This window comes from Reyranella sp. (genome assembly GCF_030651995.1).
GTDB lineage: Bacteria > Pseudomonadota > Alphaproteobacteria > Reyranellales > Reyranellaceae > Reyranella.
Genome location: NZ_JAUSBN010000025.1, coordinates 1 through 56,933, shown reverse-complemented (window position 1 = coordinate 56,933; position 56,933 = coordinate 1). Strand labels below are relative to the sequence as shown.

Below are 56,933 nucleotides of genomic sequence, written 5' to 3'. Positions count from 1 at the left end.
CTGGGCTCCGGCGACGAGTGGCACCGAAGCGACGGCGACGGCGGCACACGCCGCCAGAATGGCGATAGAACGCATATAAAACCCTCCTGATTGGGTCCTGCCAACGGGCATGCACCCCACGAGGTTGCCAGGCGCGCACGGGCGCCCAGGCCTTCAGACCCAGAGAGATTTAAGGACCAAAGCGATTGGTATGACGATGAGCATGGCGACGTAGAGATCCATCAGTTCACCCGCCAGCGGACCGTGGTCCGAATGATCCTGAGTCATGTTCGACGTCTCGGACGCTTGCTTGGACTTCATGATCCCCTCCACGATTGCCCCATCCTCAACAGATGAACGCCACAAAATCGTGGGGGGTTGCAGCCGTCGCGCGGGGAATCGTCGTCGCGAAAGCGTCAGGCGACCCGTCGCGCGGTATGGTCGAGCGCCTGCTGCAGGTCGACCGAGGAGTACGGCTTGGAAATGAACTGGATTCCCTCGCCTTGAAGGCCCGAACGGCCGTAGCCGCTGGCAATCACGACGGGCAGCAAGGGATACTTTTCGCGCACCTTGACTGCGAGTTCCTCGCCACTCATCCCCGGCAAACCCACGTCCGTCACCAGAAGGTCATAGCCTCCGCTCTGGGCGAGGAGTTCCAGGGCGGCCTCGCCGCTGCCGACCCCGGCCACCGAACACCCCAGCCGCTCCAGCATGTCGGTGGTCGACATTCGCAGCAGGACCTCGTCCTCCACCAACAGGACCCGCCTCGCCCGACCCTCGGCCACCGATGGCGGCGCGAACTCCTCGGCGGAAGCGATTGCGGGCGGCGCGAGCAGGGGCCGCCGACTCGCAAGGACACTGCGCAGCTTCGTCGAAAGCGCCTCGCTGGTGTAGGGCTTGGCTAGCATGGGGTAGCCCGACCGCGTGTGGTCGGGGATCAGGCCGCGGGCGAATCCTGATGTCAGAAGCACGGCAATGCCAGGCTTCAGGCGCTGGGCCAGTTGCGCAAGCTCGACGGCAGTTATCGTGCCGGGCATCACGATGTCCGTGAACAGGAGATCGAACGCGGAATCCCGTTCCAGGATCGCCGCCGCCACGTCGGGATCCTCCGCAGCCTCGACGCGATAGCCCCACCCCTGCAGCATGTCGACGACGGCGCGCCTGACATCTTCGCTGTCTTCCACGACGAGGATTCGCTCGCTGCCGCTCACGGCACTGACCGGGTCCTCCGACTCCTCGACGACCGGATCCTCCGTGCGCGGCAGATAGAGCTTGATGCTGGTCCCCTGCCCGATCGCGCTGTCGATCCGGATATGCCCGTTCGACTGTCGTACGAAGCCATAGACCATGCTGAGGCCAAGCCCCGTGCCCTTGCCGTCACCCTTGGTCGTAAAGAACGGATCGAACGCCTGCGCCGCGACTTCGGGCGGCATGCCGATCCCGGTGTCGCTCACGTCGACCAGCACATAGGGGCCGGGGGTCACATCGGGGTGCAGCGCTGCATAGCGGCGGTCTAGCGTCGCATTGGAAACTTCGACTCGCACGGTGCCGCCGTCCGGCATGGCATCGCGGGCATTGATCGCAAGGTTGAGGATGGCATTTTCGAGCTGACCGGCATCGATTCGGGCGTTCCAGGGATCGTCGGCCAGCTTGAGCTCGATGCCGATGCGCTCGCCCAGAGAATGACGCATCAGGTCGGCGAGATCGCCGACCAGCCTGGCAACGTTCGTGGGCTGCGGCGTCAGCGGTTGCCTGCGGGCGAAGGCCAGGAGCTGCTGGGTGAGGCGTGCGCCGCGGTCGGCCGCTGCCGTTGCGCTCTGCACCCGCGACAGCATCGCGGCATTGTCCCCGGCCTCGCCCTTCAGCAAATCAAGGTTGGCCCGGATGACCTGCAGGATGTTGTTGAAGTCGTGCGCCATGCCGCCGGTGAGCTGGCCGGTGGCTTCCATCTTCTGGCCCTGCCGAAGGGCAGCCTCATCACGCAGCTTCTCAGTGATGTCGACGCACCGCACGACCGCGCCCCCGCCCGACATTTCGCCGCGGTAGATCTCGTAGTCCCGCCCGTCATGCGCTACGCGGACCACGGCGGGCCCCGTGGACGGAGCCCCGCCGAGATCGAGCGGCAGGAGAAGAGCCCGCGTCGCAGCCGAGCGATCGGACAGGAGCTGATCCAGCGTCGGCGGTGCCTGCTTGCCCGGCTCCCACTGCGCCAGCCTGGCGAACGCCTCGTTCCACGCCACAACGCTCCGCTCGCCATCGATCACGAAGATGGGGTCACGCAGGCTCTCCAGAGTCGCCTGGAGAAGGCGTGACCGGCCGGCGAGAGCATGCTGGCTGCGCTCCAGGCGCCCGGCGCTGCGCACGACGATGTAAATGCCCACGATCAGGCAGATGAACGCCCCGCCCATGACGAGCAGGCCGGATCTATCGGCCTGCTCCTGCTCCGATCGCAGGGCCGTCAGGCGCCGCGCCAGCAGGAGCCTCTGTCCTTCGACGAGCGTATCGCCGAGCAACCTGACCTGGCTGAGCATCGCCCGCCCTGTGCCCGTCCGATCGAGCGCCAGGGCAGCCTCGCGACCGTCAAGCTGGTAGGCGCCCACGGTGGCGTTCAGCTGGTCGAACTTCTGTGTCGTGACGTCGCGGAATTCGTGGAACTGGCGCGTCGTGTCGGAATCGCCCTCAACCGCAGCCTCGAACTGGCGCATACTGGATTCGATCCTGAGGCGGGCGCGCTCGTAAGGTTCGAGGCTCGTGACGTCGCCGGTCAGCAGGTAGCCGCGCAGCCCGATCTCGGCGTCCTGCACGGCGATCACGATCTCGCGCATCAACCCCATCGTCACGTAGTTGGCTACGACCAGGCGCTGCTGGCGCGCCGCCGACTGGGAGTGGGTGAATGCCAACATGAGGCCCGTCGCGATCAGCACGGCGAGGGTGATGCCGGCAATGACGCCAGTCGAGCGTGCCGATCGCAGAAGGCTAGGCATTTACCGGCTCGTCCGCCGCGGGCGTCGGAAATACGACGATGACCCTGTTGCCGCCTTCGGGCTTGCGCTCAATGGTAACCTCGCCGCCCAGCTGCATGGCAAGTCCGCGGATCAGGGTGAGGGCAAAGCCACCCTTCCCGTCGGGGATCGCGGCGCCGTCATCCCGGGCAACGCCATTGTCCTCGATGACGAGTTGGACCTCCTCGCCGCGTTCACTGGTCTCGATGCGAATTTCCGGCGTGGCCGCCCTGCTGAAGTCATGGGTGAGCGCAATGCTCACCGCCTCCGTGACGATCAGGCCAATGGGAATGGCGGTGTCGGGGCCGACCGCCATGATCGGGGCGCGGATATGAAAGCGAGGCGCCGGCTGATCGCCCCTCGCGCGGCCAACCGATATCTGCCGCACGAGATCGCTGATGAACTGCTGGAAATCGACCAGAGACCAGCTCGATCGCTCGTAGAGATGCCGGTGCAGGATCGACAAGGTGAGAACGCGATTCTGCGCATCGCCGAAGAAGCGGCGAATACGCGGCGACCTGATCTCTCCGGCCTGGAGGTTGAGCAGGCTCGAAATCATCTGTAGGTTGTTCTTCACTCGATGATGAATCTCGCGAAGCATGTGGTCACGCTGCTCGAGGTTGGCGCGCAGGGCCGCCTCGCGGCTGGAGATGGCCTCCGCCATGGCCGTCACGCCCGCCCCGACCGAGGCCATTTCCGGGGACCAGGGCTGTCGCGGTGACAAGGTGATGTGTTCGCCGCGAGCGACCTTGTCGGCGAAATCCTGGATGTACCTGAGAGGACGGACACACCAGCGGTCGGCACCGAACCAGATCACCAGAAGAACGGCGATCGACGCCAGCACGACGAGGAAAAAGCCCGCCCAGATTCCGGCTAAAGACAGGGAATCGGTGCCGACGGGTGCAGACACCACGACGAAGAGCGCGTTGCCGCCAACCGGCCGGACCCGGAACTCGTAGAGGGAGCCATCCTGCCCGGAATCGGAGAACGTACTCTGACCGCCGGTCAATGCCTCGACCAGGCGTGCCGGCACCGGCAGCCGACGCAGCGCCATCGCATCGCCGCCGAGGGCAGCCCCGGAACCGTCAACCACCGCCACCGCCGTGCCGCCTGCGCCTTCCCCCTGGGCGGCCATCTGCGCCAACGCCCGCAGCCGGATGCCCACCGCGCACATGCCGCGGAACGTGCCGTCACGAATGATGGGAACGGCAATGGGAATGATCGCGTGCTGCGTCATGCGGCTCGCGATCGTATCGCCGACGATAAGCCCCTTGGCCAGCTGCGCCCTCTGAAAGACGTCCCGGTCGGCAAATGACATGCCGAGAGCCTTGGCATCGCTGGCGCATCGCGCAACGCCCTGATCGTCCGTCACCAGCGCGGTCGAATATTGACCCGGATAGGCTGCCAGCAACTTCGACAAGTAGCCTCCGCATCGACCGGCGGTGGCGGACGACGGCTCGGCCGAAGCACTCTGCTCGACGGATTCGTCAGCGCACGCAGCCGTCAGCAGGCGCCGCGAGGCTTCGAAAAGGCTGGCATAACGCGCGACCGCCACATCGGACACAGATCCCAGCGCGGCAACCCGCTGCGAGATGACCGACTCCTCCTGGAGTTTGGACTGCCAAGCCGCCAGCCCGAGGACGGGCAGCAAGGCCAGCGCAACGAGCGTGACGAGCTTGGAGCGAAGCGACCATCGCACCACGACTCGTCTCGGTCTCAGATCGATACGGTGTCGAGCGCCTGCGCGATCGCCGCACGAAGAAGGTCGGGATCGAAGGGCTTGGAGATCACGAAGGCGGGCTCGACCTGCTTGCCCGTCAACAGACGCTCCGGGAAGCCCGTCACGAAGATCACCGGAACGGACATCGATTTCATGATCTGGTTCACGGCCGAGATCCCGCTGTCGGAACCGCGAAGCTGGATGTCGGCCAACACCAGATGCGGCGAATGCTTCTTGGCAAGCTCGATGGCAGCCTTTTCGGTCGCCGCGATGCCCACGACCTCGTGGCCGGCGTTGCGCACGATGTCAGCGACGTCGAGGGCGATGACGGCTTCGTCCTCAATGACGAGAATCCGAACCGAGGCGACTCGCTGGAGCTCCCGGCGCGCTTCCTCCAGGCTGCGCTCGGCCGCATCGATGCTGACGCCCAGGATATGCGCGGCATCGCTGACGGTGAAACCTTCCAGCACGGTCAACAACAGGACCTGACGCTGCATCGGAGCCATTTCCGTGAGTGATTCCTTCAGGCGTCCGCGAACACTCTCGCCGCCGCTCGCGGCATCCTCCATGTCTCCGAACGGCTGACGCAGACGGTTAAACAGCGCGAAGACCCCAAGCTTGGTATCCTCGGCCTCGGCAATGAGGTCCGGTTGCTGAACCGCAACCTCAGCACAAAGCCTGACCCATTCGTCGCCCCGCTGCTGCGAACCGGTAACGGCCCGCGCGTACCGACGCAGGAACGGCAGCGTCCTCGTGATCGCCTCGGACACCTTCCTCGAAGCTACCTGCTCTTCAGCCACGTCGTTCTCCCTCATCACTCAAAAGCGTGTCTCGCCGCAGGCTGTCCCGGGTCCAACGCCTACACTACGCCGTGCGCGTCTGCAGACAACTGACTATTGCAGCATCGCCCGCGGCTCGGGCACAGACGCTGCCCCGCGTCTGCCCTTGCGAAAATGTTTGCGGACGGGTCCCGACGGACCCGTCCGCAATATCGACTTCCAGCCTCCTGAGCCGATCTCAGTGCAGCCACCCCAATACCCACATCAACAACAAGACCGGTATCGGTACCCCAGGAACCAAAGGATTGCCGCGCGTCCCATACACTCCTCGTCATGGAAACATTTCGGCATCACAACGCACGTCCTCCGCGAAGGTTCCCTGCCAACCGATTCCGGGTACCCGTGTCATAGCAAATGCACCTACATCTGGGTTGCCGTCGCAATTTTCCCTTTCACCCTTGCGCCACCGTCCCCAGATGAAAGGTGATGAAAAAAGAGATCGTCGCGCTCCTACCCGACTTGCGTGCCTTCGCACGTTTCATGTGTCGCGAGCGCGAGGCGGCCGACGATCTCGTTCAGAACACCGTTCTGGCCGCTCTCGACAAGCAGACCCAGTTTACGCCAGGCACCAATCTCAAGGGCTGGCTCTTCACCATCATGCGCAATCGCTTCTACTCCGATCTCAGGACGCAGCGTCGCCGTCCTTTGACGATCGACAACGACGCGGCGACGCCCTTGGCCGCGGTGGACAATCCCGAAGCCACAATGGCGTTGAAGGAGCTCTCCTCGGAGCTGTGGAAGCTTAACCCGCAATCGCGAGAAGCCCTGGTACTGATCGGGGCGGGCGGCTTTTCCTATGAGGAAGCGGCCCGACTGTGCGGTTGTTCGGTGGGAACCCTCAAAGCGCGCGTATCGCGAGCTCGCAAGTATCTTTCAGATAGACTCCAGTAGGGGTGCATGGACGATTTATTGTGTATTCGCAACAGCTTGAAGGATTTCACGATAACTGTGTAACCAATCCCGGTCTCCGGCATTCATTCTCCATAGGATGCAACTTCTGGAGATCGCCAATGAGCACGCAGACCAAGCAGGATGACGGTACTCGGGACTTCCACGAGCAGCTCAAGACGATCCTGCCCCGCCTGCGTATCTACGCTCTGTCTCTTACGCGCGACCGGGACGCAGCGGACGACCTCGTGCACGACACGGTGATCAAGGCGCTCACCGGCCGCAACAGTTTCCAGCCCGGCACCAACCTCGCCGCCTGGCTGTTTCGTATCCAGCGCAACGAATTCATTTCGGGCCTCCGCCGCCGCCGTCCGACCGTACCCGTCGACACCGCGATTGCCGAATCGCTCTCCCACCCCCCCCATCAGGACAGCGGCCTGGTGATGCGGGAGTTCATGTCTGCGTTCGGCAAGCTTGCTGCGGCGCAGCGCGAAGCCTTGCTTCTCGCGGTCCTCGAAGGACTGCCGTATGAGACGATCGCCGAACATACCGGCGTATCGGTCGGGACGGTCAAGAGCCGCATCTCGCGCGCTCGCGACACGCTCGAACGCCTCCTGCTGGAAGGCGAGACACGCCGCCCCTCAGAGTCCGGGCGGACCTCCACGGCGCTCCGCGACGACGAATCGGCTGTCGCAACTCGCTAAAGTCTGCTTCCAAGTCTGACAATTGAGTGCGACAAAGTCATGAGTAGTCCCACGGGGAGAGTTGGATGGGTCGGACAGGATCCCGCGGAGTGGACATCCGCCTCCGGGGTGCATGTTATGGCCACTGACGACGATAAGCCCGATGCGGGACGCGCTGGAGGACAGGCGCGTTCCAAGCCTCGGAGCAACGATCGGCCTTTCGACATGTGGCTGCACAAGCAGCTTCACGCGATGTACGACGAGATCGCGAGCGAGCCGCTGCCCGACGATCTCCTCAACCTCATCGACAAGGACGCCGCCGCGAACAAGAAGGGCGACTCCCCCGAAGACCCGCCAAAGAAGTAGGGCCGACAGGCTCCATACCCGCGAGTCTTCTGACGGCTCAACAGTATATCCAAGCTTTTGCTTGTTGCACCGCTCGAGCCAGTGGGGTTCGGCTACTCTTTCCACCAAACCCTTCCGCAGAAAATGGCGGCGATCTCGCGATCGCCGCCACCCTTGTCCGCGACCTGCCGGTCAGCCCGGCCGACAGGCCACGGACTCGTGCTGCGAAAGTGCTTGTGCTCAGGCAGGTTGTGCTCACGCCACTGTCCGGCACTAACGGCCCGCCTCTGTTTCGGGTTCCCCCGGTTCGCTATAGGTGGAGTTTGAGGAACGGGAGATGGCCATGAAGCTTTTTGATCTTTCCGGCCGCGTGGCCGTCGTCACCGGCGGCAATGGCGGCATCGGTCTCGGCATGGCCCTCGGCATGGCGCGCGCCGGCGCGACCGTCGTCGTCGCGGGACGCGACGCGGCCAAGAACGAGGCGGCGGTCAAGGAACTGCAAGCGACCGGGGCGAACGCCAGTTCCACCATTGTTGATGTGCTGAAGGAAGAGTCGTGCCGCGCGCTCATCGCCAATGCGGTCGCGGCCCACGGACGGCTCGACATCCTCGTGAACAACGCCGGAATCAACATCCGCAAGCAGCCACAGGAGTACACCTCGGCCGAATGGCATCAGGTTCTGGACAGCAACCTGACCAGCGCCTTTCTGTGCAGCCAGGCCGCCTACCCGGCGATGATGAAGACCGGTGGCGGCAAGATGATCAACATCGGCTCCATGATGTCGATCTTCGGGGCGTCCTTCACGACAGCCTATGCCGCGAGCAAGGGCGGTATCGTGCAGATGACCAAGGCGATGGCCACCGCCTGGGCCAAGGACAATATCCAGGTAAATGCGATCCTGCCCGGCTGGATCGACACTGCGCTGACCCAGCGCGCGCGCCGTGACGTGCCGGCGCTGCACGATTCGGTGCTGAAGCGGACGCCGGCCGGGCGCTGGGGCACGCCCGACGACTTCGCGGGCATCGCGGTCTTCCTCGCCGCATCCGCCTCGGACTACGTCACCGGCGCCGCCATCACGGTCGACGGCGGCTATTCGGTTCAGGGCTAGGCGATCAGGGCGAAACGACGCGGCAGTCGGCGCGATCGACGAACAGGTCGGTCTTCGGCCCGTAGATCGTGAGTCCACCGCGCACGCCGGCGCCGACGCCAGGCACCAGAACGCGGGTTTCCTCGACCAGCTTGCCGGCGTTGATGAATCGGCAGTCGATCATCGGCGCCAGGGTGCCCGCGCTGTTGTTGTTCACGTAAAGGACGACCTGCCAGCGCTTGCCGGGAACGGCCCGCAGGCTCGCATTGTCCATCGTCACGAGGGGCGTGGCCGGCCCAGCACTCGGCGCCGACCACCCCAGGGGCGTGAAGTTGGGACGCTGTACCACCACGCCCTTTATCCGCTCGGCCTGTGCCAGCGGATCGAAGGCAAGATCGGCCGGCGTCGGCTTGCCGATCGGCCCCCGCCCGACGTTCTCCGGCGTCCAGATCTGGCCCGTCTTGGGATCGCGAAACTCGGGCACGCCGGGAGTTGTCGGAACCTCGACACGGCTGCGCGGTACCGGCGTCGGCGCGGTCTGAGCAGTCGCGGCGGTTGCCAGACCCGTTGCCGCCAAGGCAGCGATGATTGTCATTGCGATCGGCGAAGGCATTGGCTCTCCCTGTTCGTCGCCCAATCTCAACCGACTGCCAGCCTCGACGCAACCCAAAGACCGCCCACCGCAATCGCGGGGCCGTAGGGCAGTCTTCTCCGCAGCGCCGCCTCGCCCTGGGTCGAGACGAGCCCGATGGGCACTCCTGCCAGGGCGGCGATGCCCAACAAACCGCCGGCCAATGCCGTAACGAGCAACAGGTCGAGAATCCCGGCCGGGCCGGCAAACAGACCCACGGCGGCCAAGAGCTTGACGTCGCCGCCGCCCAGAATTCCGATGGCGAAGGCCGCCACGCCGACGGCAAACAAGCCGGCTCCGCAGGCGATCGAAAGGCCGAGGGCCTGAAGCGTGTAGGAACCGGCGATCAGGCCAATGATGGCCCAGCCGACAAAGAGGGCCGCGATCGCAATCGACAGCCCGTTTCCAATGTGAAGAGTGCGCATGTCCTGCCAGGCTGCTGCGATCAGCAGGCCGGCCAAGGCGATCAGGCAGACCGTCTGCGAAAGCGTTGCCAGGTCGGGCAAGACCTTCTGCGGCGCGTCAGTTTAGAATCCCCGTCCCGAGCACGTGGCTCACCTTGTCGGTGACGGAGCGAATGGAGGCGATGGCGGCAACCGCGATCAGCGAGGTGATCAGCGTGTATTCGACCGCCGTGGCGCCCTGGGTGTTCTTCATCAAGCGACGGAAGATCGAAAGCATGTCTTAAGCCTCCAGCCTCAATTTTCCGGCCCGGCGCCGAATCAACTTAGGAAGGGTACTTAATGTAATTTGTTAGGTCAACGAAATCCGACCCTTTTGTGTCATCATTTCCAACATTATGATTCCAATGGGAATTTTTGATGGCAACGGGCAGCCTGCCCGGCAGGTTCGAAGAATCCTCGAAATCCGATAATCAAGAAATTGAGTCGGCGAGGAAGGTCTCGAACACACGCGCCGCCGCCGTCCAGAAGCACAGGGCGGCCACCGCCCCCGCCAGCCAGGGGAACATGCCCGGAAGGAGGCAGAAAAGGACGAAGGCGAGAATCGTCTCCGTGCCTTCCATCAGGCCTGCCGAATGGAAGAAGGACTTGCGCCCTCTTGTTCCCGGGTCGCGCTCCCCGCGGCCGGCGGCCAGCACGGCGCGGCCCAGGAACGAGGCGCAGGTACAGACGAACGAAGCGAGCAGCAGCGCCGCCCAGACGGCGTTATCCGGCTGCGCAAGGGCGAACCCCAGCGGAACGGCCGCGTAGAAGGTCATGTCGCACACGATGTCGAGATAGCCACCGAGAGCCGTCGGCCGCCCATGCCGGGCGACCGCGCCATCGAGCCCATCGAGCAGCCGGTTTAGTAGGATCATCAGGAGCGCCACACCATAGTGGCCGAACGCCAGGAGCGGCACGGCGCCCAATCCGACCGCCAGGCCCGTCACACTGACGGCGTTCGCCGTAATGCCGCGCCCCGCAAGCCAGGCGCCGGCACGGTCGAGCGGCGGACCGATCCAGCGCCGCAACAATGGGTCAAGCATCGGCGCCGTGGCCGATCAGTCGTTCGGCCGTGTCCCGGCGTCGACGGAGCGCAAGGGCACCACCGCCGCGGCCTCTGCAGCCTTGCGGTCCTGCAGGGTCTGACGACGGTGCGACATCACACTGAACGGTATCAGGCAAATATAACCGAAGCCGATCAGGGACAGCGCGATCCAGGGCGCGCTGGCCAGCACGCCCATGACCAATGCAGCAGCCAGCATCGCGGGTAGAACCAGATGACGCGGAATCCTGCCCTTCTTGAACGAGAAGGTCGGCAGTCGGCTGACCATCAGGCCGCCCACAACCACCAGCACGACACCGACGACGGTGGCATGGCGCGGCCAGGCGGCCTCGATTTCGAAGCTCAGCATGAGCGGCATCAAGGCCAGGAGGGCGCCGGCAGGTGCCGGCACGCCGGTGAAGTAGGACCCCGTCCAGACCGGCGGAGGCGTGTCGGAAACCAGCGCCGTATTGAACCGCGCAAGGCGAAGCGCCGAGCAGATCGGGAACATCAGCGTCACGACCCAGCCCAGGGCCCCGGCATGGGTCAGGGAGGCAAGATAGAGGACCAGCGCCGGCGCAACGCCGAAGCAGAGGAAATCCGAGAGGGAATCGAGCTCGGCGCCGAACCGGCTGGTGACACCGAGGCGGCGCGCCACGCGGCCGTCCAGGGCATCGAAGATCGCCGCCACGATGATGGCGATCACCGCCAGCCGCATCTCTCCCTGCAGGGCAAAGCGTATGCCCGTCAGCCCAGAACACAGGGCAGCAAGCGTCAGGATGTTCGGAATCAGACGGTTGATGGAAAAGCCGCGCAATCCGCCGCGCTGCGAGCGCAGGTCGCTGTCCATGTCGACTCCCTAGAATTCGACGGCGAGACGCGGCCCGGTCACCACGGGATCGAGTTCTGCCATGACGGTTTCGCCGCCGATCATGCGCTGCCCCGGAGAGACCAGAAGACGCGCGCCTTCCGGCAGGTAAAGGTCCGTACGACTACCAAAGCGGATATGGCCGAAACGTTCCCCGGCGGCGACCGCCTGCCCCGGCTTCACGTAGCAGACGATGCGGCGGGCCACGTATCCCGCGATCTGTACGCAGCCGATGACTCGCCCATCGGCCCGGCGCAAGGCCAGCGCCGTGCGCTCGTTGTCCTCGCTGGCCTTGTCGGCATTGGCGCTCAGGAACTTGCCCGGCCGATAGGCCACGACGTCGACCATGGCGGCGCAAGGGCTGCGGTTGATGTGCACGTCGAAGACGCTGAGAAAGATCGAGACCCGCGTCAGGGGCTTGTCGCCCAGCCCCAGTTCGGCCGGCGGCACCGCGTCGACCACCATCTGCACCAGACCGTCGGCCGGAGCGATCAGCAGCCCGTCATCCTGCGGAACGCCGCGCGAGGGATCCCTGAAGAAATAGATCGACCAAAGGGTTACGAGAAACAGGGGCCAGAACAGCCAGGCCACACCGGTCAACGCGGCCAGGAAGGTCGCCGCGGCAAACAAGGCGATGAAGCGCCAACCGTCCTCGAGGATCGGCACCAGGAAATTGGCAAGCATGAGTCGCGCGCTCTCTGTTGTCCGAAGGTTAGTTGACCTTCGGCAGGCTGAGGATTTGCCCCGGGTATATCAGATGGGGATTCTTAACCTGATCCTTGTTTGCGGCGAAAATGACGGTGTGACGCCACCCCGCACCATAGTGCGCCTGGGCGATGTTCCAGAGATTGTCTCCCTTCACGATGTGAAGCCGCCTGCCGTCGGTGCTGGAAACCGGCGCCACGACAACGCGATCGAACGGCAGTTCGAGACGCGCGACCGGCTTCCCGTCGGTGGCGATGCGGTCGAGCCTGAGAAGGTGCTTGCCCTGTCCGATCGGATCCGCCGGCTTGAGCCGCCAGCGACCGTCGGAGGCCGCCCTGCCTTCGGCGACCATCCTGTCGTTCACATAGGCCCTGACGACGGTGCCCGGAGCAGCAAGGCCCGACACGGTGACATAGCCGCCGTCATCGTAATCCAGCGTCGAAACAGAGAGGTCGGCTGCCTTCGGGAGGCCGGCGGTCGTGGGCGGCTGCACGAGCGTTGCGGCGCCGGCCGGCGGTGAGATCATGACCAGCGTTTCCGCGCGCGGCTGGATCGGTGCATTCGCCGCGGGTGGCTCCGGCACGACGGCGACGACAGCCTGCTCCGACGTAAGCGGCGCCTTGCCCTCGATATGCTGCACGACGCGCAGTTCGTGCTGGCCGACCGCAAGCGGCGGATCCTGAACGATGATGACCCACTCCCCGCGCGCATCGGATGCGCCCTTGGCGATCTCCTTGCCGCCGTCCAGCAGCACGATCTTGGCGCCGGGCGCCGCGCGCCCGGCAATCACCGCCCGGCCGTCCGCACCAATCCGAGCGACGTCGAACGATGGCGAGGGGACGGCGGCAGTCGCAGGGGCCGGCGCAGGCACCGGCGCCGGGGCAGTCGTCGTTCCGGCGGGTGCGGCGGGTGAAGCGGATGCGGCGGGCGCAGCGGAAGCGGCAGGCGCGGCGGCAGGTGCAGCGGGCACGGTGACAGGTGCGGCCGGCGCGGCGGCCACCGCCACGGGCTCAGGGGCCTGCCCGCCGATGACGGGTTTGACCGGTTGATCGATGGCGGCCTGCTCGCTCAGTTTCCCGCGCCATGCGACGCCCAGCGCGATCGCGATCACCACCGCGCCCATAGCGACCAGCCCGAAAACAGTTCGTGACATCGCCCTCCCAACGGTGCGACCACCATCCCCATTGGCGTCGCAGCCAGCCTTTGCGTAACAATACCACGTCATGCGCGCGCGGAAACGCGCTGGATCATAACAGAAAAGCAGCTTTCGTGCCCGATTTCACCCCCTCCTCGCTTTGCGTCTTCTGCGGCGCCCGTTTCGGTACCGATCCCGCCACTCGCGAGACGGCCACCGGCCTGGGGCGCCTTCTGGCCGCCGAGGGCATTACCCTGGTCTATGGCGGCGGCGGCGTCGGACTGATGGGACTGGTCGCCAATGCCACCCTCGACGCCGGCGGCCGGGCGGTCGGCGTCATTCCCAACTTTCTCCTGCAGCGCGAAGCCGGCCATCCGGCGCTCACCGAAACCGTGGTCGTGGAGACCATGCATGAGCGCAAGCTGCAGATGTTCGAGCGGTCGGATGGGTTCGTCGTGCTGCCCGGCGGCATCGGCACCCTCGAGGAGTTCTTCGAGGTCCTTTCCTGGCGGACCCTCGGCCTCCACAGCAAGCCGATCGTGATCATCGATCAGGGTGGCTACTGGGAGCCCCTGGCCGCGCTCCTCCGCGGCGTCGTGGAGGGCGGTTTCGCCGAGCCGAGCCATCTCGACCATGTCGCCTTCGTGAGCGAGTTGAAGGACGTCCTGCCCGCAATCGCGGCAATGCCCGCGTCCGCGGGCTTCGAGAAGCGCCTGGACAAGGTCTGATCCCTTTCGCATACCGAAGGCAGGCCGACTTTTTCGTGCTTTCAGCCCGTCATGCGCGGGCCGCCCGTAGACGTCCTGCCCAGATTGCCTTTGCCTCCCGGCGGTGCAACAAGACTGGCCACAATCAGCAATTTATCAACCCAGCCGAACCCAAAGCGGCGCACGGAGGTGCAGATATGTCAGATCTCGAAATCGTCTGGACGAAGGTCGATGAGGCCCCTGGACTTGCGACGTATTCCCTCCTCCCGATCGTCGAGGCCTTCGTCGCGACAGCCGGCGTGAAGGTGAAGCTGAAGGACATTTCGCTGACGGGCCGCATCATCGCCAACTTCCCCGACAGGCTGAAGCCCGAGCAGAAGATTCCCGATGAGCTGGCCGAACTCGGCAAGCTCACCCTGAAGCCCGAAGCCAACATCATCAAGCTGCCCAACATTTCGGCGTCGATCCCGCAGCTCAAGGCCGCGATCAAGGAGCTGCAGTCCAAGGGCTACGACATCCCGAACTACCCCGACAGCGACGCGACGCCGGCCGACAAGGAAATCCGTGCCCGCTACGGCAAGGTGCTGGGCAGCGCCGTCAATCCGGTGCTGCGCGAGGGCAATTCCGACCGTCGCGCCGCCGGCGCCGTGAAGCAGTACGCCCGCAAGCACCCCCACAAGATGGGCGCCTGGAGCAAGGACTCGAAGACCCGCGTCGCCCACATGACGGCCCACGACTTCTACGGCTCCGAGGTCGCGACGACCCTCGCGGCACCGACCAATGCCCGCATCGAGCTGGTTGCCGCCGACGGCGCGACCACGGTGCTGAAGCCCAGGATTCCGCTCAAGGCCGGCGAGATCATCGACTGCTCGGTGATGAACGCCAAGGCGCTGCGCGCCTTCTACGCTTCGGCGATCGAGGCGGCGAAGAAGGACGGCATCCTGTTCTCGCTGCACCTCAAGACGACCATGATGAAGATCTCCGATCCCATCCTGTTCGGCCATTGCGTCTCCGTGTTCTTCGCCGACGTGTTCGCCAAGCACGGCGAGACGTTCAAGAAGCTCGGCATCGATCCCGACAACGGCTTGGGCGACCTGCTCACCCGCATCGAGACGCTGCCGGACGCCGAGAAGGCCGCGATCAAGGCCGACATCCAGGCCGAGTACGCCAAGCGACCGGGTCTCGCGATGGTGAACTCCGACAAGGGGATCACGAACCTCCACGTCCCGAGCGACGTGATCATCGACGCCTCGATGCCGGCGATGATCCGCGAGTCGGGCAAGATGTGGGGCGCCGACGGCAAGCTGTACGACACGGTCGCGGCAATCCCCGACCGTTGCTATTCGACCCTGTTCCAGGCCGTCATCGAGGACTGCAAGGCGCATGGCGCCTTCGATCCGAAGACGATGGGCTCGGTGCCGAATGTCGGCCTGATGGCGCAGCAGGCCGAGGAGTACGGCTCGCACGACAAGACGTTCGAGATCGCCTCGGCCGGTACGGTGCGGGTCGTGGCCGAGGACGGCGCCGTCCTGATGGAGCAGAAGGTCGAGGCCGGCGACGTCTTCCGGATGTGCCAGGTCAAGGACGAGCCGATCCAGGACTGGGTCAAGCTCGCCGTGCGCCGCGCGCGGCTCACGAACACCCCGGCCGTGTTCTGGCTCGACACCAGGCGCGCCCACGATGCGCAGCTGATCGCCAAGGTCGAGAAGTACCTCAAGAACGAGGACACCAAGGGCCTGGAGATCCGCATCATGGCGCCGGTCGAGGCCACGAAGTTCTCGCTCGAGCGCATCCGCCAGGGGCTGGACACCATCTCCGTCACCGGCAACGTGCTGCGCGACTACCTGACCGACCTCTTCCCGATCATGGAACTCGGCACCTCGGCCAAGATGCTGTCGATCGTGCCGCTTCTGAACGGCGGCGGGCTGTTCGAAACCGGCGCCGGCGGCTCCGCCCCCAAACATGTCGAGCAGTTCCAGCAGGAAGGCTACCTGCGCTGGGATTCGCTGGGCGAATTCCTGGCGCTGGGCGCCTCGCTGGAGCACCTCGCCCAGACGACCGGCAACGAGGACGTGAAGGTGCTGGCCGAGACGCTCGACGAGGCCAACGCCAAGATCCTCGAGGACAACCGTTCGCCTGCCCGCAAGGTCGGCCAACTGGATAATCGCGGCAGCCACTTCTATCTGGCCAAGTACTGGGCAGAGGCGCTGGCCCGGCGCGACAACAGCACGTCCCTCTCGGCCCGCTTCAAGCCGCTGGCGAAGGTTCTTGAAGAGAACGAGGCCAAGATCGACGCCGAGTTGATCGCCGCTCAGGGCAAGCCGGTGGACACGGGCGGCTACTACCTGCCCGACCAGAAAAAGACCTCGGCCGGGATGCGGCCGAGTGCGACGTTGAACGAAGCGCTCGCCGCTCTTTAACAGGGCGACAGGTCAAGCCGCCCCGGGCAACCGGGGCGGCTTTTTAGATTGCGCGTTACGGGAATTGTGAGGTCCGGAAGATGCCGAAGATCAAGGTGAAGAACCCGGTCGTCGAGATGGACGGCGACGAGATGACCCGCATCATCTGGGCGTTCATCAAGGACAAGCTGATCCTTCCCTATCTCGACATCGACCTGAAATATTACGATCTGGGCATCGAGAATCGCGACAGGACCGGCGACCAGGTCACCGTCGACTCGGCCGAGGCCACGAAGAAGTACCGCGTCGCGGTGAAGTGCGCGACCATCACGCCGGACGAAGCACGCGTTAAGGAATTCGACTTGAAGGAGATGTGGCGGTCGCCGAACGGCACCATCCGCAACATCATCGGCGGCACGATCTTCCGCGAGCCGATCGTCTGCAAGAACGTGCCCCGCCTGGTGCCGGGCTGGACGCATCCGATCGTCATCGGCCGCCACGCCTTCGGCGACCAGTATCGCGCCACCGACTTCGTGGTGCCGGGCAAGGGCAAGCTCACCGTCCGTTTCGAGGGCGAGGACGGCAAGGTCATCGAGCACGAGGTGTTCGACTTCCCGGCGGGCGGCGTCGCCATGACGATGTACAATCTCGACGAATCGATCATCGGCTTCGCGCGCAGCTCGTTCAACTACGGCCTGATGCGCGGCTGGCCGGTCTACCTGTCGACCAAGAACACGATCCTCAAGCGCTATGACGGCCGCTTCAAGGACCTGTTCCAGGAAGTCTTCGACAAGGAGTTCGCCGTCAGGTTCAAGGCAAAGAAAATCCACTACCAGCACCGCCTGATCGACGACATGGTTGCCTCGGCGCTGAAGTGGCACGGCGAGTTCGTCTGGGCCTGCAAGAACTACGACGGCGACGTCCAGTCAGACACGGTGGCCCAGGGCTTCGGCTCGCTGGGCCTCATGACCTCCGTGCTGCTGACTCCGGATGGCAGGACCGTCGAGGCCGAGGCCGCGCACGGCACGGTGACGCGCCACTACCGCGAGCACCAGCAGGGCAAGCCGACCTCGACCAACCCGATCGCCTCGATCTTCGCCTGGACGCAGGCCCTGAAGTACCGCGGCTCCTTCGACGACACGCCGGAGGTAGTGAAGTTCGCCGAAGCGCTGGAGAAGGTCTGCGTCGAGGCCGTGGAGAGCGGCAAGATGACCAAGGACCTCGCGCTCCTGATCGGCATGAACCAGGCCTACCTGACCACCGAGGAGTTCCTTGCCGTGCTCGACGGCAACCTCAAGACCCAGATGGCCAGCTGGTAGGCCCCGTTTGATCGTCGCCGGCGCCGACGGTTGCCGCACCGGCTGGGTGGTCTGCCGGCGCGACACCGATGGTGCCCTGGATATAAGAGTTGTGAAGACCCTTGCGGACGCCTGCGAGGGTCTTTCGATTTTGGCCGTCGACATGCCGGTCGGCCTCCTCGACTCGCCTCGCCCCGGTCGCGCCTGCGAAAGCGAGGCGCGGACCCTGCTTCCCGGCAAGGCGAGTTCGGTATTTCCCAGCCCCTGCCGCCCCGCCCTCGCCTGCGCGAGCTACGCGGAGGCCAATACCACGAGCAAGGGACTGGGCGCCGGGCTGACCCGGCAGGCGTTCCATCTGTTCCCCAAATTACACGAGCTCGACGAGCTGCTGCGCGACAGCAGCAAGCTGCGGAGCGTCATCCGCGAGGCCCATCCCGAACTCGCCTTCGCCCGCATGAACGGCGGCAAGCCGGTGCTCAGCAGGAAGCGCCGCCCCGAAGGCTTCGCCGAGCGCCTTGAGTTGCTCGCACGCCACGGCTTCCCGTGGGAACCGCGATCGCTCCCCGGTGCGGCCCGCGACGACTTCCTCGATGCCATGGCCGTCTGTCGCACGGCCCTGCTGATCGCCGAGGGCACGGCGACGCGCCTGGGGGCGGAGCAAGAGCGTGACCGCTACGGCCTGCCGATGAACATCTGGTTCTAAGAGGCTGTTAACAATGGGCTTTTCGGAGGTAGCGGCGAGCAACAGTGACCCGTCAACGGCCACCGTGGGTCTGGATTCAGGGGGGCGCGACCTCCGTTTCATTTATTTCGTTTATTTTGTTTGTTTCGTTTATGCGCCAAGGTTCCCACTCTTTCAGGCCTGCTAAAGTACGGAGCGCGCCTGTTCGGCCGACCGCCGGGCGAACAGGGCTACCAGGCGTTTCTCGATCTCCACGACGACGAGCAGCGCGATGCCAACCGCCACGATTGCCGCGCCATCGGCAAGCGCAACAGGGGCCGTGCCGAAAACCGCCTGCATCGGCGGCAGGTAGGTGAAGGCAAACTGGGCCAGGACGACCCCCGCGACACCGATCAGGACGGGGCGCGTGCCGAGCACGCCCTGCCAAGTCAGCGACGTGCCGTGAACGTAGCGCACGCTGAACAGATAGAAGATCTCCATCACGACGAGAGTATTCACAGCCATGGTCCGTGCGGTCTCGACCGAAAGTCCACGGCTCTCCGCCCAGGCGAAAATCCCGAAGGTCCCGACGACCATCAGGCCCGAGACGAACAGGATCCGCCACAGGAGCCGGCCGGACAGAAGGCTCTGCCCCGTCGGCCGCGCCGGACGCCGCATGGCGCCCGGCTCGGTCGGCTCGAAGGCCAGCGTGAGGCCCAGCGCGACCGCCGTGATCATGTTGACCCACAGGATCTGGACCGGCGTCACCGGCAGGGTCAGGCCGAACAGGATGGCGAGGATGATCGTGACAGCCTCCCCGCCGTTGGTCGGCAGCGTCCAGGCGATCACCTTGGTGAGGTTGTCGTAGACGGTGCGGCCCTCGCGGACGGCGGCCACGATGGAGGCGAAGTTGTCGTCGGCGAGCACCATCTCGCTCGCCTCCTTGGCTGCTTCGGTACCTTTGCTGCCCATGGCGACACCGACATCGGCGCGCTTCAGCGCCGGTGCATCGTTGACCCCGTCGCCGGTCATGGCGATCACGGAACCGTCCAGCTGCAAGGCTTCTACGAGGCGAAGCTTGTGTTCGGGGCTGGTGCGCGCAAACACCGAGGAGTCCTGCGCCTGACGATTGAATGCGGCTTCATCCAATGCGTCGAGCTGCTGTCCGGTAACCGCCACGGGGTCTGCCGCGAGCCCGAGTTGCAGAGCGATGGCGCGCGCGGTTGCAGCATGATCGCCGGTGATCATCTTGACGCGGATGCCGGCCGACCGGCATTCGGCAACGGCCGCGACGGCTTCCGGACGGGGCGGATCGATCAGGCCCACGAGGCCCAGCAGAGTGAGTGACCCTTCGACGTCGGCGGGCACTATTTCGGCGGCATCTGCCGGCATGGTCCGGCGGGCGACGCCGATCACCCGCTGGCCCTCGGCTGCGAGCCTGTCGGTCTGTTGCCGCCACCAATCCGCATCGATCGGCCTGTCGCCTTCGAACGTGGCCATCCGGTCGCACATGTCGACGATGCGTTCGGGAGCGCCCTTCACATAGATCGCCGGTCGACGATCCCGGCGAGCATTCAAGGTCGCCATGTAGCGGTGGCGCGAATCGAAGGGGATTTCGTCGCGGCGGACGAAGCTCGTCCGGGCGGCCGTGATGTCGTGCCTTGCCTTGAGGGCCAGCGACACCAGGGCGCCCTCCATCGGATCGCCGTCGACAATCCATTCGTCGCCCGACAGGCGGAGTTCGGCATCGTTGCACAGGAGGCCCGCCAGGGTGAGTTCCTCGAGAACGGAATCGGCGGCCGGATCGATCGCATCCGAGCCGTCGACAGCAAACCGACCCTCGGGCCGATAGCCGACCCCCTCGACGACGATCCGTCGATCCGCCGTCACCACGGAGGTCACAGTCATCTCGTTGCGGGTCAGCGTGCCGGTCTTGTCGGAGCAGATCACCGAGACGGCGCCGAGCGTCTCCACGGCGGGCAGGCGACGGATGATTGCATTGCGTCGCGCCATGCGTTGCACGCCGACGGCAAGCGTAATGGTCATGACGGCAGGCAGACCTTCGGGAATAGCGGCGACCGCCAGGCCGACGACCACCATGAACGCATCGTCGAAGGCGTAGGCCTGCACGAACGCGGCATACAGGAACACGAGGCCCGACACGGCGATGACCGCCACGGTGACCTGCCGCGCGAACTGGTCCATCTGCTTCACGAGAGGGGTCGCCAGCTGCTCCACGGCGCCGATCATTGCGCTGATCCGCCCGAGCTCCGTGGCCGCGCCCGTGCCGATTACAACGCCTGAGCCTTGACCGGCGGTGACGAACGTCCCGGAGTGAGCCATGCACAAGCGGTCGCCCACCGGTGCGGCGACGTCGACGGCTCGGATCGCCTTGTCGACCGGCACCGATTCGCCGGTCAGGATGGCCTCGTCGACCCGGAGATTGCGCGCCTTGACAAGGCGCAGATCGGCCGGCACCCGGTCACCCGCCTCGAGCAGGACGATGTCGCCGGGCACGACGTCATCGGCAGGAATGGTCTGGCGATGGCCGTCGCGCATCACCGAAGCATGCGGATCGATCAGGCCGCGGATCGCCTCGAGCGCCTTCTCCGCACGCCCCTCCTGGACAAAGCCGATGACGGCGTTGGCGACGACGACGGCGAGAATCACCAACGCGTCGGTGCCATGGCCGATGGCTGCCGCCAGGAGAGCGGCTGCCAGCAGGACGTAGATGAGGAGGTTATGGAATTGCAGCGCAAAGCGCACGAGGATGCTGCGATGGTGGCCCTGCGGCAGTCGGTTGGGGCCCCACGACGCGAGCCGTTGCGCCGCCTCGCCCGCACCAAGCCCTTCAGGTCGGGTTCCAAGCGCCTCCAGGGACTCCGAAGGTCCGAGGGTGTGCCAGGCGCGATCGAGATCCAGCCGCACATCGACGCCCGCTGTTGCGCCGGGACGTCCCGCTGCTCCTGAACCTGAAGTTTCCGGCAGGGTCTCCCGCATCGTCACGGACTCCCAGCCGCGCCCTGGGCGACACAGGTCGTCAGAGCGCGGTTTATGTGATTGCAGCCAACCGGATCGGCAGGCGACGAGGGCTAGTGCGAGAGCAGCACCGGCAGGCGAAGTTCGGCGAACACCCCCGTGGTTGCGCCACCGAGAACGAAGTCGCGGAGGCGGGAATGGCCGAACCCTCCCATCGCAAGCATCTGCGCCCCCTCCGCCAGGGCCTTCTCCTGCAACGCCTGGGCAATCGTATTTTCGCCGAGAGTGATTTCGATTGGATGTGCCTTCACCCCCCGCTTCTCCAGCGAGGAAGCAAGAAGGCTGGCGAGAGCTGCGCCGGCCAGAGGCTTCTCATCGCCGACCGTCAACACCGTGACGCGACCACCTTCTGCCAGAAGTGGAAGGGCATCGCCGAGCGCCCGGGCGGCGACCCGGCTTGCATCCCACGCGATCGCGATATGGTCCAGCCGGGCGGGCGGCCGCGCGGAACTCGGCACCAGAATGGCTGGCCGACCGGATCCGAATACGACGGCCTCGATCAGATTCTGGGCGGAAGCCTCTTCCCTGGACCAGGGAAGCACCGCCAGGTCGTAGTATCGAGCCTCGGCGGCAGCCGCATCGAGGAGCCCGCTCAGAAGGATCTTCCGGCTCGTACAATTCACGGCGGGAGGAGCCCCGAGCCCGCCGATCAGGCTCTGGAGCCGGGCGCATTCGGACTTGCTCTTGTCTTCGGCCGCCTGAACCAGACCGGGGATGTCGATCAGCAGGCCGGCCAACGGCGACTGCACCCGTGGAATGTCGACGGAGAAGGTCGTAACCTCGAGCGCGCCTCCCAGCGACATGGCGAAGCCGGCAGCCGCCAGGATGGCCTCATCTGCGGCCGCTTCCGGATAGGTCGCCAACGGCATGTAGGTCCTGCGGGTCGTGATCATGTTGCCTCTCCAGTTGACTAAGCCGAGCGTGAGGAACGGCCGACGGCCTCACCTCACATGCTGTGCAATTCTGAAGAAAGACCTCGTGCCTGCCCTTGATCTGGGTCAACTGCGAAGGCCAGACGTTCACTCGTTCAGTGGTAGATGAAGAGCGGAATCGGAGCGCTGTCGAACAGGTGCCGTGTCGTGGAGCCGAAGAGAATCTCCCGGAATCCGCGATGACCGAAGGCGCCCATGACGAGCATCCGCGCACCCGTCTCCGAAGCACGCCTCAGCAGGACATCGGCCGGGTTTTCCGTCGTTGCGACCGCCTCGAGGTCGGCATCGATGTCATGCAGAGCCAGGAATGAACGGGCTCGTTCAGCAACGGACAGGGCGGCCGATTTCTCGCGCCCGATCGACAGGATGCGAGCCCCGGAGGATCCGAAAATCCCCATCAGCGTCGCGACCTGCAATGCCTTCGCGGACGGCGCGCTTCCATCGTACGCCACCAGGACGGGGCCCTTTTCGATCCATTGGGGACCGCTCACCACGACCGGACGGCACCCCTTGGCGATGATGTGGTGGACGAGGGGCGTCACTCCCTCGACCGCCTCGAGATGAAACTCTGCATCCCGGCCGGTCACGACGAGGTCGCAGGTCTCGATCATCCGAAGCAATCCATCGCGCACGTCCGCTTCCATCATGGAGCACACAGCATCCATTCCCTCGTCGGCCAGGGAACGCCGAAACACCTCCGGCAGTTCGGCGATCCTTGCGCGCCGTTCTTCCGTCAGCTTCTTGCGATGCTGCAATCGGTCGTAGGCGTATTGGACGCCGCCGATCGGAACCGGCTCGACGCGATCGAGATCGCTGACATCCAGCGCGGTCACGCCTCTCACCTGGGCGCCGCACTGTCGAGCGAGTGCCGCAGCAAGCCCCCTGGCGGCGATGGCGGAAGGCGTGTCGTCGACGGTGACGAGAATGGAACTCATGGGAACCCTTTCGTTATGTAGTGGCGGCACCACCCTGATGCTCCTGCCGGGAGGAACCTTCGGATCGACCAGGACCGACGGTCAGGCGAGACATCAAGGCCTCACCGCGAGGATGTCGCAGGGAGGGTAGCTCAGAAGATCCTCGGCGACGCTTCCCATGACGACGTGCGCGATGCCGCTCCGCCCATGAGTACCGAGAACGAGAAGATCCGGCTTCAGCTCATCGACCTGATCCTGGATCACGTCGCGGGCGGGCCCCTGTTTCAGGACTTGAAACACGCGAGCGGGCGCCGCCTGCAGGAGAGGAAGAAGCGCTGGGAAGTCCCCCTTGACGAACCGGTCCATCTCTTCCTCATGGCTCCTCGACACTTCCTGACGAGTGTCGTCGCTCCTCAGGAAAGCCTTGAAGGGGACATCGAACGCATGGACGAGGTGAAACTCCGCATTCGGGAATAACTTCACTGCGAATTCGATGGCGCGCCGCGAGCAATCGGAGAAATCGACCCCCACCATGATGCGGCGATAGTCGGATTGCGGTCTCGCCTTGACCATCAAGACCTGGCACGCACGGCTGCGAATGACGCGCTCCGCCGTAGTGCCACGGAAGAGATCACGTGTCTCGTTGCGGTGAACGCCGAGAACGATGAGTTCGCACCCGGATTTCAAGGCGACGTCCTCGATCTCCTTGTAGTCCGTGCCGAGCACGACCTTGATGTCAGGCGCCATCGCTTCGGCGCCTTTCAGTGCTGCGACATGTTCGCCAATCAACTCGCGGGCCTCATCGACCAGCCGATCTGCCGTCCGCCGCGGAAGTTCCGCGTCGACCACGTGAAGGATCGTGAGGGCTGAACCCGTCGCCTTCGCCAGGAGGACGGCCCGCTCGACCGCGCGATCGGATCGCGCGGACAGGTCCGTCGCGACGAGCACTTTGGACGGCGCGGACGCGGCTGCTGCGTTCGTCATCGCGGACGCCGAAAGGTCATGAATGGCTCCCTCTCCAGCTTACTTTCGCAATAGCACATCGACTGAAATGTGATCCTGCGCTTTGACCTGGATCAATATCGGGACCAGAGATGCGGAGCCCTTCTCGCTATTCCGGCTTGATGCCGGCGGCCTGAAGCACCGGTACCCAGATTTGCTCCTGCAACTTGAGCCAGTCGGCCAGTTGCTCCGGCGTGCCGCCCATTGCGACGAAGCCGCGCTTTGCGAGGTCTTCCTTCTGGCTCGGCGTCGCCACGGCGGCGTTCAGCGCCTGGTTCAACCGGGCGACGGTTGCCGGCGGCGTGCCGGCGGGCGCCAGCAGCGTGTAGACGATCGTGCCGTCGACATCGCCCGCGCCCAGTTCCTTGAAGGTCGGAATGGTCGGGGCGACCGATGAGCGTTCCAGAGACGCCATGGCGTAGGGCTTGAGCTTGCCGGCCGCGATCTGCGGCGCCACGCTGGTGATGCTCGACATGCCGAGCTTGATGTGGCCGCCCAGCAGGTCGGTAACCAGCGGGCCGGTGCCGCGGAACGGCACGTGCGTCAGCTTGAGGCCGTTCAGCATCGCGAACTGCTCGGTCGAGAGGTGCATCGGCGTGGTCAGCCCCGCCGTGCCGTACTGCACCGAGCCGGGTGCCGCCTTCGCCGCAGCGATGATGGCCTTGAGGTCCGGCCACGGTGCATCGAGACTGCCGACCAGAACGGATTCCTGCTTGGCGATGAAGCCGATCGGCACGAAGGCCGTCTTCGCATCGAAGCCGAGCTTGGCCACGATGTGGGGATAGAGCGGCAGGTTGTTGGCGCTCACCACCATCCAGTGGCCGTCCGCCGGCTGCTTGGCCACGAACTCATGGGCGATGCTGCCACCGCCGCCGCCCTTGTTGTCGATGATCACCGTGCCGCCCAGCGCCTTCTGCATCGGCTCCTGGACCGCCCGCGCCAGCGCATCCGTGCCGCCTCCGGGCGGGAACGGCACGACGATATGCACGGGCTGCGATGGAAAGCTCTGGGCCCAGGCGGGCAGTGCGGCCGTCGCGATGGCGGCAGCGGCAGGCAGGCGCAACACGTGGCGCCTCGAGAGTATCGACTGATGTGCGGATTTCCGCATGGCATTCCTCCAGGGCGTGCTCCCGTTTGCCGGAGCATTCGCCGTGAAGGAGCCTAGCGACCGCGAGCCCCCTGCGAAATCAGAAATCCGTACCGGTCAGGCTTCGCTCAGACCATTCCCAGGGCGTGCTTGTAGACGTCGAGCAGCGTCTCCGCCTCCGCCCGGTCGGAGGCGTCCATGGAGCGCAGCGACACGATCTTGCGCATGGTCTTCACGTCGTAGCCGACACCCTTGGCCTCGCTGTAGACGTCCTTGATATCGCCGCCGATGGCCTTGCGCTCTTCCTCGAGCTTCTCGATGCGCTCGATGAAACTCTTCAGGCGGTCGGCCGAGATCGGGCCCGCTTTTGTCTTCTTGGAAATCGCGCTTCCGTCCGGCATGTCCAGCTACTCCATGGTCCGACCGGCAAGACCATAGAAGCGACCACCATGTCCACTCAATTACATCGACGCGCTGAAACGTGGGGATAACGGGGACGGCAGCCCCTCATCCGGCGCTCTCTGCACGGGCCGGGAAGCGTGTTCGCCAGTGCTGCGCGATGTCGATGCCGCGACAGAACCAGACCCCTTCGCGCGCCGTCGCATGCTGCAGGAACTTGACGAGGCCGCCCGCGCGGCCCGGCCGTCCGATCAGCCGGTCGTGAAGGCCGATCGACAGCAGCTTCGGCGAGCCCGCCGCCCCCTCCTCGTAGAGGAAATCGAAGGCGTCGCGCATGTATTCGAAGAAGTCCTGACCGGTCGAGAAGCCGGAATTCGCGTCGAAGCGATTGTCGTTGGCTTCGTATGAATAGGGAATCACCAGGTGGGGGCCGTGCGTGGTTTCGACCCAGTAGGGCAGTTCGTCGGCGAGCGAGTCGCGATCGTAGAGAAAGCCGCCCTCCTCGACCACCAGCCGCCGCGTGTTCTCGCCGGGACGCCCCGTCATCCAGCCGAGTGGACGCGTTCCGGTGAGACGCATCAGGATCTCGACCGCCTGGCGGACATGCTGGCGTTCGGTCGCCTCGTCGACGTCGCCATAATCGATCCAGCGATAGCCGTGGCTGACCATCTCATGGCCGCGTTCGACGCAGGCCCGCGCGAGCAGCGGATTTTGCTCGAGAGCGCGGGCGACGCCCAGGACGCTGACCGGCACGGAGAACCTCGCGAAAATGTCGAGGAGCCGCCAGGCGCCCCGCCGGCTGCCATACTCGAACACTGATTCGACCAGCGGCACCCGGCGGCCGGTCTTGGCCTCCACGCCGATGTCATTGAGCATCCCTTCCGACACCGCGTCACCATTCAACAGTGTCGACTCCCCGCCGCCCTCGACATTGAGGTTGAAGTTGACGGCGATCCTGGCATTGCCCGGCCAGTGCGGATGCGGCGGTCGCTCGCCATAGCCGACGAGATCGCGGACCTTCATCGGGTCGGGGCGGATGTCGCCGGCGGCAGCGGGATCGAGGACGGACATTGGCGGCTCCATGATCAAGGGGCGGCGTCGAGCGGGGCGCTACAGGGATCGTAGGCGAAGAACCAGTCGACCTCCGTCGGCCCGTGCATCCAGGTGTTGGCGATCGAGATGCGCTGCACCTCGGCGACCCGCGGAATCCGGTTGGCGGCGTAGCGGCGGAAGGCCGCCTCCGTATCGGTGGCCTCGACGATGCAGCGATGAAGGATGGCAGCGTCCTCGATCGCCATCGAGCCGCCGGCCGCCATGAACGGTCGCACGGCGTGGCAGGCGTCGCCCATCAGCACCACGCGGCCTTCATGCCAGCGATCATTTCTCGGCCGGTCCATGATCGGCCACACGGTCACGTCCGTCGCCGCTTCGGCGGCCCGCAGCAGCTCGGGATGGAAGCCCTCCAGCGCCGACACGAAATCGTCGCGAGTGCCGGGGATCGGCGTGCCATCGCCGTCCCAGCGATCGGCCGGAATGGCGGCCATCACATAGACCTCATCCCGGCGCGCCGTCATGTAATAGACCAGCACGTGGCGGTCCGGTCCCCACCATTTGGTGCAATCGCGGATCCCCAGGTCGCCGAGACGCTCGGCGGGAAAGACGGCGCGCGGCGCGATGCGCCCGATGAAGCGCGGCTCTTCCTTGCCGAGGATCTCGTCGCGCACGCGCGAACGAATGCCATCGGCGCCGATGACGATATCGACCTCGGCGCTGGCAGCGTTGTCGAAGGCCAGCCTGATCCCGGCCGGCGTCTCGTCGAGGCCCGCCAGCCGATGGCCGAACCGAATCGTTCCCGGCACCAGCGGTGCCTGGAGAATCCGATGCAGGTCGGCGCGATGAATATTGACGAAGGGACCATCGAACCGGGCCTCGCAGGCCGCGTCGAAGACGAGTTCGTACAGCGTCTCGCCGCTGTCCCACGCCCGGCTGACGAAGGCATCCGGCCGGATGCCGGTTTCGGTGAAGTTGCGCTCGAGACCAAGGGACCGGAGGACCTTGGCGACGTTGGCGCCGAGGATGATCCCTGCGCCGATCCTGGAGAAATTCGACGTCTGCTCGTAGACGGCAACGGGGTATCCGTCCCGCTGCAACAGGGCCGCCACCGTCAGCCCCGCCAACCCACCGCCGACAACTGCGATTCGCGTTTGCCGATCCATCCGTCCCACCTCGATCACGACGTTCGAAGATCTCTTCGTAAATCATTCGATAGCGAATGAATAGAGACAAGAACGGAAGCATGAGCGGCGTGGATCAGGCCAGAGCGTATAGAAAAATGCCGACTTTAATAGCACTATTCCAACACAATGCGCAAATGATGGGCAGCCAGCAGACCGCCTAATTCAAATGCACCTTCGTCTTTTCATTCGCTATGGAATGAAATATGCAAGGCGTACGGAACGCTCAAAGGCGGCGATGGCGCCGCAGCCTGCCGGGGGCCTTCCCAGTTCGAACCGAGGATGTGATCTATGAAACTGCTTGGACGTCTCGCCGCTGCAATCGGCTTCGTCGTCGGCATGGCCGGCGCCAGCGCCTTGCCGGCTCACGCGACCGACGTGAACTTCATCACCGACTTCGGCTTCAACGGGCGGCACGCGTACTTCTACGTCGCGCGCGAGAAGGGCTACTACAAGGAGGCCGGCCTCAACGTGACCTTCCTGCGCGGGCAGGGCTCCGCCGATGCGATCAAGAAAGTCGCGGCCGGCCTCGCCACGATCGGCTTTGCCGACGCGGGCTCCCTGGTTCTGGCCCGCGGCAATGACGGCGTGCCGGTGAAGCTGGTCTCGATCGTCTATGCCCGGCCGCCGCAGGCCATCTTCGGCGTAAAGGGAACGGGCATCGCCTCTCCCAAGGATCTCGAGGGCAAGACGATCGCCGATACCGCGTCGAGCTCGGTCCGCCTGCTGTTCCCGGCCTTCGCCAAGGCCGCCGGCATCGATGCCTCCAAGGTGAAATGGGTCGTCGCGGAAGGCTCCGCCCTGCCCTCGCTGCTCGCCAACGGCCGGGTCGACGCGATCGGCCAGTTCTCCGTGGGAGAGCCGCTCATCGCGGCGGCGATCGCGCCGAAGGAAACGGTCCGCATCGCCTACAAGGATTCGGGCCTGAACTATTACGGCAACGGACTGATCGCCTCGGAGGAGACGATCGCCAAGCAGCCCGAACTCGTGCGAGCCTTCGTCCGCGCGACGATCAAGGGCATGAAGGACGCCTTCGCCAACCCGGCCGAAGCAGCCTCCATCATGGCCAAGTACCAGAAGGAACTGGCGCCGGCGATCATCGAGGGCGAGACGAAGCTCGTCGGCGAACTCGCGACCGTCCCCGGTCAGCCGCTGGGCAGCATCGACCCCAAGAGCATCGCGGGAACCGTCGAGGTCATGTCGGCGAACTTCACCCTGAAGTCGCCCGTGCAGCCGGCCCAGCTCTACGCGCCGGGCTTCGTCGAATGATCGCGGCCGCCGGTGGCCTGGCGGCCGCCCCTCCGCCGGCGGCGGACGTGGCGGCCATCGACGTCCGGGGTGTGAGCAAGCACTACCCCGGCTCGGCGGGAACGTCGGTCCATGCGCTCGGCCCGATCGACCTTCGGATTCCGACTGGCAGCTTCGTCGCCGTCGTCGGCCCCTCCGGTTGCGGCAAGTCGACCCTGCTGCGGCTGGTCGCCGGCCTGGAAAGGCCCGACGCCGGCACGATGATGCGCTACGGCACGCCGCTCGATGCGCCGTCCCACGAGGTGGGAATCGTCTTCCAGGAGCACGTGCTGTTTCCCTGGAACACCGTGCTCGAGAACGTCCTGCTCCCGGCCGACGTTCTCGCGCTGCCCAGGGCGGCGGCGCGCGAGCGCGCCCTGCGCCTCCTGGAAATGACGGGTCTCGCCGCCTTCGCCGATCACCGTCCCCAGATGCTCTCCGGCGGCATGCGGCAGCGCGCGGCGCTTTGCCGGGCGTTGCTGGCGGATCCGCGCCTGCTGCTGCTCGACGAGCCGTTCGGCGCCCTCGATGCGCTGACGCGCGAGGAGCTTTCGCTCGAACTGTCGGGCCTCTGGCAGGATCTAGGGCGAACCGCCTTCCTGATCACGCATGACATCGAGGAGGCGATCCTGCTGAGCGACCGCGTGCTGGTCATGTCGCCGCGCCCGGGCCGCATCCGCGCCGACTTCGAGATCGACCTGCCGCGCCCGCGCAATGCCGATACACCGAGGCTGTCACGCTTCCAGGAACTCAAGCAGGAAATCCGCGACATCATCTTCGACCGCCGGGCCTGATCGATGAGCGCGCCCTTCTCCTCGCGCCTGGCCGGGCGCGCCACCATCCCGGCGGTCTACCTGGCGCTGCTCATTGCCTGGGAACTGTCCGTCCGCTTCTTCGCGGTTCCCGCCTGGATCCTGCCGGCCCCGAGCGAAATCGGAAGGACCGCGCTGCAGTGGGCTCCGGAACTTGCGCTCAACAGCCTCGTGACGCTGCGCGAGACGCTGGTCGGCTTCCTGCTCGCCATCGCGCTGTCCCTGCCGCTGGCCGTGCTCATCGCCCTGAACACGACCGCTCGCCGGCTTCTCTATCCGATCCTGCTCGGCCTCCAGTCGGTGCCCAAGGTCGCCGTGGCCCCCCTCATCATCCTGTGGCTCGGTCTCTCGGAGTGGCCGAAGATCGTGATCGTCATCCTGGTCTGCTTCTTCCCGATCCTGGTCAACCTGATCGCCGGGCTGGAAGCCGCCCCGCGCACCATGCTCGATCTCATGCGCTCGCTGGGCGCATCGCAGCACATGATCTTCCGGCGCCTTCGCATTCCCGTGGCGCTGCCGCACTTCTTCACCGGCTGCAAGGTGGCGGTGACGTTTGCCGTCATCGGCTCGGTCATCGGCGAGTTCGTGGCCGCCCAGGAAGGGCTCGGCTATCTCATCCTGATCTCGACGTCGCAGTCGCAGACCCCTCTCGCCTTCGCCGCCATCGCCCTGTTGACCCTGCTCAGCATCGCTCTCTTCCATGGCATCGAATGGATCGAGCGAAGGGTCGTCGACTGGACGCCGTGAACCCGCGCGTGCAATGACGGGCATCAACGGAGGAAAGATGGGCAGCGGCAAGCCGGAAACCGAAGGCAACCCGGAGACCGCAATCGCGAAATCGCAGCGACCGGGCCGGCGACCGACGGCCCAGGCCCGGGCGGCGCGCGACCAGGTCGATGCCATCTTCTCGCAGTGGCGCGCCGAGCGGCCGGACATCGACACCAGTCCGGTGCAGATCTACGGCCTGATCGCGCGGATCCAGATCCAGTGCACTTCCTTCATCGAGGAAGCGCTGGTTCCGTTCGGCCTGAACCGCGGCACGTTCGACGTGCTGACCGCCCTGCGGCGCGCCGGCTCGCCCTACTGCCTCACGCCCAAGCAGCTCGTGCAGTCGCTGCTTCTCAGCGGCGCGGGATTGACCAGCAGGTTGAACAAGCTGGAATCACAGAACCTGATCGCCCGGCTCGCCGAGCCGAGCGATCGCCGGACCCTGCGGGTCCAGCTCACGGCGGCGGGCGAGGCCGTCATCAACGAGGCCATCCCCCGCGTCTTCGACGTGCAGCGCAGCCGCCTCCAGAAGCTTGGCGACGACGGCCAGAAGCGGCTTCTCGCGGAACTCTCCCGCTTCGCCGAAGCCATCGATACCTGGCCCGGCTAGAGCCTTTCCACTTCAAGCAGACCCGCACCACCTCATCTGAGGAGGTCGCGCAGCGACCCTCTCGAAGGATGGGCAACAAGCGTGGTGCTCGTGCCCATGCTTCGAGACGCGCTCCGTCGGAGCGCTCCTCAGCATGAGGTTGGTGTCGGTGATTCAGCCGTGCTTATGGGCCTTGTCGAAGGCCTTCTTCTGGTCGGCCGACGCATCCTTCTGGTGCTTGGCCTTCCACTCGTCGTAGGGCATGCCGTAGACGATCTCGCGGGCCTTCGGATCGGCGACCTCGATGCCCTGCTTGCCGGCCTCCTCGCGATACCAGCGCGACAGGCAGTTCCGGCAGAATCCGGCCAGGTTCATCAGGTCGATGTTCTGAACGTCGGTCCGCTCCTGAAGGTGCGATACCAGACGCCGGAAGGCGGCGGCTTCCAGTTCGGTACGGGTCTTGTCATCCATGGTCGTCTCCTGGGGATGCAGGCCGATGTTGTATTCTGGATATAGGCTCGGGCTGCAGGCTTAACCAGACGCCAAAGCCTTCTTGACGGAAGCCGAGATCGCGGGCGCCACTCTACGCCCCCAGGCGCGCGCGTCGTCCGGCGTGCCCATCAGATCCTGGCGCACCTCCAGCGAACAATGCGGCAGCGCCCGCGGCCGGGCATGGGCGGTCAACGTGTATTCGTAGGCCGCGCGCGCCGAATAGGGCTCGTTGTCGCCCACCACCAGCGTCGGGTCGCGGCGCAGCTCGGCCAGAAGCGGCTCGGGCAGGCGCGGATCGTCGTTCCACAGCACGCCGACATGCCAGGGACGCACGAAGCCCTTCATCACCGGCGTGAAGCTGTGCACCACCAGCAGGCAGACCGTACGCCCGCCTTCGGTCATCGCGTCGAGCAGCCGGTCGACCTCGCGATGATAGGGCCAGAAGCAGGCTTCGGCCCGGGCCTCGACCTGTTCCCGGGTGAGGCCCTGATTGGCCGGTATGACGGTTTCGTCGCTGATCTCCGGCGTCGAGCCCTCGCCGCCCGGCCAGCGATTGCAGTCGATCACCAGCCGCGAGTAGCCGGAAGAGACCAGCGGCGCATCGAGCACTTTCGCCAGTTCGATCGCTGCGTCGAGTCCGCCGATGTCCCAGCCGATGTGCCGCGCCAGTTCGCTCTCTGGAATGCCGAGATCGCCCAGCGCCTGCGGCACTGCCTTGCTGGCGTGATCGCACAGCAGCAACAGCGGCGCCCGGCCCTGTTCGTTGAAGACGGAGAACGGCGGTGGATCGCCCGGCCGGAGCAACGGTTGCATCGCGCCCCTATAGTGCGAAGATCGGGCAAATGAAAGATGCCGACGCCCGCGCCGTGCTGCGCGCCCTCTTCGATGCCGCGCTCGCCGCCGCCCGCCCCGCCACCTGCCTTGCGCCCTACATCGAGAGACTGCAGCCACCCAAGGGCCGGACCATCGTGATCGGCGCCGGCAAGGCGAGTGCCGCCATGGCGCGCGCCGTCGAGGACCAGTGGCCGCATCCGCTCGACGGGCTGGTGGTCACCCGCTACGGCTACGGCGAAACCTGCAGGCGCATCGAGATCGTCGAAGCCGCGCACCCCGTTCCCGACGACAAGGGCCGCGAAGCCGCCGGCCGCATCTACGAGCGCGTGCAAGGACTGAGCGCCGACGACCTTGTGCTCTGCCTGATCTCCGGCGGCGCCTCGGCCCTGCTCGCGCTGCCGGCCCCCGGTCTCAGCTTGAACGACAAGCAGGAGGTCAACCGCGCGCTGCTGAAATCGGGCGCCAACATTGTCGAGATGAACACGGTGCGAAAACACCTCTCGGCGATCAAGGGAGGCCGTCTTGCCATCGCCGCCCAGCCGGCGAGCGTGCTTTCCTGGCTGATCTCCGACGTGCCGAATGACGATCCCGGCGTCATCGGCTCGGGACCGACGGTCGCCGACAAGACGACCTTCGCCGATGCGCTTGCCGTCCTTGCGAAGTACCGCATCGACCCGCCGCCTGCCGTGCTGAGACACCTCCAGGAGGGTGCCGCCGGCCGCATCGAAGAGACGCCGAAACCGGGCGATCCGCGCCTCGCCAACGTCGAGACGATCATGGTGGCGACGCCCCAGCGCTCGCTCGAGGCTGCTGCCGACGTTGCAAAGGCGCACGGCATCGAGGTTGTCATGCTGGGCGACAATCTCGAAGGCGAGGCCCGCGAGTTGGGCGCCGCTCACGCGCGCCAGGCCCTCGAGATCGCCAAGCGCGGCGGCAAGCCGGTGGCGATCCTGTCCGGTGGCGAGACCACCGTCACCGTACGCGGCAAGGGCCGCGGCGGCCGCAATGTCGAGTATCTGCTGGCCGAGGCCATCGCGGCGGACGGCGCGGCGGGCATCTGGGGCCTGTCGGCCGATACCGACGGCGTGGACGGTGCCGAAGACATTGCCGGCGCGGTGTTCACGCCCGACACGCTTGCCCGGGCGCGCGCCAAGGGGCGCGATCCGCAGGCCATGCTCGACGACAATGACGGGCACGGCTTCTTCGGGATGCTGGGTGACGGCCTCGTCACCGGCCCGACGCGGACCAACGTCAACGACTTCAGGGTCACGCTGATCGCGCCATGACAACCTACCCCGGTTCCTGCCACTGCGGCGCGATCGCGATCACGCTCACCTCCGACAAGAAACCCGAGGAGATGCGGGTCGGCCGCTGCGGCTGCAGCTTCTGCCGCCGCCACGGCGCCCGTACCATGGGCGATCGCGGCGGCACCGTCGAATTCCGGGCCGCGCCCGGCGCCCTCTCCCGCTATCACTTCGGCCTGGGCATCACCGACTACCTCCTCTGCGCAAAATGCGGTGCCTATGTTGGTGCCGTGATGCCCGAGGAAAACGGCGCCATCGGCATCGTTAACGTCAATTCGCTCGACATTCGCGACACCTTCGATGCTGCACCGCCGTTGCATCATTACGACGGCGAAGACGAGGTGAAGCGCCGATCCAGACGCCGAAAGTTCTGGATGCCCGCAACCGTGATCGCCTAGGGTCGCGCATGGCCATTCTCGGAGTGATCGCCGACGATTTCACCGGCGCAACCGACATCGCGGGCATGCTCGTCAAAGGCGGCATGCGCACGATCCAGACAATCGGCGTGCCGGCGAAGGGTACGATCCCCGGCGACGTCGATGCCGTCGTCGTCGCACTGAAGACACGCTCGATCCCGGCGGCCGACGCGGTCGCCCAATCGCTCGCCGCGCTGAAGGTCCTACAGGACGCGGGCTGCGTTCGCTTCTTCTTCAAGTACTGCTCGACCTTCGATTCGACCGACGCCGGCAACATCGGCCCGGTGGGCGACGCACTGCTCGATGCGCTGAAGGCGAAGCAGGCGATCTACTGCCCTGCCTTTCCGGTGAACGGCCGCACGATCTTCTTCGGCCACCTGTTCGTGGGCGACGTGCTGCTGTCGGACTCGCACATGAGGCACCATCCGCTGACTCCGATGACGGATGCCAGCTTGGTGCGCGTGCTGGCGCGGCAGACGCCGCACAAGGTCGGCCTCGTGCCTTTGAAGCAGGTCCAGTCGGGCTCTGCCGTCCTGCGTGAAGCGCTCGACAGGCTCGCTGCAGACGGCGTTCGGCATGTCGTGGTCGATGCGGTGGCCGACACCGATCTCGGCATCATCGGAGAAGCGATCGGTGACGACACCCTCGTCACGGGCGGCTCGGGCGTGGCGCTCGGCCTACCCGCCGCCTATCGCCGCCGCGGCCTGATGGCCCATCGCTCCGGCGCAGATGCGCTGCCGAAGACAGAAGGCGCTTCGGCCGTCCTTGCCGGCTCCTGCTCCGCGGCGACACTCGGCCAGATCAAGGCCTTCAAGGGCGCGCATCTCGCTCTCGACACGGATGCGATCTGCCGCGGCGAAGACGTGGCCGGCAAGGCGCTCGCCTGGGCCAAGGACAAACTCGGCAAGGAGCCGATCCTGCTGTCGGCCAGCGACACGCCCGAGGCGGTGAAGGCGCTGCAGGCCAAGTACGGCATCGAGAAATCGAGCCAGGCGATCGAGAAGACGATGGCGGCGTTGGCCCGCGGACTCGTCGAGGCTGGTGTCGGCCGCCTCGTCGTCGCGGGTGGCGAAACCTCGGGCGCCGTCGTGGGCACGCTCGACGTCACGGCGCTCCGCATCGGCCCCGAGATCGATCCCGGCGTGCCATGGACGGCATCCGTGGGCGCCAGACCGCTCCTGCTCGCGCTGAAGTCCGGCAATTTCGGCGCCCCTGATTTCTTCACCAAGGCATTCGACCGGCTATGAGCACCGCAGAAACCAAGATCCGCGAGCAGATCTGCGCGCTGGGCGCCAAGCTCGCCGCGCGGGGCCTTTGCCCCGGCACCTCCGGCAACATCAGCGCGAGGGTGGCCGATGGCTGGCTGATGACGCCGACCAACTCCTCGCTGGGCGAACTCGAGCCCGGCCAACTCTCCAAGATCGATCTCTCGGGCAAGCATGTCGCCGGCGATCCGCCGACCAAGGAAGCGCTGCTGCATCGCTCGGTCTACGACGTGCGGCCCAAGGACGGCGCCATCGTCCATCTTCACTGCACGCATGCCGTGGCGATCTCCTGCCTCGACCCGTCCTGCCATCACAATGCCGAGACGACCCTGCCGCCGATCACGCCCTACTTCGTGATGCGGGTCGGCAAGCTGCCACTGGTGCCCTATTTCAAGCCGGGCGATCCCAAGCTCGCCGACGCCATTCGCGAATACGCCAAGGGCCATCGCGCCGTGCTGCTGGCCAATCACGGTCCGGTCGTCGCCGGAACCTCGCTGTCGGCCGCCTCCGCCTCGATCGAGGAGCTGGAGGAAACGGCCAAGCTCCACCTGCTGCTGCAGGGATTCAAGCTACGCACCCTCTCGGACGCCCAGGTGCGCGACGTCGAAGAAGCCTATCCTTCCTGATCGGACAAGAAGAATGCCCAAGCTCGCCGCCAATCTTTCGTGGATCTACCAGGAAGTGCCGTTCCTGCAGCGTTTCGGCGCCGCGGCGGCGCACGGTTTCAAGGCCGTCGAGATCCTGTTTCCCTATGAAGCGCCGGCCGCCGAGATCGCCGCCGAACTGAAGAAGCACAAGCTCACGCAGGCGCTGTTCAACCTGCCGCCGGGCGATGCCAGCAAGGGCGAGCGTGGACTGGCCGCCCTTCCCGGCCGCGAGGCCGAGTTCGCCGCCGCCATCGACAAGGCGCTGGATTATGCCCGGGTCCTCGAATGCCGGACCCTGCACGTCATGTCCGGCATGATCGCGCCTGGCGCCGACGTGAAGGCGATGCACCGCACCTTCATATCGAACCTGAAGAAGATCTGCGACCGCACGGCCAAGACCGGCATCACCGTCGTGCTGGAGCCGATCAACCATCGCGACATTCCCGGCTATTTCACCAACACGACCGACCAGGTGAAGGCGATCATCGACGAGGTCGGCGCACCGCATCTGCGCCTGCAGCTCGACCTCTATCACCTGCAGGTCACCGAGGGCGATCTCCAGAAGCGCATGGAGCGCCTCTTCCCGATCACCTCGCACGTGCAGATCGCAGGCAATCCCGACCGCAACGAGCCCGACATCGGCGAGGTCAATCACCTCTACCTGCTCGATGTGCTCGATCGGCTCGGCTACGACGGCTATGTCGGCCTCGAATACAAGCCGAAGACGACGACAGCCGCCGGCCTCGGCTGGGCCGCCAAATACGGCATCAAGGCCTGAGCCATGACCGACAAGAACACACCCGTCGTCGCGTTCGTGGGCCTGGGCTCGATGGGCCTCGGCATGGCAAAGAACCTGCTGAAACATGGTCACAAGGTGATCGGCGTCGACCCCAGTGCGACCGCACGCGAGGCCTTCGTGGCCGCCGGCGGCATGACGGCCGCGACACCCGCGGAAGCCGCGAAGACCGCCGATGTGGTCATCGTTGCCGTCGTGAACGCGCAGCAGGTCGAAGCGGTGCTCTATGGCGAGGGCGGTGCGGTCGCCACGCTGCGCAAGGGCGGCCTCGTCATGCAGTGCGCCACCTGCCCCGCCGCCTTCATCCGCAAGCTCGACGAGCGTCTCGCGACGACCGGCCACGAGCTGCTCGACGCGCCGATGTCGGGCGGTCGGGCGCGCGCCGAATCCGGTGAACTCACCTTCATGTCCTCCGGCAATGCAGGAGCCTTCGCCGCGGCCGAGTCCATCCTGTCCGCGACCTCGGCGAAAGTCTTTCGCCTGGGCGACAAGGCCGGCATCGGCTCGCTGGTGAAGACGGTGAACCAGCTCCTCGCCGGCGTGCACATCGCCACCGCCGCCGAGGCAATGGCGCTCGCGGCCAAGGCCGGTGCCGATACGCGCGCGGTCTATGAAGTGATCTCGGCCAGCGCCGGAAATTCCTGGATGTTCGGCAACAGGGTGCCGCACATGCTCGACGACGATTATTCGCCCCTCTCGGCGGTCGAGATCTTCGTGAAGGATCTCGGCCTGGTGCTCGACACGGGCCACGAACTGCGACTGCCGCTGCCTCTTGCCGCTGCCGCACATCAGCTCTTCATTGCAGCGGCAGGCGCCGGCTGGGGCAAGCTGGATGACGCCGCGGTCGTAAAGGTCTACGAACAGGCAGGTGACTTCAAAGTGTCGTCGCCCTCGAAGTAGACTGTCCTCATGCGCCGCAATCGATTCACCAAGATCGTCGCCACGCTCGGCCCCGCCTCGTCGACCACGGAGCGCCTGCGGACCCTGTTCGAAGCGGGCGCCGACGTTTTCCGGCTGAACTTCAGCCACGGACAGCACGAGGACCATCGCCAGCGGGTCGAGCAGCTGCGCGCGCTCGAGAAGGAATTCAAGCACCCGATCGCCATCCTGCTGGATCTTCAGGGCCCCAAGCTGCGCCTCGGCACCTTCGCCAAGGGGCCGATGGTCCTGAAGAAGGGCCAGACGGTACGCTTCGACATGAATGCCGAGCCCGGCACCGCCAAGCGTATCCCCCTGCTCCATCCGGAAATCTTCAAGGCTGCGAAGCCCGATGGGCTGTTGCTGATCGACGACGGCAAGGTCCGGCTGCGCATCGTGAGGCACGATGCCGAGACCATCGACGCCGAGGCCGAGGTCGCCGGCACCCTCAGCGACCGCAAGGGCGTCAACCTGCCCAACCTGGTCCTGCCGATGTCGCCCATGACACAGAAGGATCACAAGGACCTCGCGTTCGGCCTGTCTCTGGGTGTCGACTGGATCGCCCTCTCCTTCGTGCAGCATGCCAACGACATCGCCGAACTGAAGAAGATGGTGGGCGGGCGCGCCGCCGTCATGGCCAAGCTCGAGAAGCCGCAGGCGATCGAACATCTCGACGAGATCATCGAGCAGAGCGACGGCATCATGGTCGCGCGCGGCGACCTCGGCGTGGAGATGCCGCCCGAGGCCGTCCCGCCGCTGCAGAAGCGCATCCTCGCCGCCGCCCGGGTCGCGGGCCGCCCGACCATCGTGGCGACGCAGATGCTGGAATCGATGATCAACGCGCCGACACCGACGCGGGCCGAAGTGTCCGACGTGGCCACGGCCGTCTATGACGGCACCGACGCCGTCATGCTGTCCGCCGAATCAGCTTCGGGCAACTATCCGCTCGAAGCGGTCACGATGATGGATCGCATACTGAAGAGCGTCGAAGCCGACCCGCTCTATCGCCGCCTGATGGACGCGAGCCGGCACGAACCCGAGGCGACGACGGCCGATGCGATCAGTGCCGCCGCACGCCAATGCGCCCACACATTGTCGGCCGCCGCCATCGTCACCTATACCAACACCGGCTCGACGACCTTGCGCGCGGCGCGCGAACGTCCCGATGTCCGCATCCTCTGCCTCACGCCGAACATCGACACGGCGCGCCGCATGACCCTGACCTGGGGCGTGCATCCCGTGCGGACCGAAGACGCCCACAATTTCGGCGACATGGTGCAGCGCGCCGTACGAGTCGCCCGCCAGGAAATGATCGCCAAGGAAGGCGAGCGGCTCGTGGTGACGGCAGGCGTTCCGTTCGGCACGCCCGGCGCGACCAATATCCTGCGCATCGCCTACGTCTAGAGCTTACTGTTCTTTCTCCGGCGCTCCCGGACACCGCAAGCGATGTCCTGACGCTAACGGGCCGAGCAAAGCTCGGACCACACGCCGCGCGCATGATTTTCCGCAAGGGATGATCGCCGCCGCCTCTCCGTAGTGTTCTCGTACGAACACAACGAGAGGTTCCATGTCTCGCCGCACTTTCGCCACTGTCGATGCCTTGCTCGTCGTGATCTGCGTCGTAATCTTCGCGGGCGGCGTCTTCGCGCAGAGCAGCACGCCCTTTACATCCACGAAGCCTCCTTCGGCCATCGCTGCGGGAGACAGGCCGTGAAACGCCGGCGCCTGTCGCTCGGCTGGGTCGATTTCCTCGTGATCGCCGCCTCGGTTCTGACCTTCGCGGCCGTAGCCGGCGCGGCGATCGGATACAGCTGACACCAACTTCCTTGGTGTCGCCTCAGTGCGGTCGCCGCCCGGACCGAAATCGGAATCATAAAGCAACTATTCCAGCCCAGCCGATAACACTATTCCAAGAGGCCATCATGAATAACGGCCAAAAGAAGAAGCGGGCCATCGCTGTCCCCTACGAACTCCAGAAGTCGCGCTTTTCCTGGCTCGACCTGCTCGTGATCGCCGCCGCCCTGATCACGCTTGCGGTCGTCGTCGACGCCTCGATGGGCCGTGCCAAGGCATCGGTGCCCGTGTCGCAGGCGAACCTCATTACGCCTGAAGTCAGCCAGTTCCCTGACGATCCAGGGTTGCTCAGGGCCCGGATCCGGCTGGCATCAGGACTCTAAAGTCTTTCGACCCCTCCTATCTGCGAACGTCGCTTATCGCTTCGCCTCTCGACATGGCAACCTCATAGGCCTCCTCGAACCACTCGATACGCTTCTCTTGCGCGCCGAGTATCGGAGAACCCTCAAACTGATGGGCGATCGTCTGCATCTGCTCGCAGGCTCGGCGATCTTCATCGACGATCTTCTTTGTGAAGTGACGCACGAGATGCGCGCGGATCACATCCGTGAATGGACGCATCCAGCGATCGAGTGCGCGCTCCTTCGCTGGAAATCCTGTCTGGAAAAGCCACCCCATATGGTGTGTTTGCCTTGGAGAGGTCGGCGCAAACAGCTGGACGTGACAATACCAATAAGGTCGTGCGTTGAAGATAGAAACCGCAAGATTGGGAAAGATATTGAAGATACGGTAACCGCTTGGAAGATAGCGATTCTCCCGACATGCCACCGACATCGCGGCGAGCGTGTCGTTGTGCCCCGTAAAGTGCGCACTATGCAGACCAAAGCGGAAATACGAAATTTCGCTGTTCTTCGCGTAGCGCTTTCTGTGGTGGATCGCGACACCGTGGTAATCATCCAGCGTGATTTGCATCGGCAGTTTCCAGTTGGCGGCAATTTTACCGTTCAACCGCTGTGGACGCCCCGGCATCGTGCACATCGCGTCGAGGATGGGGAAGCCTTCACCGAGATAGTCCTCGAGGCTTTCCGAGGTATTCCCTCCTGGAAACCGACCGAAGATGAGAGATCCGCAGGTGGCTATGTCCAAAGCGACCAGTTTGGCGCCGACCTCGCGTGGATGGGTGCCGAATACTTCCAGACAATTGGGGATCCCGACCGCATGGCCTTCTCGATTGTAGTGCCAATGGTGAAAGCCACAGACAATCGGGCCGTTACCCTTGTCGGACGTTCGCAAAGGGAAAAAACGGTGTGCGCAACGATTCTCAAATCCTTTGATCGCGTCACCGAACCTCTGCACGAAAATCGACCGACCGCCCAGTGTCCCGCGAAACCAGTCTCCATCCTTCTTCAGGTCCGGAGTAATCCCGAGAAGCGTCCAGCAATGTCCCAGCCTGGCCTGTTCTTCCCGAAACTCCCTGTCACCGGTAAGGGCGCTCGCCCAATTGGGCGAGACATTCCCTCCTCGACCGGGCCTCGGCGAGTCGGCGGTGCCATAACGGTTGCTGTTGGTTAGCCAGTATTCGGTATTCGCCACCCGGGCAGCAATCGGACCGCCGTCGCCCACCTCTGCGGGAAGGGAAAAAGAAAAGGCGCACTTGCCGTCGCCGATTCCAGCAACAGCCAAATCCGAACGAAAGCTATCCGCGCGCACAACGCCGACAAGAATGCCACCAGCATAGATTTCAATGGAGAGCCGCTCGCGGGGACGACCACCGTCGTACGCCCAACCATATACGAGCCCACCACTCACCGCGTCGATGTACCCGCGATATCGAGATCGTCGCAAAGAGCCGAACATTCGTACCAAAGCGGTCTGCCCCCAGTCGCGGTATCCGGTTGGCCTCGGGACTCTAATCCCTCGGGCGCTTGTCGATGACACGGCGCGCCTTGCCCATCGAGCGTTCGACCGTACCCGGCGGCATGATCTCGACTTCGGCCGAGAGGCCGCACATGCCCTTGAGCCGCCGAGTCAGTTCGGCGGCCGAGTGAACCCGGTCCGCCTGTTCCTGGACGAGTCGCGCCTCGACCCGCACCACCAGATCGTCGAGCGCACCTGTGCGGGTCAGCTCGATGACGTAGTGACCGCTCAGCGCCGGGTCGCGCAGGATCTGTTCCTCGACCTGGCTCGGGAAGAGGTTCACGCCGCGCACGATCAGCATGTCGTCGCTGCGCCCCGTGATCTTGGCCATGCGGCGCATGGCGGTGACCGAGCCCGGCATCAGCCGCGTGAGGTCGCGCGTCCGGTAGCGCACCACCGGCATCGCCTCCTTTGTCAGGCTCGTGAAGACCAGCTCGCCGGGCTCGCCCTCGGCCACCGGGCGGCCGGTCGCGGGGTCGACGATCTCGGGATAGAAATGATCCTCCCAGATCGTGGGCCCGTCCTTGGTCTCGACGAACTCGCAAGCGACCCCCGGCCCCATCACCTCGCTCAGGCCGTAGATGTCGACGGCATCGATGCCGAGCCGGCGCTCGATCTCCGCGCGCATGCCTTCCGTCCACGGCTCGGCGCCGAAGATGCCGATGCGCATCGCCGTGTCGCGCGGATCGACGCCCTGGCGCTCGAACTCGTCGGCGATCGCCAGCATGTAGGACGGTGTCATCAGCACGATGCGGGCGCCGAACTCGCGGATGAGCTGGACCTGCCGCTCGCCGAAGCCGCCCGACATCGGCACGACCGTGCAGCCGAGCCGCTCCGCGCCGTAATGCGCGCCCAGCCCGCCGGTGAACAGGCCGTAGCCGTAGGCATTGTGGATGATGTCGCCCGGCCGCGCGCCACCCGCGAACAGCGAGCGCGCCATCAGATCGCCCCAGGTCGCGATGTCCTTCGCCGAGTAGCCGACGACGGTCGGCCGGCCCGTCGTGCCGCTGGAGGCGTGCAGCCGCACGCAGCGTTCGCGCGGGACCGCCAGCATGCCGTAGGGATAGGCGTCGCGCAGGTCGCCCTTCTCCGTGAAGGGGAAGCGTGCCAGATCGTCGAGGCCGGCAAGCTGGTCGGGATGGACGCCAGCCGCCTCACACTTGGCGCGGTACGGCGCCTGGTTCTCGTAGGCGTGACGCAAGGTGGTGCGCAGCCGGTCGAGTTGCAGCGCCCGCAGCGCGTCGAGCGACATCCCGAGCTCAGGGAACAGATTTTCGGTCATTTGCTGTCGAACCCGAATCGCCGATAGGTGTAGCCGAGGCCGATCAGGGCGGCGCCCAGGCCGAGGAACGAGAAGACCCGCAGCAGCCCCTGCAGCCCCGCCATGTCGATCAGGAAGACCTTGGCGACCACGATGCAGACCAGCACCATGCCGGCATGCCGCAGCGCCCCCGCCTGCCGCAGGAAGCCCAGCGCCAGCAGGGCGACGCCGAACAGCAGCCACACGATCGAGTAGGCATAGAGTTCCAGCCCGTGCGCGTCGAAGCCGCGCCGCTCGAAGCCGGGATCGAAGAAGTGGCGCACCTCGAACGAGACATAGACGAAGGCCAGGATCGACGCTGCTGCCTCGACGAGCAGATCGACCCGCCTTTCAGGCTCGACGTCGATCCAGCGGCGCGCCAGCGCCGCCATCGCCGCCGGTACCGCATAGGCCAGCAGCAATCCGTTGACGATCGGCAGCCGGCCGACATCCGCCGGCTCGAACACCGGATTGGCGACCAGCACCTGCACGACCAGCACCACCGCGACAGCCACCCCGCCGCTCAGGCGCCACGCCCACAGGGCCACGAGGTCACCGTCGAATCGCGTCTTCCACAGCGCCGCCAGGGCGAACGCCCCCCAGACCAGCACGTAGCAGGCCCGTTCCATGAAGCTCGCGTCGGGCGTCATCATGGTGGTCGGCTGGAAGAGGCTGCGGACCTCCAGCGTCAGCAGGACGAAGGTGAGCAAGGCCGCGGCGGCCTCGACCGAACGCACCAACCGCACGTCGCCTGTCGGCCGCAGGAAGCGCAGCGCCACGACCAGCGCGGCGATCGATATTCCATAGCCCCAGAGCATCCAGTTCAGGACCGGAGTGAGGCCGATCGGATACTTGAGGATCTCGGGATTGACGACGAAGCGCACGACCACGATGGCGAGCAGCGGCCAGCAGAGCCGGCGCAGGGTCACGAGCCCGAGTTGGGCGGAGATCGCGGCAACGGCGGCCAACTCGACCGCGTAGGCGACGGTGATCCATTCGCGACTGAGCTCGAGTGGGATCGCGGCGCCGATGAAGAAGGTCACGCCCGCGGCCAGAAAGCCCAGTGCCTCGGTGGTGCCGGGCATCGTTCCGCGCCAGCGGGTGAGACGCTCCGCCCCCACGAGGAAAGGCGCGGCCAGGCCGACGCTGACCAGGCCCCACGGAAGACCACCGATCGCCGTGCCGCGCAGCACGTACCAGGCGAACAGGAAGTGCGACAGCGCCGCTGACACCGACAGGGCGGCCCAGAATCCCGGCCGCGGCGCGTTCCACAGGAATGCGAAGGCAGCGGCTGCATAGAGGCCGCCGAAGCCCGTCACGAGCCAGCCGAAGCGGCCGTCGTTCCAGTCGGCCGGGATGCCTCCCGATGTCCACCACCAAAGGGCCAGCGCCGCCAACGACAGGGCGGGTGGCAGGCCTGCTGCAAACTGGAAGCGCGGCGTCCATCGCGCGAAGGCAAAGATGCCGATGCCGTGCACGGCCAGGGCCAGCCAGCCGGCCGTCTGCGCGCCGCCATCCTGCGCGATGGCCAGCACGAGCAGGCCGCCGGTGACCGCGAGCGAGGCCCAGACCAGGGCCAGCACGTCCTTCGCCGGGTTCTCGCTCTCCTGCAGGCGCCGCCAGGTGGCCCAGACGAAGAGACCGGCGACCGCCACATGGAAGAGTCCAACCCAGTGCAATTCCGGCAGATCCGGATCGCTCAGCATCCACAGCACGGTCCAGAGCGCCGAGCCCGCCAGCACGCCCCAACCCAGAACCCACCAGCCGCGCATCCTGATGACGGTCAGCGTGCCGGCGGCAATGGCCAGCAGATAGCCGAACAGGACCGGCGTGTTGGGCTGCTCGCTGCCGATGATCAAGGGGCTCAGGAAACCACCGACAAAGGCGAGTGCTGCCACGAGGATGCCATGGCGCAGAGACAGCGTGATCGCGAACGCCGTCAGGGCGGCCGCACCGCCGCTCGCCGCGACCTTGGAAATCATGCCGTGAAGGGCGACAGCCGACAGGAGCGAGCCGTAGAGCGCTGCGACACCGGCCGCTGCCAGGGCCTGCGAGACGCGATCGTCGCGCGATCGCATCCGCTCCGCGCCGGCAATCAACGCGAAGCCGAACAGCGCCGCCAGGATGACGCGCACCTCGGGAGAGAGATAGCCCTCCTCGATCGAGTAGCGGACGAGGAAGACGGCTGCCAGAGCGAGGGTGACCGCGCCGACCCACAGGAACGCGCGTGCGCCGAGCCGCTGTTCCCATCCGCCCTTCACCGGCTCGATGGCTGGGAGTGGCGGCGGTGGCGCGGGAGCCGACGAGGATGCCGGCAGATCCGCACCGATGACGATCGCTTCGGGTATGGCCTGGGGATCCGGCTCCGGAACGAAGGGCGGTGCCGGCGGCGGTGGGACGGCGGCCTCGACCGGCGGCGCCGCGAGTGGCGCCCCTTCAATGGGCGGCGGAAGCGACGGGACGCCTGTCGCGGCGATCTGGCGGCGGAGCGCCGAAAGGTCCGAGGCGAGGCGTGCGTTTTGCGCCCGTAGGCCCGACGTGCGAACCAGCGCCATGATGGCGATCAGCGGTGTGCCGAGCGCCCAGGCGATCCCGACCAGGATGAGGAAGATTTCTTCCACGAAGGCTCCGGGATCGCCCTTGCGGTTCCCTATTCCGCCGCGACGCGAACGGCTTCGCGGGAGAAGGCCGCGCGATTGTCGCGGGCGACGATGCCGCGCTTGACCACCATGCGGTGGTTCTCCTTGCGCGCCGCGCGCTTGATGTCGGCCAGCGCGTCGCCGTCACAGACCACGAAGTCGGCCACGTTGCCTTCCTGGATGCGGCCGTGATCGGCCAGTCGCATCAGGTCGGCCGCGCTCGCGGTCGCGAAGAACAGCGAGTCGCGGCTCGAAATGCCGATGTCGCACATGAATTCGAGCTCGCGCGCATTCTCGCCATGACGGTTGTGCGGCGTCCCCGCATCGGTGCCCATCGCGATCCGGCCGCCCGCCGAATAGTACATCTTGGTCGCCGCGATATGGCGGTCGAAGACGCGGCGGCTCTTGTCGATAACATAGTCGGGGATCGAGCGGTCGCCCTCGTCGTACCCTTTGAGGATGTTCTTCACGGCCGCCAAGGTCGGCACCAGCCAGACGCCGCGCTCCTTCATCTCGCGGCAGCATTCCTCGTCCATGAAGATGCCGTGCTCGATGGAATCAATGCCGCCGCGCACCGCGTTCAGGATGCCAAGCGCGCCCTGGGCATGGCTGGCGCAGCATTTGTGGAAACGATGCGCCTCCGAAATGCCGACCTTCATTTCCTCGGCGCTGTAATGGGCATCCTCGGGATTGACGCCCTGAGTCATCACGCCGCCCGTGGCCATGATCTTCACCAGGTCGGAGCCGGCATGGACCTGCTCGCGCACCGCCTTCACCACCTCGTCGACGCCGTCGGCCACGCGGCCGGTGCGGTTGCCGTGGCCGCCGGTCATGCAGATCATACGGCCGGCGCAGCGCATGGTCGGCCCCAGGAACCGGCCGGCATTGTAGGCGTCGCGGATGGCGAACTCGATATAGTCCTTGCCGCCGCAGTCGCGCACCGCGGTGACGCCGCCTTCCAGCGTCTGGCGCATGAACTCCATGCCGCGGACCGTGAGCTGGGCCGCGCTCAGGCGATCCTGCACGGCGCCGGGATTGCCCTCGGCGCCCGAGAGCGAGTGGACGTGGCAGTCGATGATGCCGGGAATCAGCGTCGCCCCCGACGTGTCGACGACCTCGCCGGCAAAGCCCTTGAACTCGCCGGCAGGCGCGACGCGCTTGATGCGGCCGCCCTCTTCCAGCACCGCCTGCCCGTCCTGCACCTTCTCGCCGTCGAAAAGACGACCGCCGACATACAACATGGCCATTCGCCAACTCCCGAATCTGAACGCGCGGCGACTTTGACCTACGTCGAGGGCCGGCCGCAACCCAGCGGATCGCCATCGCCGCCATCGGCGCCGCCCGAGGCCTTCAACCGCTCGATCTCGCCCTCGATGCCCGGGATGTGCGGGTTCCACCTGCGCGCCAGTTCGAAGGCGGCGACGGCACGCCCGTTCTCGCCCATTTCCGCGCGGATCATGCCGAGACCGGAATAGGCGCCGAAATGGCGCGGCTCGCGCTTCACCGTCTCGCAGATGTCGGCCAGCGAGGCCGGGAAGTTGCCCATCAGCCAATGCGCCGTCGCGCGCTTGTTCCAGGCCTCCGACAGATCCGGCGCGAGGTCGATCAGGCGCGTGAAGGTCTCGATCGAGGCCTTCAACTCCTGCTGCTGCATCTCGGCGATGCCGCGCATCATCAGCGCGCGCTGGCTCATGTCGGGCACCATCACCCACTGTTCCCAGATCGCCGCCTCCAGCGACTTGATGGCGGACGGATCGGTGGCGCTCTGCAGCTTGATGAACAGGGTATCGAGCACGGTGCCGCTCCCGGCGTTCTGCGCCAATGCGTTCGCTGCAAGCATCAGGCCGAGAAGGGCGGCAAGGCAAGCGCGAACAGCGTTCATGCCTTCCCCCGAGTCACGATCAGTCGAGCGCGGCCGGCTTCGGGCCGCCCGTCGCCCAGTCGAGCAGTTCGACCGTATGGGCGATGGGTATCCCGGTGCCCGAGGCGATGTTGCCGATGCAGCCGAAGTTGCCGGCCGCGATCACGTCGGGCTTCACACTCTCGATGTTCGCCACCTTGCGGTCGCGCAGACGGCGCGACAGGTCGGGCTGCAGCACCTGATAGGTGCCGGCCCAGCCGCAGCAGAGATGGCCCTCGGGCACGTCCTTCACGACGAAGCCGGCATCGCGCAGCAGCCGCTTGGGTTGTTCGATCACCTTCTGGCCATGCTGCATCGAGCAGGCCGAATGGTAGGCCACGGTCAGGCCCTTGGGCTCGACGTTCACGAGGCCGATATCGAGCATGACCTCGCTGACATCCCTGGCGAGCTTCGCGACCTGCAGCGCCTTCTCGTGCCATTCCGGCTCGTCGGCCAGCATGTTGCCGTAGTCCTTGACCGTCGTGCCGCAGCCCGAGGCGTTGATCACGATGGCGTCGAGTCCCGCGCCGTCGATCTCGCGCAGCCAGGCGGTGATGTTGGCCTTGGCCAGCGCGATCGCCTGCTCGTTGCGCCCGACATGGAGCACGGAAGAACCGCAGCAGCCCGAGCCCGCGACGTTCACGACCTCGATGTCGTGACGCGTCAGCAGCCGCACCGTGGCCTCGTTGACCTCCGGCGCCAGAACCTGCTGGCCGCAGCCCGGCATCAGCGCCACTCGCCGGCGGCGCAGGCCCTTCGCGGGGAAGGTCTGCGGCCGGTCGACCGGCGACGGGCCTTGCAGGCGCAGCGGCACGGCGTCGAGCATGGCGCGCAGCCGGCGCAGGAAGGTGGCACCGCCGGGATCGGTACTGGTCGCCGGCAGGAGCGGTGCCAGCGGCTTGGCGAGACGCCCCAGCACCATGGCCCAGCGGAACGCCGTGGGCCGCGGCATCAGCCAGGCCAGCAGGCCGCGCATGAAGCGGTCGGCCGGCGCCCTCGTATAGGTCTCCTCGATGTGGTGCCGGCCGTGATCGACCAGGTGCATGTAGTTCACGCCCGACGGGCAGGTCGTCATGCAGGACAGGCACGACAGGCAGCGATCGACGTGCCTGACCTCCTGCATCGTCGGCGCGCGGTCGCCCTCCAGCATCGCCTTGATGAGATAGATGCGGCCGCGCGGACTGTCGCGTTCGTCGCCCAGCAGCACGAAGGTTGGACAGGTGGCGGTGCAGAAGCCGCAATGCACGCACTTGCGCAGGATGTGCTCGCTGCGCGCGTTCTCGGGATCGGCAAGCTGGGCCAGGGTGAAGTTGGTTTGCACGTCAGCCCATCCGGCCTGGATTGAAGAGACCCTTGGGGTCGAAGCTTTCCTTGACCCGCGCCGCCAGCGCCACGAGCGCGGCGGACTGGGGGTGGAACACGGGGACGGCCGCGCGCACAGCCTCGGGCGCGCGGATCAGCGTCGCATGACCGCCGGTCGCGCCAAGCGCCCCGCGAACGATCGTATGGTCGGCGTCGTCTGACGGCGGCAGCGCCAGCCAGATCAGCCCGCCCGACCAGTCGTAGAAGGCCTGTGCCGCAGGACGCCGCGTCTTGATGCGCGCCAGGATTGCCGGCCCTTCGGTCGGCGGACAGGAAATCTTCCAGACCACGGCATCGGGTGCAGCCTTCAAGGGGGCCACGTCGCGCACCTCACACCAGAAGGTCCGGCTTTCCAGTGTGCCCAGTTCCTCCATCTTCACGCCGGCGTCGGCCATCAGGTCGCGCAGGCCCTTGAGCCTTGCCTCGACCGAGGGCGCCACGCCTTCGAGGCGCAGCGCCGTGCGGCCCGGCAGGTGCGCCGCGCCCGAGACCTCGTGCGGGCTGCCCATGGCCGCGCACATGGCGCGCACGCCTGCGGCATCGTCGAGGCCCAGCAGCACCAGTGTGGCCGTCTGGTCCGGCGCCGGCAGCACCTTGACCGAGACTTCGTCGAGAACGGCGAGCGTGCCCCACGAACCGGCGAGGACTTTGGAGAGGTCGTAGCCTGTGACGTTCTTCATCACACGGCCGCCAGACTTGAAGGCCTCGCCGCGTCCGTTGACGCCACTGAAGCCCAGCAGATGGTCCCGCGCCGCGCCGGCCGAGAGGCGGCGCGGGCCCGCGAGATTGCCCATCACGGCTCCCACCAGCGTGCCCTGCCCCGGCGCCTGGCCGAGCAATGGACCGAGATCGGGCGGCTCGAAGGCCAGCATCTGGTTGCGCTGGGCCAGCAACGCCTCGACCTCGCGCATCGGCGTACCGGCGCGCAAGGTGATCACCAGCTCTTCCGGCGCATAGTCGACGATGCCGGAGATGCCCGACAGATCGAGCACCTGGGCACACTGCAGCGGCTTGCCGAGCACGAGCTTGCTGCCCTCGCCCCGCACGTCGAGCGTGACGCCCTCACCCAGCGCCCATTCCACCGCCTGCCGCAGCTCCTCAGACGAGCGTGGCTTGATCGTCTGAGTCATAGGCCCTCTCCGCCCGCGCGCAGCGTGGGGGGAGAGGGAGGGACCCATTGCGAAGCAATGGGCGGGTGAGGTGGGCGTCGCCACGCGGGCCGGCCATCGTGTTGACGCACCGCATGACCCACCTCACCTGGCCTCTCCCCCCACGCTGCGCGCGGGCGGAGAGGAACCTGAAACGAAGAGGCTGCCATCACTCTTAGAACCGCGGAATATCGGGGAACGGGAGGTTGTTCTGGGTCACGACCAGCCGGCCGAGTTCGGCGCAGCGGCGCAGCTTGGGGAACACCTTGCCGGGATTGAGCAGGTGGTCGGGATCGAAGGCGCATTTCACACGCATCTGCTGGTCGAGATCGATCTCGGTGAACTGCACGCCCATCAGGTCGCGCTTCTCGATGCCGACGCCATGCTCGCCGGTCAGCACGCCACCGACGCGCACGCAGAGCCGCAGGATGTCGGCGCCCAGCTCCTCGCAACGCTTCAGCTCGGCGGGATCGTTGGCGTCGAACAGGATCAGCGGGTGGAGGTTGCCGTCGCCGGCATGGAAGACGTTCACGACGCGCAAGCCATACTGCTTCGACAGAACGCGCATCTCGGCCAGCACCTCGACCAGCTTGCCCCGCGGCACCGAGCCGTCGAGGCACATGTAATCGGGCGAGATCTGGCCGACCGCCGGGAACGCCGCCTTGCGACCGGCCCAGAACAGCACCCGCTCCTGCTCGTCGTGGCTGACCCGGATGGTCGTGGCGCCGCGGCCCCTGGCGATCTCGGCAACACGCTCGACCAGGTAGTCGACCTCGACCGGCGGCCCGTCGAGCTCGACGATCAGCAGCCCCTCGGCGTCGAGCGGATAGCCCGCGCCGACATAGGCCTCGGCGCACTTGGTCGCCTCTTTGTCCATCATCTCCATGCCGCCGGGGATGATGCCCGAGGCGATGACAGCAGCCACGCAGTCGGCGGCCCCCGCCTCGGTCGGGAAACCGAGAAGCACGGCGCGCGCGGTCGAGGGCTTGCGCAGCAACCGCACCGTCACCTCGGTGACGACGCCCAAAAGCCCTTCGGAGCCGGTCATCAGGCCGAGCAGGTCGTAGCCGCCGGCATCGAGATGCTTGCCGCCCAGCCGGACCACCTCGCCGTTCATCAGCACCATCTCGATGCCGAGCAGGTTGTTGGTGGTCAGACCGTATTTCAGGCAGTGCACGCCGCCGGAATTCTCCGCGACGTTACCGCCGATCGAGCAGGCGATCTGCGAGCTGGGATCGGGCGCGTAGTAGAAGCCTTCATGCTCGACCGCCTTGGTGACGCCGAGGTTGGTGACGCCGGGCTGCACGCGGGCGCAGCGGTTGGCATAGTCGATCTCGAGCACGCGGTTGAACTTGCCCATGGCCAGCAGGATCGCATCGCCCACCGGCATCGAGCCTCCGGACAACGAGGTGCCCGCACCACGCGGCACGACCTTGACCTTGTTGTCCTGGCAGTAGCGCAGGATGGCGGCCACCTGGTCCACCGTCTCGGGCAGCACCACGACCAGCGGCATCTGCCGGTAGGCCGACAGCGCGTCGCATTCGTAGGGGCGCATGCCGTCGAGATCGTCGATGACGCCCTCGCCCTGAACGATGGCGCGCAGTGCGGCGACGATCTCCGACCGGCGGGCGAGAATGGCGGGATCGAGCGGCGGCATCTCCATGCTTCGCTCATACGCCAAATGAAAAAGCGGCGGAAGCCGAAGCTCCCGCCGCTTTTTCAGCAAGACGCTGACGCCGTCTCAGCCCTGGCGGGCCTTGAAGCGCGGGTTGGTCTTGTTGATCACGTAAACGCGGCCCTTGCGGCGCACGATGCGGCAGTCCTTGTGACGGAGCTTCACCGACTTGAGAGAATGACGGATCTTCATGGCCCTAACTCAACAAAAAGCCCCGGCCGGGCCGGGGTGAATTCCGAAAGCGGGCGGAAAATACGGACCCCAGCCGCTCCCGTCAACCTATTGATTTTCCACCCGAGTTTCGTGCGCCGTTTTCGCCCGCAAGACAGGATTCGTCAATGATCGCAGGGGCTTGAGTGCTGAACGCTCCTCAGGATCTGGCCGGAAATGAATGCCGCTAAGGCAAGAGGCTATGAACAGCCCCGAAAACCTCACCCTGAGCCGCCAGCGCGGATGGCGCTGGCGGCTCAGGATGAGGTAAGTGCTTGAATTGATTAAATTCATTTCCGGTCGGCCTTTACAGCTACAGGTCCGTCTCTCTGGTGCGTGCCCCCCGTGCGCGCGGAGGTGGGTGATCGCAAATTGCGTGCAAGCCGCAATTTTGTTCACTTATTGTGCATATTTATTGGGTATGCAAAGCTGTTTCCGGGAGAGCTGGCGTTGCCGGCTGGGGGAGAGAGTTTTCATGCAGAACGGAGTCCGTGCGCGGCGCGTACGCGAACGGGGCGTGAAAAGCGTGGCCTGGTCCGCGGCCCTCATCCTGTTGTTCTCGCACCCCGCCCTGTCGCAGGGCCCGATGGGTCCCGGCGGCGGCGCGATGGCGCCGCAACCGCGCATTGCGCCGCCACCTCCGCCGCCACCCCCACCTCCGCCGGTCATGGCGCCGGTTGCGCCCGGCCTCCAGCCGGGGCCGCCGGCAGGTGTTGCGCCGCGCACCTCGTCGCCTTCCGATAGCGGTGTTGGAATCAAGAATACGGAGAACGATTCGCCCCGGCCGACCGATCGCCTGTCCGCTCCCGTGCCAAAGGCGGTACCGCCTCCTGCGCCGATCGTTCCTGCGGTCGATCGCACGGCGGCGCTCGGCGCGACGATGCGCGGCTTGCGCCCGGCCCGCGACGTCGTGCTGGTTTCGAGCGGCGGCAACGGTACGCCTGTGCAGGTCCGGGCCAACGACAAAGGACAGTTCTCGCTGGGTCCGCTCGCGCCGGGCGTACGCAACCTCTCCATTCCCTATGCCGACCTGCAGCGCGCGTTGCCCGACGGTACGAAGCAACTACCCAGCGTCACGGTGAGCCTGGTGATTCCCGCCGCGCCGGGCGCCGGCCCGCGCGGCAACCTGCTGGTCCACACCTATTCGCGGCTCGATCCGAAGAAGGACATCCGCGCGCGCATCTCCGTCCCACGCGACGGCGGCGGCGCGACGGTCGACTGGGGCGACGGCACACCTCCGGTCAACGCGGTGCGCGACGGCTGGCCGGTCAATGTCGGCGGCGGACGCGGGCCGGTCGAGACGGTCGGAACGGTCTCGTTCGTGCGCAAGTTCGAGAAGATGGGGTTCATCCAGATGGATCCCTGCACACCGTGGTGGCAGTGCGCGCCGCCGCCCGATCCCGATCCGCCGCCACTGGACGATCCCTGGACCGAGATCCTGCCGGAGATCGACATCCTGCCGCCGCCCGAAGATCCCTTCATCGAGATCGTCGACCTCGACGATCCGCCGCGGGATGACCCACCTCGTGATGATCCGCCCCGCGAGGATCCGCCCCGGGACGATCCGCCGAAGATCGGCGACAAGAGCACCTTCGACATCGGTCCCCTATGGCCGGGCATCCGCGAGGTCAGGTTGCGGCTGCCGATCTTCGAGCCTCCGCGACCGCCGGTGAAGGTGGCGCTGCTGCTGCCGGTCGAGCCGCGGACCCCGCAGGCCATCAGTGCCGGCGGACGTCCGCCGCGGGCCGGCGAGAACGACCGCCTGCATCTCGTCGAGCACATCTACGCGCCCGACACGACGGGCCAGACGCTGCATGTCCGGATCACCATGGCCGGCGACGGCCGCGGCGCCACCGTGGACTGGGGCGACGGCACGCCGGTCACCGACGTCAAGCGCGACGGCAAACCGATCGCCGCCGCCAGCGTCGACCGCGAAGCCGTCGGCCGCATCCTCTTTCTCGGCTCCAGGAAGAAGCAACCATAGGATATCGAATGAAGAAGAAACTGATCACTCTGTCGGCGCTCGCCTCGGGCGCGCTGCTCGCCTCTCCCGCACAGGCGCAGCTGGCGCCCGTGAGGACTGCACCGGCCTCGCCCTCGGCCTCCTCACAATCGACTGCCGTCAGCAGCGGCATCCAGAGCCAGAGCAACACCACGGCCTATGTCACGCTGCCGGGCATCAGCGCGGTGATCCAGCAGACGTTGCTGGGGCCGAAACTGGTCGGCCCCCGCTCGACCACGGACCTCGGTCCGATGCACAGCGGCATGGCCGCCGGCGACGATCCGATGGGCTGGCAGGTGTGGGCGCAGACCGGCGGCGGCCAGGCCACCAACAGCCTGGCGACCGGCGGCTACTCGATCGGCACCTATGGCGGGCAGCTCGGCGTGCAGAAGCAGATCACGCCTGAATTCCTGCTGGGCGTCAGCGGTTCGTGGCAGGGCTCGAGCGGCACGATGAGCGGCGGCTTCGCGTCGACCAACTCGACGTTCGGCGTCACCGTCTATGGCGGTTACCAGCTCGACGAGCACTGGAACGTCTCGGCGATGGCCGGCTACAGCAGCGGCACCAACACGATGACCAATTCGGGCTTCACCTACAACGCCAACTACGCCAGCAGCCAGTGGAGCTTCCAGGGTGGGCTCAACGGTTACTACAAGGTGGGCGCCATCGTGCTGGCCCCGATGGTCTCGATCCTCTATTCGCCGATCAACAGCTACGGCTACACCGACAGCAACCTGGTCTTGGTGCCCGGCCAGACCACGGCGCTGACGCGCGGTTCGGCCGGCGGCTTCCTCAGCCTGCCGCTCGACAAGTGGCAGCCCTACATCCGTGCCACCATCGAGCAGGATTTCTACGCACCGACCGGCAGCGGCGCCAACGGCTACACCGGCGGCACGATCGGCGCGGGCGCGACCGTGCCGCTCAACGACGCGATCTGGGCATCGGTCGACGGCGGCTACAACTCGATCGGGCGCTACGCCCTGTCGTCGTGGTCGGGCAGCGTGCGGCTGAACGTCCGGTTCTGAGAGGCTGACCGGAAATGAAAGCAATAAAGCCCGATAGCCTCATCCTGAGGAGGTCGCGCAGCGACCGTCTCGAAGGATGGGAACGCGCACCTTGCCTGTTGCCCATCCTTCGAGACGCGGCCTGTGGCCGCTCCTCAGGATGAGGTAGGTGCTTCAATCGATTCAATTCATTTCCGGTGTGCCTCTGAGAAGAGCATTCGACACGAAGCGAGGGGGAACGTGACATGACCCGACGGATGATGTGTGCGGCCGGAGCGGTGCTCCTGGCCGGTCTGAACGGCTGGGCTTCCCCCGCCTTTTCGCAGGGACCCATGGCCCCGCGGATGGACGTGGCGCCGCCGCCGCGCGTCGCCCCGCCGCCACCGCCGCCGGTGTTCGTTCCCCCGGTCGTCCCGACCCCGCCGCCGATGCCGGTGGCTCCGGTGATGGCGCCGCCACCACCGCCGCCCCCGGCGCCCAAGGCACCGACGGCCACCGCGCCGGCCACCCCGACGCCGGCCACACCCGCCCCGGTCGCGACACCGACGCCCACGCCGACCCCACCGCCCGCGACCGGCTCGCCACAGACGCCGCGCGCGACGGCCAGCGCGCCGTCGCCCTACACGGACTCGCAGGTGAGGGCGCTGCGCGGCGTCGGCGTCGGCCTGCGCGGCCCCGGCGGCAATCGCCAGCTGACCAGCGACTCCAACGGCGTCGTCTCGCTGGGCAAGCTGGGACCGGGTCGCCACGAGCTGACCGTCAATCGGAAGAGCCTCGGCACGGGTACGGGTACCGCCCCGCTGCCCGGCGGCCAGCCCGTCGCCCTCATCGGCCTGTTGCTGCCGGCCGTGCAGGGAGTCCGCTACGCGTCGACCAACGTCCCACCCGTCAACGACCCGGACGAGCAGGTGCAGATCAAGGTCGAGGTCGACGCCGGGGGCCGGGTCTCCCGCATCGACTGGGGAGGCGGTAAAGCGTCGATCAACGTGGCTGTTGGCGACTTCACCGGCGACGGGCGCACGGACCTCAAGCATTTCGATGACCTCGCCAAACGCAACACGTCCGGCGAGACCCGGCTCGTCTTCGTCACGCCGGTCCCCGGCAGCAACGCTGCCGCCCTGGCCGACGCGAACGCTGCGATGGACGCCGTATCCACCACGCGGCTGGGCACCACACCGGGCAATCCGACCGGCCCCGACAAGCCGATCCCCAACAATTCGAACGCGCCGATCCCGGGCATCGACGTCGTCGTGCAGAAGAAGCCTTCCGGCGGCAAAGCGATCTCGACGTCGAAGACCGACGGCACCGGGCAGACCACCTTCAGGCAGTTGGAACCGGGCAACTACGAGGTCGCGCTGCCGAGCGTTCCCGGCGGAGGCTCGGTGAGCATGACGACGTTCGTCAACGGCAAGGAATCCTCGCGCACCGACTTTCCGGTCGGAAGCTCGGTCGGCACGTTTTCGGTCGGCAACGCCCGGGACACCATCACCCTCAAGTTCGAAAGAATTCCGGGTCCGGCACCGGCCAACCGCACGGCCGGCACGCCGACCGGCCCCGGCACGCCGATCCCCAACTACTCGAACAACCCGATCCCGGGCATCGACGTCGTCGTGCAGAAGAAGCCTTCCGGCACCGCCCTCACGCAGAACACCGGCGGCGACGGCACCACGACGCTGGGCGTGCTGACGCCCGGAACCCATTCGGTGGTGCTCGACACGAAGAAGCTGCTGGACGCCCGCATCCCCGGTCCGTCCGGCAGCGAGCCGGCACAACCGGCCGGCATCCTGCTCGGCCTGCTGCTGCCGGCCGTGCAGA

At 66.1% G+C, this 56,933-nt stretch carries 53 protein-coding genes and 1 pseudogene; 24 read left to right on the top strand and 30 right to left on the bottom strand.

Going from position 1 to position 56,933, the window contains the following annotated elements; all coding sequences use genetic code 11:
• Positions 1-153 precede the first annotated feature (153 nt).
• From Q7V45_RS06865 to Q7V45_RS06850, 4 genes are all read right to left on the bottom strand, one after another.
• On the bottom strand, positions 154-300 hold the full coding sequence (locus tag Q7V45_RS06865; RefSeq protein ID WP_304849080.1) for a hypothetical protein: 147 nt from the start codon (positions 298-300) through the stop codon (positions 154-156).
• Positions 301-395: 95 nt separating this feature from the next.
• Entirely contained in the window at positions 396-2,963 is a 2,568-nt protein-coding gene (locus Q7V45_RS06860; RefSeq protein WP_304849077.1) for a response regulator, read from the bottom strand.
• Entirely contained in the window at positions 2,956-4,683 is a 1,728-nt protein-coding gene (locus Q7V45_RS06855) for a sensor histidine kinase (RefSeq protein ID WP_304849074.1), read from the bottom strand. Before Q7V45_RS06855 ends, Q7V45_RS06860 begins: the two co-directional genes overlap by 8 nt.
• A 14-nt stretch (positions 4,684-4,697) precedes the next feature.
• Positions 4,698-5,501 carry a response regulator gene (locus Q7V45_RS06850; protein ID WP_304849071.1) on the bottom strand — a complete coding sequence of 268 codons (804 nt, stop codon included), beginning with the start codon at positions 5,499-5,501 and terminating at the stop codon, positions 4,698-4,700.
• A gap of 465 nt (positions 5,502-5,966) precedes the next feature.
• Between Q7V45_RS06850 and Q7V45_RS06845 the strand changes: the two genes are divergently transcribed.
• The 4 genes from Q7V45_RS06845 to Q7V45_RS06830 all read left to right on the top strand — a co-directional run bounded on the left by Q7V45_RS06845 (position 5,967) and on the right by Q7V45_RS06830 (position 8,564).
• Positions 5,967-6,431 (top strand): sigma-70 family RNA polymerase sigma factor, encoded by a 465-nt coding sequence (locus Q7V45_RS06845; RefSeq protein WP_304849068.1) that lies wholly within the window; start codon positions 5,967-5,969, stop codon positions 6,429-6,431.
• Between the two features lie 119 nt (positions 6,432-6,550).
• Positions 6,551-7,132 carry a sigma-70 family RNA polymerase sigma factor gene (locus tag Q7V45_RS06840; RefSeq protein WP_304849066.1) on the top strand — a complete coding sequence of 194 codons (582 nt, stop codon included), beginning with the start codon at positions 6,551-6,553 and terminating at the stop codon, positions 7,130-7,132.
• A gap of 39 nt (positions 7,133-7,171) precedes the next feature.
• Entirely contained in the window at positions 7,172-7,477 is a 306-nt protein-coding gene (locus tag Q7V45_RS27015) for a NepR family anti-sigma factor (protein ID WP_370692560.1), read from the top strand.
• Between the two features lie 316 nt (positions 7,478-7,793).
• Positions 7,794-8,564 (top strand): glucose 1-dehydrogenase, encoded by a 771-nt coding sequence (locus Q7V45_RS06830; protein WP_304849059.1) that lies wholly within the window; start codon positions 7,794-7,796, stop codon positions 8,562-8,564.
• A gap of 4 nt (positions 8,565-8,568) precedes the next feature.
• On the opposite strand, the gene Q7V45_RS06825 is transcribed toward Q7V45_RS06830, so the two are convergent.
• From Q7V45_RS06825 to Q7V45_RS06795, 7 genes and pseudogenes are all read right to left on the bottom strand, one after another.
• Complete coding sequence (locus tag Q7V45_RS06825; RefSeq protein WP_304849056.1) at positions 8,569-9,138, bottom strand: hypothetical protein; 570 nt, start codon at positions 9,136-9,138, stop codon at positions 8,569-8,571.
• Between the two features lie 44 nt (positions 9,139-9,182).
• Positions 9,183-9,680 carry a prepilin peptidase gene (locus tag Q7V45_RS06820; RefSeq protein ID WP_304849054.1) on the bottom strand — a complete coding sequence of 166 codons (498 nt, stop codon included), beginning with the start codon at positions 9,678-9,680 and terminating at the stop codon, positions 9,183-9,185.
• Positions 9,681-9,696: 16 nt separating this feature from the next.
• Positions 9,697-9,855: a Flp family type IVb pilin gene (locus Q7V45_RS06815; protein WP_304849051.1), complete on the bottom strand. Its 159-nt coding sequence runs from the start codon at positions 9,853-9,855 to the stop codon at positions 9,697-9,699.
• A gap of 193 nt (positions 9,856-10,048) precedes the next feature.
• Entirely contained in the window at positions 10,049-10,660 is a 612-nt protein-coding gene (locus Q7V45_RS06810; protein WP_304849048.1) for a CDP-alcohol phosphatidyltransferase family protein, read from the bottom strand.
• A gap of 15 nt (positions 10,661-10,675) precedes the next feature.
• Entirely contained in the window at positions 10,676-11,509 is an 834-nt protein-coding gene (gene pssA / locus Q7V45_RS06805) for a CDP-diacylglycerol--serine O-phosphatidyltransferase (protein WP_304849045.1), read from the bottom strand.
• Between the two features lie 9 nt (positions 11,510-11,518).
• A pseudogene (locus Q7V45_RS06800) lies at positions 11,519-12,217 on the bottom strand (phosphatidylserine decarboxylase); the annotation flags it as partial.
• Between the two features lie 22 nt (positions 12,218-12,239).
• A complete protein-coding gene (locus Q7V45_RS06795; RefSeq protein ID WP_304849042.1) occupies positions 12,240-13,355 on the bottom strand; it encodes a LysM peptidoglycan-binding domain-containing protein in 1,116 nt (371 codons plus the stop codon).
• 146 nt (positions 13,356-13,501) lie between these two features.
• Between Q7V45_RS06795 and Q7V45_RS06790 the strand changes: the two genes are divergently transcribed.
• The 4 genes from Q7V45_RS06790 (at position 13,502) to Q7V45_RS06775 (ending at position 18,474) form a co-directional block, all read left to right on the top strand.
• Entirely contained in the window at positions 13,502-14,095 is a 594-nt protein-coding gene (locus tag Q7V45_RS06790) for a TIGR00730 family Rossman fold protein (protein WP_304849039.1), read from the top strand.
• Positions 14,096-14,271: 176 nt separating this feature from the next.
• Positions 14,272-16,494, top strand: coding sequence for an NADP-dependent isocitrate dehydrogenase (locus tag Q7V45_RS06785; protein ID WP_304849036.1), 2,223 nt, complete (start codon positions 14,272-14,274; stop codon positions 16,492-16,494).
• Positions 16,495-16,574: 80 nt separating this feature from the next.
• The gene (locus Q7V45_RS06780; RefSeq protein ID WP_304849033.1) at positions 16,575-17,792 is read left to right on the top strand and encodes an NADP-dependent isocitrate dehydrogenase; all 1,218 of its coding nucleotides are present in this window, start codon (positions 16,575-16,577) and stop codon (positions 17,790-17,792) included.
• Between the two features lie 7 nt (positions 17,793-17,799).
• Positions 17,800-18,474, top strand: a complete 675-nt coding sequence (locus Q7V45_RS06775; RefSeq protein ID WP_304849029.1) for a DUF429 domain-containing protein — start codon at positions 17,800-17,802, stop codon at positions 18,472-18,474.
• 162 nt (positions 18,475-18,636) lie between these two features.
• Here Q7V45_RS06775 and Q7V45_RS06770 read toward each other — a convergent pair whose 3' ends face one another.
• The 8 genes from Q7V45_RS06770 to Q7V45_RS06735 form a co-directional block, all read right to left on the bottom strand.
• On the bottom strand, positions 18,637-21,432 hold the full coding sequence (locus Q7V45_RS06770) for a cation-transporting P-type ATPase (protein ID WP_304849026.1): 2,796 nt from the start codon (positions 21,430-21,432) through the stop codon (positions 18,637-18,639).
• Positions 21,433-21,524: 92 nt separating this feature from the next.
• The gene (locus Q7V45_RS06765) at positions 21,525-22,364 is read right to left on the bottom strand and encodes a universal stress protein (protein ID WP_304849023.1); all 840 of its coding nucleotides are present in this window, start codon (positions 22,362-22,364) and stop codon (positions 21,525-21,527) included.
• Positions 22,365-22,498: 134 nt separating this feature from the next.
• Positions 22,499-23,338: a universal stress protein gene (locus Q7V45_RS06760; protein ID WP_304849020.1), complete on the bottom strand. Its 840-nt coding sequence runs from the start codon at positions 23,336-23,338 to the stop codon at positions 22,499-22,501.
• A gap of 93 nt (positions 23,339-23,431) precedes the next feature.
• The gene (locus tag Q7V45_RS06755; protein WP_304849016.1) at positions 23,432-24,301 is read right to left on the bottom strand and encodes a universal stress protein; all 870 of its coding nucleotides are present in this window, start codon (positions 24,299-24,301) and stop codon (positions 23,432-23,434) included.
• Positions 24,302-24,428: 127 nt separating this feature from the next.
• Positions 24,429-25,385 (bottom strand): tripartite tricarboxylate transporter substrate binding protein, encoded by a 957-nt coding sequence (locus Q7V45_RS06750; RefSeq protein ID WP_304849013.1) that lies wholly within the window; start codon positions 25,383-25,385, stop codon positions 24,429-24,431.
• A 149-nt stretch (positions 25,386-25,534) separates the two neighbouring features.
• Positions 25,535-25,807, bottom strand: a complete 273-nt coding sequence (locus Q7V45_RS06745) for a DUF2312 domain-containing protein (protein WP_304849010.1) — start codon at positions 25,805-25,807, stop codon at positions 25,535-25,537.
• Between the two features lie 106 nt (positions 25,808-25,913).
• The gene (locus tag Q7V45_RS06740) at positions 25,914-26,876 is read right to left on the bottom strand and encodes a polysaccharide deacetylase family protein (RefSeq protein WP_304849007.1); all 963 of its coding nucleotides are present in this window, start codon (positions 26,874-26,876) and stop codon (positions 25,914-25,916) included.
• A gap of 14 nt (positions 26,877-26,890) precedes the next feature.
• Positions 26,891-28,021, bottom strand: coding sequence for an FAD-dependent monooxygenase (locus tag Q7V45_RS06735; RefSeq protein WP_304849004.1), 1,131 nt, complete (start codon positions 28,019-28,021; stop codon positions 26,891-26,893).
• A gap of 309 nt (positions 28,022-28,330) precedes the next feature.
• Between Q7V45_RS06735 and Q7V45_RS06730 the strand changes: the two genes are divergently transcribed.
• Genes Q7V45_RS06730 through Q7V45_RS06715 form a run of 4 tightly spaced genes read left to right on the top strand, consistent with a single transcriptional unit; the run spans position 28,331 to position 31,516 of the window.
• A complete protein-coding gene (locus Q7V45_RS06730; protein ID WP_304849001.1) occupies positions 28,331-29,308 on the top strand; it encodes an ABC transporter substrate-binding protein in 978 nt (325 codons plus the stop codon).
• Positions 29,305-30,120 (top strand): ABC transporter ATP-binding protein, encoded by an 816-nt coding sequence (locus tag Q7V45_RS06725; RefSeq protein WP_304848998.1) that lies wholly within the window; start codon positions 29,305-29,307, stop codon positions 30,118-30,120. The genes Q7V45_RS06730 and Q7V45_RS06725 overlap by 4 nt, the downstream gene beginning before the upstream one ends.
• Before the next feature lie 3 nt (positions 30,121-30,123).
• Entirely contained in the window at positions 30,124-30,885 is a 762-nt protein-coding gene (locus tag Q7V45_RS06720) for an ABC transporter permease (RefSeq protein WP_304848995.1), read from the top strand.
• Positions 30,886-30,922: 37 nt separating this feature from the next.
• Positions 30,923-31,516 (top strand): MarR family winged helix-turn-helix transcriptional regulator, encoded by a 594-nt coding sequence (locus Q7V45_RS06715; protein WP_304848992.1) that lies wholly within the window; start codon positions 30,923-30,925, stop codon positions 31,514-31,516.
• 153 nt (positions 31,517-31,669) lie between these two features.
• Here the strand turns inward: Q7V45_RS06715 and Q7V45_RS06710 are convergent, their stop codons facing one another.
• The gene (locus Q7V45_RS06710) at positions 31,670-31,966 is read right to left on the bottom strand and encodes a DUF1244 domain-containing protein (protein ID WP_304848989.1); all 297 of its coding nucleotides are present in this window, start codon (positions 31,964-31,966) and stop codon (positions 31,670-31,672) included.
• 60 nt (positions 31,967-32,026) lie between these two features.
• Entirely contained in the window at positions 32,027-32,800 is a 774-nt protein-coding gene (locus tag Q7V45_RS06705; RefSeq protein ID WP_304848986.1) for an N-formylglutamate amidohydrolase, read from the bottom strand.
• A 29-nt stretch (positions 32,801-32,829) separates the two neighbouring features.
• On the opposite strand from Q7V45_RS06705, the gene Q7V45_RS06700 reads away from it, so the two are divergent.
• The 9 genes from Q7V45_RS06700 to Q7V45_RS06660 all read left to right on the top strand — a co-directional run bounded on the left by Q7V45_RS06700 (position 32,830) and on the right by Q7V45_RS06660 (position 40,344).
• On the top strand, positions 32,830-34,107 hold the full coding sequence (locus Q7V45_RS06700; RefSeq protein WP_304848983.1) for a glycerate kinase: 1,278 nt from the start codon (positions 32,830-32,832) through the stop codon (positions 34,105-34,107).
• On the top strand, positions 34,104-34,523 hold the full coding sequence (locus tag Q7V45_RS06695; protein WP_304848980.1) for a GFA family protein: 420 nt from the start codon (positions 34,104-34,106) through the stop codon (positions 34,521-34,523). The genes Q7V45_RS06700 and Q7V45_RS06695 overlap by 4 nt, the downstream gene beginning before the upstream one ends.
• Positions 34,524-34,531: 8 nt before the next feature.
• Complete coding sequence (otnK, locus tag Q7V45_RS06690; protein ID WP_304848977.1) at positions 34,532-35,788, top strand: 3-oxo-tetronate kinase; 1,257 nt, start codon at positions 34,532-34,534, stop codon at positions 35,786-35,788.
• Positions 35,785-36,432: a 3-oxo-tetronate 4-phosphate decarboxylase gene (otnC, locus tag Q7V45_RS06685; RefSeq protein ID WP_304848974.1), complete on the top strand. Its 648-nt coding sequence runs from the start codon at positions 35,785-35,787 to the stop codon at positions 36,430-36,432. Before otnK ends, otnC begins: the two co-directional genes overlap by 4 nt.
• Positions 36,433-36,445: 13 nt before the next feature.
• Positions 36,446-37,231: a 2-oxo-tetronate isomerase gene (otnI, locus tag Q7V45_RS06680; protein ID WP_304848971.1), complete on the top strand. Its 786-nt coding sequence runs from the start codon at positions 36,446-36,448 to the stop codon at positions 37,229-37,231.
• A 3-nt stretch (positions 37,232-37,234) separates the two neighbouring features.
• On the top strand, positions 37,235-38,149 hold the full coding sequence (ltnD, locus tag Q7V45_RS06675) for an L-threonate dehydrogenase (RefSeq protein ID WP_304848967.1): 915 nt from the start codon (positions 37,235-37,237) through the stop codon (positions 38,147-38,149).
• Between the two features lie 9 nt (positions 38,150-38,158).
• Positions 38,159-39,571 (top strand): pyruvate kinase, encoded by a 1,413-nt coding sequence (gene pyk / locus Q7V45_RS06670; protein ID WP_304848964.1) that lies wholly within the window; start codon positions 38,159-38,161, stop codon positions 39,569-39,571.
• Positions 39,572-39,734: 163 nt separating this feature from the next.
• Positions 39,735-39,881 carry a hypothetical protein gene (locus Q7V45_RS06665; RefSeq protein ID WP_304848961.1) on the top strand — a complete coding sequence of 49 codons (147 nt, stop codon included), beginning with the start codon at positions 39,735-39,737 and terminating at the stop codon, positions 39,879-39,881.
• A gap of 208 nt (positions 39,882-40,089) precedes the next feature.
• Positions 40,090-40,344 (top strand): hypothetical protein, encoded by a 255-nt coding sequence (locus tag Q7V45_RS06660; RefSeq protein ID WP_304848958.1) that lies wholly within the window; start codon positions 40,090-40,092, stop codon positions 40,342-40,344.
• A 16-nt stretch (positions 40,345-40,360) separates the two neighbouring features.
• Here Q7V45_RS06660 and Q7V45_RS06655 read toward each other — a convergent pair whose 3' ends face one another.
• The 9 genes from Q7V45_RS06655 to ykgO form a co-directional block, all read right to left on the bottom strand.
• Positions 40,361-41,818 carry an aromatic ring-hydroxylating dioxygenase subunit alpha gene (locus tag Q7V45_RS06655; RefSeq protein WP_304848955.1) on the bottom strand — a complete coding sequence of 486 codons (1,458 nt, stop codon included), beginning with the start codon at positions 41,816-41,818 and terminating at the stop codon, positions 40,361-40,363.
• A gap of 52 nt (positions 41,819-41,870) precedes the next feature.
• Positions 41,871-43,160: a phenylacetate--CoA ligase PaaK gene (paaK, locus tag Q7V45_RS06650; protein WP_304848952.1), complete on the bottom strand. Its 1,290-nt coding sequence runs from the start codon at positions 43,158-43,160 to the stop codon at positions 41,871-41,873.
• Positions 43,157-45,799 (bottom strand): DUF2339 domain-containing protein, encoded by a 2,643-nt coding sequence (locus Q7V45_RS06645; RefSeq protein ID WP_304848949.1) that lies wholly within the window; start codon positions 45,797-45,799, stop codon positions 43,157-43,159. The genes paaK and Q7V45_RS06645 overlap by 4 nt, the downstream gene beginning before the upstream one ends.
• 29 nt (positions 45,800-45,828) lie before the next feature.
• Positions 45,829-47,064 (bottom strand): amidohydrolase family protein, encoded by a 1,236-nt coding sequence (locus Q7V45_RS06640; protein WP_304848946.1) that lies wholly within the window; start codon positions 47,062-47,064, stop codon positions 45,829-45,831.
• 38 nt (positions 47,065-47,102) lie between these two features.
• Positions 47,103-47,699 carry a tetratricopeptide repeat protein gene (locus Q7V45_RS06635; RefSeq protein WP_304848943.1) on the bottom strand — a complete coding sequence of 199 codons (597 nt, stop codon included), beginning with the start codon at positions 47,697-47,699 and terminating at the stop codon, positions 47,103-47,105.
• 19 nt (positions 47,700-47,718) lie between these two features.
• Positions 47,719-49,038 (bottom strand): glycolate oxidase subunit GlcF, encoded by a 1,320-nt coding sequence (gene glcF / locus Q7V45_RS06630; protein WP_304848942.1) that lies wholly within the window; start codon positions 49,036-49,038, stop codon positions 47,719-47,721.
• Position 49,039: 1 nt separating this feature from the next.
• A complete protein-coding gene (glcE, locus tag Q7V45_RS06625; protein WP_304848940.1) occupies positions 49,040-50,209 on the bottom strand; it encodes a glycolate oxidase subunit GlcE in 1,170 nt (389 codons plus the stop codon).
• Positions 50,210-50,402: 193 nt separating this feature from the next.
• Positions 50,403-51,890: an FAD-linked oxidase C-terminal domain-containing protein gene (locus Q7V45_RS06620; protein WP_304848937.1), complete on the bottom strand. Its 1,488-nt coding sequence runs from the start codon at positions 51,888-51,890 to the stop codon at positions 50,403-50,405.
• 78 nt (positions 51,891-51,968) lie between these two features.
• Positions 51,969-52,094 (bottom strand): type B 50S ribosomal protein L36, encoded by a 126-nt coding sequence (gene ykgO / locus Q7V45_RS06615; RefSeq protein WP_068191747.1) that lies wholly within the window; start codon positions 52,092-52,094, stop codon positions 51,969-51,971.
• Positions 52,095-52,587: 493 nt separating this feature from the next.
• Between ykgO and Q7V45_RS06610 the strand changes: the two genes are divergently transcribed.
• The 3 genes from Q7V45_RS06610 to Q7V45_RS06600 all read left to right on the top strand — a co-directional run.
• Positions 52,588-54,096: a hypothetical protein gene (locus Q7V45_RS06610; RefSeq protein WP_304848925.1), complete on the top strand. Its 1,509-nt coding sequence runs from the start codon at positions 52,588-52,590 to the stop codon at positions 54,094-54,096.
• An 8-nt stretch (positions 54,097-54,104) separates the two neighbouring features.
• Positions 54,105-55,139, top strand: coding sequence for an autotransporter outer membrane beta-barrel domain-containing protein (locus Q7V45_RS06605; RefSeq protein ID WP_304848922.1), 1,035 nt, complete (start codon positions 54,105-54,107; stop codon positions 55,137-55,139).
• Positions 55,140-55,363: 224 nt separating this feature from the next.
• Positions 55,364-56,933 (top strand): carboxypeptidase-like regulatory domain-containing protein (locus Q7V45_RS06600; protein ID WP_304848919.1); only part of this gene is annotated, 1,570 nt, incomplete at its 3' end.

Coding starts and splice junctions, on each gene's coding strand:
- Q7V45_RS06865 (WP_304849080.1), bottom strand. CDS start 300: ATGAAGTCCAAGCAAGCGTCCGAGACGTCGAACATGACTCAGGATCAT.
- Q7V45_RS06860 (WP_304849077.1), bottom strand. CDS start 2,963: ATGCCTAGCCTTCTGCGATCGGCACGCTCGACTGGCGTCATTGCCGGC.
- Q7V45_RS06845 (WP_304849068.1), top strand. CDS start 5,967: ATGAAAAAAGAGATCGTCGCGCTCCTACCCGACTTGCGTGCCTTCGCA.
- Q7V45_RS06840 (WP_304849066.1), top strand. CDS start 6,551: ATGAGCACGCAGACCAAGCAGGATGACGGTACTCGGGACTTCCACGAG.
- Q7V45_RS27015 (WP_370692560.1), top strand. CDS start 7,172: ATGAGTAGTCCCACGGGGAGAGTTGGATGGGTCGGACAGGATCCCGCG.
- Q7V45_RS06830 (WP_304849059.1), top strand. CDS start 7,794: ATGGCCATGAAGCTTTTTGATCTTTCCGGCCGCGTGGCCGTCGTCACC.
- Q7V45_RS06825 (WP_304849056.1), bottom strand. CDS start 9,138: ATGACAATCATCGCTGCCTTGGCGGCAACGGGTCTGGCAACCGCCGCG.
- Q7V45_RS06815 (WP_304849051.1), bottom strand. CDS start 9,855: ATGCTTTCGATCTTCCGTCGCTTGATGAAGAACACCCAGGGCGCCACG.
- Q7V45_RS06810 (WP_304849048.1), bottom strand. CDS start 10,660: ATGCTTGACCCATTGTTGCGGCGCTGGATCGGTCCGCCGCTCGACCGT.
- pssA (WP_304849045.1), bottom strand. CDS start 11,509: ATGGACAGCGACCTGCGCTCGCAGCGCGGCGGATTGCGCGGCTTTTCC.
- Q7V45_RS06795 (WP_304849042.1), bottom strand. CDS start 13,355: ATGGGCGCGGTGGTGATCGCGATCGCGCTGGGCGTCGCATGGCGCGGG.
- Q7V45_RS06785 (WP_304849036.1), top strand. CDS start 14,272: ATGTCAGATCTCGAAATCGTCTGGACGAAGGTCGATGAGGCCCCTGGA.
- Q7V45_RS06780 (WP_304849033.1), top strand. CDS start 16,575: ATGCCGAAGATCAAGGTGAAGAACCCGGTCGTCGAGATGGACGGCGAC.
- Q7V45_RS06770 (WP_304849026.1), bottom strand. CDS start 21,432: ATGCGGGAGACCCTGCCGGAAACTTCAGGTTCAGGAGCAGCGGGACGT.
- Q7V45_RS06765 (WP_304849023.1), bottom strand. CDS start 22,364: ATGATCACGACCCGCAGGACCTACATGCCGTTGGCGACCTATCCGGAA.
- Q7V45_RS06760 (WP_304849020.1), bottom strand. CDS start 23,338: ATGAGTTCCATTCTCGTCACCGTCGACGACACGCCTTCCGCCATCGCC.
- Q7V45_RS06755 (WP_304849016.1), bottom strand. CDS start 24,301: ATGACGAACGCAGCAGCCGCGTCCGCGCCGTCCAAAGTGCTCGTCGCG.
- Q7V45_RS06745 (WP_304849010.1), bottom strand. CDS start 25,807: ATGCCGGACGGAAGCGCGATTTCCAAGAAGACAAAAGCGGGCCCGATC.
- Q7V45_RS06740 (WP_304849007.1), bottom strand. CDS start 26,876: ATGTCCGTCCTCGATCCCGCTGCCGCCGGCGACATCCGCCCCGACCCG.
- Q7V45_RS06735 (WP_304849004.1), bottom strand. CDS start 28,021: ATGGATCGGCAAACGCGAATCGCAGTTGTCGGCGGTGGGTTGGCGGGG.
- Q7V45_RS06730 (WP_304849001.1), top strand. CDS start 28,331: ATGAAACTGCTTGGACGTCTCGCCGCTGCAATCGGCTTCGTCGTCGGC.
- Q7V45_RS06725 (WP_304848998.1), top strand. CDS start 29,305: ATGATCGCGGCCGCCGGTGGCCTGGCGGCCGCCCCTCCGCCGGCGGCG.
- Q7V45_RS06720 (WP_304848995.1), top strand. CDS start 30,124: ATGAGCGCGCCCTTCTCCTCGCGCCTGGCCGGGCGCGCCACCATCCCG.
- Q7V45_RS06715 (WP_304848992.1), top strand. CDS start 30,923: ATGGGCAGCGGCAAGCCGGAAACCGAAGGCAACCCGGAGACCGCAATC.
- Q7V45_RS06710 (WP_304848989.1), bottom strand. CDS start 31,966: ATGGATGACAAGACCCGTACCGAACTGGAAGCCGCCGCCTTCCGGCGT.
- Q7V45_RS06705 (WP_304848986.1), bottom strand. CDS start 32,800: ATGCAACCGTTGCTCCGGCCGGGCGATCCACCGCCGTTCTCCGTCTTC.
- Q7V45_RS06700 (WP_304848983.1), top strand. CDS start 32,830: ATGAAAGATGCCGACGCCCGCGCCGTGCTGCGCGCCCTCTTCGATGCC.
- Q7V45_RS06695 (WP_304848980.1), top strand. CDS start 34,104: ATGACAACCTACCCCGGTTCCTGCCACTGCGGCGCGATCGCGATCACG.
- otnK (WP_304848977.1), top strand. CDS start 34,532: ATGGCCATTCTCGGAGTGATCGCCGACGATTTCACCGGCGCAACCGAC.
- otnC (WP_304848974.1), top strand. CDS start 35,785: ATGAGCACCGCAGAAACCAAGATCCGCGAGCAGATCTGCGCGCTGGGC.
- otnI (WP_304848971.1), top strand. CDS start 36,446: ATGCCCAAGCTCGCCGCCAATCTTTCGTGGATCTACCAGGAAGTGCCG.
- ltnD (WP_304848967.1), top strand. CDS start 37,235: ATGACCGACAAGAACACACCCGTCGTCGCGTTCGTGGGCCTGGGCTCG.
- pyk (WP_304848964.1), top strand. CDS start 38,159: ATGCGCCGCAATCGATTCACCAAGATCGTCGCCACGCTCGGCCCCGCC.
- Q7V45_RS06665 (WP_304848961.1), top strand. CDS start 39,735: ATGTCTCGCCGCACTTTCGCCACTGTCGATGCCTTGCTCGTCGTGATC.
- Q7V45_RS06660 (WP_304848958.1), top strand. CDS start 40,090: ATGAATAACGGCCAAAAGAAGAAGCGGGCCATCGCTGTCCCCTACGAA.
- Q7V45_RS06655 (WP_304848955.1), bottom strand. CDS start 41,818: ATGTTCGGCTCTTTGCGACGATCTCGATATCGCGGGTACATCGACGCG.
- paaK (WP_304848952.1), bottom strand. CDS start 43,160: ATGACCGAAAATCTGTTCCCTGAGCTCGGGATGTCGCTCGACGCGCTG.
- Q7V45_RS06640 (WP_304848946.1), bottom strand. CDS start 47,064: ATGGCCATGTTGTATGTCGGCGGTCGTCTTTTCGACGGCGAGAAGGTG.
- Q7V45_RS06635 (WP_304848943.1), bottom strand. CDS start 47,699: ATGAACGCTGTTCGCGCTTGCCTTGCCGCCCTTCTCGGCCTGATGCTT.
- glcE (WP_304848940.1), bottom strand. CDS start 50,209: ATGACTCAGACGATCAAGCCACGCTCGTCTGAGGAGCTGCGGCAGGCG.
- Q7V45_RS06620 (WP_304848937.1), bottom strand. CDS start 51,890: ATGGAGATGCCGCCGCTCGATCCCGCCATTCTCGCCCGCCGGTCGGAG.
- ykgO (WP_068191747.1), bottom strand. CDS start 52,094: ATGAAGATCCGTCATTCTCTCAAGTCGGTGAAGCTCCGTCACAAGGAC.
- Q7V45_RS06610 (WP_304848925.1), top strand. CDS start 52,588: ATGCAGAACGGAGTCCGTGCGCGGCGCGTACGCGAACGGGGCGTGAAA.
- Q7V45_RS06605 (WP_304848922.1), top strand. CDS start 54,105: ATGAAGAAGAAACTGATCACTCTGTCGGCGCTCGCCTCGGGCGCGCTG.